Source organism: Subtercola boreus (genome assembly GCF_003399645.1).
Classification (GTDB): domain Bacteria; phylum Actinomycetota; class Actinomycetes; order Actinomycetales; family Microbacteriaceae; genus Subtercola; species Subtercola boreus_A.
Genome location: NZ_NBXD01000024.1, coordinates 56,388 through 112,965 on the forward strand (window position 1 = coordinate 56,388; position 56,578 = coordinate 112,965).

Here is a 56,578-nt window from a genome sequence, read left to right on the forward strand (position 1 = left end):
CGAAGCGTCGAAGCAGGCCGAGATCTCCCGGTTGCAGGGCCTCATCTCGGGTCTGCAGAACGAGGTTGCGGCCGCCCAGGCCGTGGCCGACAGGGCGTGGTCTGCCAATGAGGCAGCTCAGGATGCTCTGGCCGCAGGCACGCTCAAGGCCGACCAACTGCGACTGCAGACCGGCGAAGCCCAGGCGAAGGCAGAGACGTCGCGCAAACAGGCCGCCGGACTCACCGCGCAGTTCGCGCGCTCCGCCGGCACCGACCTCTCGATGAAGCTCCTGGTCTCGGGCGAGCAGAGCGACAATCTGCTCTACCAGCTCGGCGCGATGTCGAAACTGAGCGAGACCTCGAAGAAGGTCTTCGCCGAGGCCACCGAAGACGCGAACAACGCCAGCTCGCTGAGCGCCCAGGCCGACGTTGCAGAGAAGGCACTGTCGTCACTGGCGGATGCCGCCGCCTCCTCCCTCGCCGACGCGGTCTCGGCCCAGCAGGGTGTCAAAGCTGCCCTGCTCGAGCAGGAAGCGCACCAGGACGAGATGACGGTGCAGCTCGCCGCTCTGACCAGCGACGCGATCACGACCGAGGCCCAGTACACCGCGGGCGTGGCCGCTGAGCAGCAGCGCAAGCTCGAAGAAGAGCAGGCCCGCGCCGCGGCGCAGGCCGCCTCCGACGCGCAGGCCGCAGCGGCAGCAGCCGCGAACCAGGGCGGCAGCTCATCCGGCGGAAGCAGCGGAAGCAGCAGCAGCGGCGGCAGTGGCTCGGGCGGCGGCAGTGGCTCGGGCAGCGGCAGCTCGGGAGGCAGCAGCGGTGGCTCCAGCGGCGGCAGCTCGGGCGGCGGCAGCAGCTCCCCCGCCCCCATCACCGATGCACCGACGCAACCGTTCGACGGCAACGCGGTTGTCGCGTATGCACAGCAGTATGTCGGCGTGGTGCCCTACGGCTGGGGCGCAAACCCCAACGACAGCTTCGGCTGCGATGGCCTCACACAGTGGGTCTACGGACACTTCGGCATCAGGCTGCCGAGACTCGTGAGCGCGCAGACCGCCATGGGCGTGCGGGTGTCGTCGTCGGAGGTGCGCGCGGGAGACCTCGTCGTGTGGCCCAACGCGCACATCGGCATCTATGACGGCCACGGCGGTGTCATCCACTCCCCCGACTGGGGCCGGTACGTGACGCACAACCCCGGTCTCTGGGGAAGTTACATCTTCATCCGCGTCGTCTGAGGCCGTGCCGCCGGTCAGGCGGCGGAGTGCAGGTAGTCCTCCCACTCGGGCTGTGCGCGCTCGACGCCACGCACGAACCAGCCGGCGTGGTGCGGCATGCGTGGCTGGGTGCCGATCGACCAGCCCATCTCGGCTGGAGTCTTGTCGCTTTTGATGTTGTTGCATTTGAGGCAGCAGGCCACCAGGTTCTCCCAGGTGTCTTTACCCCCGCGCGAACGCGGCTGGATGTGGTCGATCGTCGTGGCGGACTTTCCGCAGTAGGCGCACCGCTGGTTGTCGCGGCGCAGCACCCCGCGGCGGCTCACCGGCACCTGCCGGGAGCTCGGCACCTTGACATACCGCGTCAGCAGAATGACCGACGGCCGCTCGTACGCTCCCGACGTCGCCCAGACGGGCGCATCCTCATCACTCTCGACGATCCTCGCCTTGTCATTCATGACGAGCACCAACGCCCGACGGAATGACACAACACCCAGCGGTTCATAGCCCGCGTTCAGCACCAGCGTTCGCATGTTCTCCCTTTCGAGGCCCCTGGTCGGCTACCAGGGGTTTCACGGTGCTGAGACTCCGGTCGGCCATCGGGCGGGCAGGCACAAAAAAAGGCGTTGTCACGTGGACAACGCCTTACCTCACGCATCGTGCGCGAGCTATGTGGATGCTGCTGAGTATTCGCGCGCGCAGCAGGCGGTCACCCGTGGTGGGGATGCTGCCAGCCTGGTTCACGAACTCTCCCGATGCTCTCTCCGGAATATCAGTGCGAGAAGGCTAACAAATTCTGCGCCGATTCCCTACGACTTCTTCTGATGCATCGCCAAGCTGTAACGGACTGTTCACACGGGTCAGCTGAGCGTGGAGCCGCGTGCGCTGATGAAGTCGACGTGCAGGTGGCTGCAGGAGTCGCTGAACTCAGAGAGATTCACGAATCCCGAACCCGACGAGCGGCAGCCGCTCTGGCCCACGTTCGTGTTCGGCGGAACGAGCGGGTCGAGCAGCCGCAGCAGCTTCATCGAATCGGAATCGCCACCCGTCAGGCTGTGCCCGTTGAGGATGTAGAAATCGACCGCGTGCCCGCCGCCCGCTTTGTAGTGGGGAGAGTTCGTGCCGGCACCCTCGATCTGGCCGGTGCACAGGCGGTTGATGTCGCTGACGCCCACTTTGGCGAAGTTGTCGACCGCCACCTTGATGGTCTGGAGCACACGGATGTCGACGCCACACCCTTCGACGACCTGGCCGGAGGCGAGGTACTGGATTTCCTCGATGTGATCGGGGCGTGACCCGACGAGCTGGCCGCGGGCGACGGCATCCATCAGCGTCTGGGCGAGAGCCTGCACCGCCGGTGACACCGTCGTCGGATAGGCGGCTGCCGAAATCGCGCTGCTGGACGAGAGTTTGAGCGCGGCAGCCTGTGCCGCGGCCTGCGCAGCAGCTGCGGCGGCCAGTTGCTGCGCCCGGAGCTCGTCTTCGGTCGGCGCCTGATAGTCGTCGCGGTTGATTTCGACGACGCCCTGCTCGACGGCGGTCTGCACCGACTGTTGGCCGAGGGAGAACGAGGCGGAATCGGCGACCGGATCGAAGGCGCCTGCGGTCGAGAAGGCGTAGGCGGGAAGGGCCATGGTGGCGATCAGACCGACGGCGGCGGTCATGACGGCAAAACGTGCGACGCGACGCTTCTTCGACGGCTTCTCTTTCGAGACCTTCGGCAAAACGGGCCTGGACGGCTCAACCGCGCGAGGCGCAGCGATAAGGGGCCGGGGAACGCGTGCCCGGGTCGCCGTCAGGTGGGCGACGACCTCCGCGGGCAGAACCGGGCGTTCAGCCTGAACCGGCGCTGGCTGCGGCGCGACCGCCTGTGGCGTGACGGCAGCCTGCGGTGCGACAGCTGGTGATACGACAACCTGTGATGCGACGGCCTGTGACACGACAACCTGAGGGGGAAGAGCGGACTCGCGACCGCCGAGGAGGTGCGCGACGACGGTCGCCGGGATGGCGGGCTTCAGCGAGGCCTCTCTGGCTTCGCTTTCAAGGCGCTCGACCTCGCGGCGTTCACGCCTCGATGATGGAACAGTCGACATGGAGACGTCTAGATACCCAGTCGCACGAAGTAGTAGCTGCCCCACACCGGCCGGTGCTCGACGTAGCGACCCCAGTCGGGCGAGTCGATCATGGTGCCGTCGCCGGCGTAGATGCCGATGTGGCCGATCGGGTAGACCATCAGGTCACCCGCCTGTGCATCGGCGGCGGAGATGCGTGTGCCCATCGCGGCCTGGTTGCTGACCGTGCGAGGCAGCTTTATACCGAACTGCCCGAAGACGTACTGGGTGAGCCCGTCGCAGCCGAAGCTGGTGTCGGGGCTTGCGCCGGAACCATAGGGAACGACGCCGACGAATTGCTGCGCGAACGCGACGACCGCTGCACCGCTGTACGGGCCGGAGGGCGGGTCGACGATGAGGCCGCTGTTCGAGGCCGCGCTGCTGCCGGATGATGACGACGTGGTCGACGTGGCCGTCGTGGTCGCCGTCGTGCTCGCGACAGCGGCTACGCGAAGTGCCGCCTCCTTCGCGGCGGCCGCTGCGGCCTCTGCCTCGGCTTTCGCCTTGGCGGCAGCCAGGTCTTCTGTGCTCGGAGCCTTGTAGTTGTCGCGGCTGATCGTTGCGTCGACAGCGGTGTCGGCGACGGCCAACGACTGCTGGCCGGTCTCGAGTGCGACGGTGGACGTGCTGGGATCGAATGCCCCCGCCGTGCTGAACGCATAGGCCGGAAGGGCCATCGTGGCGATGAGGCCGGCTGCCGCCGTCATGACCACGGTGCTGGCGATGCCGCGCTTGGTGATGCGGGGCTTGGAGCGGGGCTTTGCGTGCGAGACGCGGGTGCGGGTGATGCTTTTCGGGTTGTGCTTCGACTCTGGCGAGTCGAGCGAGTCGCTCGAAAGGGGCAAGATAATTCCTCCGGCACGCTGCGGGTCTAGGTCGCAGCCCCGACGCTGTGCGGAGCATCTGACGATGCGGCCACCCTGCGCGGGTTTGTCTGTGTCTTTGTTTGGTTCGTCTTTTGTCGGGCAGTGAGCCGTGAGTACGGGCCCCGTGGACTTGTTCGATGGTACGGGAGACCCCCCGTTTTGTCACCTCGAAATGCCACTTTGCAACAAATTGGTAACGAAGGTTTACGACTGCATGGCCTCAGATGCCGACGAAGATGTGACTGGCGACCTCGTTCGGCAGTTCCAGCCCCTGGCCGAACCCCTCCACCTCGACGAGCACGTAGGAGCCGGCGGCAGAAAAAGCTGCGCTGTTGCCCGGAACCACTCCGGACTGTTTCAACTGCAGCAGCAGCTCGGGGTCGACCTGGGCCGGTTCACCGAGACGCTTGATGACCTTGGTCTGCGGGCCGACCGCTCCGTGCACCAGCGTCACGATGTTGACCACGCCCCGCGTGAACGGGATGGCCGCCATGTCGCCGAGCTCCTCGAGCCCGGGAATCGGGTTGCCGTAAGGCGATTCGGTCGGGTGGTCGAGCATCTCGAGGATGCGCCGCTCCACCTGCTCGCTCATCACATGCTCCCAGCGGCATGCCTCTTCGTGCACGAACTCCCAGTCGAGCCCGATGACGTCGCTCAGCAACCGCTCGGCCAGACGGTGCTTGCGCATCACGTGGATCGCCTTCCGACGCCCGGGCACGGTCAGCTCGAGGTGCCGATCGGTCGAGACGACGACGAGACCGTCGCGTTCCATGCGGCCGACCGTCTGCGACACTGTCGGCCCGGAGTGCCCGAGACGCTCCGAGATGCGCGCGCGCAGGGGCGTGATGTTCTCTTCTTCGAGCTCAAGAATGGTCCTGAGGTACATCTCTGTGGTGTCGATCAGATCCGCCAACGGCCGCTCCTAGCTTCTTGCGCACGTAGGGTACAAGACTACTGGCCGTCGATCCGGGCGTGGCACCGGCCGTCAGTACACTAGGGGCCATGCCCGCGATCGAGATTCCCAGCGCCCTTTTGCCCACCGACGGCCGATTCGGTTCGGGCCCGTCGAAGATCAGGGCGGAGCAGCTGGCCGACCTGTCGGCACGCGGGGCCGCCATCCTGGGTACCTCGCACCGCCAGGCACCGGTGAAGAACCTGGTCGGCGATGTTCGTTCGCGGCTCGGCGAGCTGTTTCGCATCCCCGAAGGCTACGAGGTGGTGCTCGGCAACGGTGGTTCCACTGCATTCTGGGACGCGGCTGCCTTCGGTCTCATCCTGAACCGCAGCGAGAACCTGACCTTCGGCGAATTCAGCTCGAAGTTCGCGGCGGCGGCGGGTGCGCCCTGGCTGCAGAAGCCGCACATCGTCGACGCACCCGCCGGTTCGCGCGGTGAGGTCGAGATCGTCGAGGGCGTCGACGTGTATGCCTGGCCGCACAACGAGACGAGTACCGGCGTGATGGCGCCGATCCATCGGGTGCACGGGGATGCCGGCGCGCTCACCGTGATCGATGCGACCAGCGCTGCCGGCGGCATCGACTTCGACGCGGCCGAGGCCGATGTGTACTACTTCGCGCCGCAGAAGAACTTCGCCTCCGACGGCGGCATCTGGCTCGCCCTCTTCTCTCCCGCCGCCATCGAGCGGGTCGAGCAGATCGCCGCATCCGGCCGGTACATCCCGGAGTTCCTGAGCTTGAAGAACGCCCTGGACAACTCCCGGCTCAATCAGACCCTCAACACCCCGGCCCTCGCCACGCTGCTGCTGCTCGACAACCAGGTGAAGTGGATCAACGACAACGGCGGCCTGGCCTGGGCCTCAGCGCGCACCGCGGAATCGACCTCCGCCGTCTACGACTGGGCCAACGCGTCGAGCTTCGCCACGCCCTTCGTGCTGAACCCGGAGCACCGCTCGCAGGTCGTCGCCACGATCGACTTCGACGACTCCATCGACGCGGCCGCCATCGCCAAGGCGCTCCGCGCGAACGGAATCGTCGACACCGAGCCCTACCGAAAGCTCGGCCGCAACCAGCTGCGCATCGCGACCTTCGTCTCGGTCGAACCCGACGACGTGCGGGCGCTGCTCGGCTGCATCGAGTTCGTGCTCAGCAAGCTCTAGTCCGGGCTGAGCACGCTCCCGTTCGGGCTGTGCACGCCCTGGCGGGTCAGTAGGCCCGGTCGTCGCTGAGGCCATCCGGATCGCTGAGGCCCTCGATGTCGCCCGCATCCACGAAGTCGTCGGTCGCGTCGAAGGCGGCGCCCTCATTGGCGATCGAATCGATGTCGATGCCGTCGCGGTCGCGCCGGAGCGCGAGTGACGCGACGACTTCGGCGTCGGGTTCGTCGTCCTCGGAGTCGTCGTCGTCCTCGTCCGAATCGTCGTCGTCGTCGTCGTCGTCGTCGTCGGAGTCGTCATCCTCGGAGCCGTCCTCGTCGGAGCGGTCGTCGTCGTCTCCGCCGTCAGACGGCTCGTCGTCGAGCTCCTCGTCGACATCGTCGTCATCGAACTCGCTCTCCGAGTCGTCGATGAGGGCATCCGGAGTCAGACGGTCGGCCCAGGGCACCCAGGCGGGCGACAGCACCGAGGAGTCGCCGGGAAGCATCTCGACCTCGAGCACCGTCGGCTCGGCGTTCTCGTCGACCCGCGCGAGGGTCGCGGTCCAGTGCCAGTCGGGGTACCCGGGCAGCTTCGACTGGAAGAACAGGCTGAGCAGGTGCTCTCCTTCGACCTCGTGCCCGACGACCTCGCCGATCGTCTCGGCGGGGGCGATCTCGGCGAGCGCAGCGCGAGCCTGCTCGACCGCGGCGAGCAGCACGGGATCTGCCTCGTAGACGATCTCGGCGATCGATCCGTCGGGCTCGTCGACCACGGCGACGAATTCATCGTCGGGCAGCGCGTTTTCGTTCTCAGGCAACCTCAGGCGTCCAGCTCGTCGGCGACCTTGCGCAGAAGCGCGGCGATCTTGCGGCTGTGGCTCGCTTCGGGGTAGCGCCCACGCTTCAGGTTCGTGCCGATGCCGTCGAGCACCTTCACGAGGTCTTCGACGATGATCGACATGTCATCGGCCGGTTTGCGGCTGAGCTTCACCATGCTCGGTGGGGCTTCGAGCACACGAACCGAGAGGGCCTGCACACCGCGCTTGCCGTCGGCGATGCCGAACTCGAGCTTGGTGCCCGCCTTGACGCTCGCTCCCGCGGGCAGCGCTGACGCATGCAGAAAGACCTCCTGGCCGTCATCGGAACTGATGAAGCCGAAGCCTTTCTCTTCGTCGTAGAACTTGACCTTGCCGGTTGGCATGTGCGGATCTCCTCTAAGTCTTTGCCGGTTTCTTGCATTCCGGCCACCCCTCAGCCTATTCGCTCCACAGGGCATGCGTATTGTTAGGAGCGTGACCGACATCAATACACCGCCCGTCAACCGGGCCCAGCGCATCCTTGCGTACATGGTCGCCAGTGCTGTAGGGCTCTCGATTCTCGCCTTCCTCGCCGTGATCATCGGCACCGCCGCCGGTATGAAGGGCGACAGTTTCAGCCAGGGCGTCTGGCCGACCATCCTCCTGCTGCCGCTGTTCGGGTTGCCGATCGGCTTCGTCTTTCTGGTGGTGCTGCTCGTCATCAGCCTCAGGAAGCGCGCCCGCGAGGCTCGCAGCATCAAATGAGTGACACGCTCGCTCTGGCCAGCCGACTGCAGACCGAGAGCGATGCTGCTCTCGTCGGTCTGCTGAACAGCCGCCACCTCGCCAAGCGCGACCTTCGCGACTTCTTCGACCTGGCAGATGCACTTCTGGCGCCCGAGTCGATCCAGGATGCCCTGGCCCACCTCGATCGCGAGACCCTCGCTCTTGTCGCAACCGGCGGCATCCCGCGCGACAGCGCGCCTGCGGCCGTGTCGAAGGCCTACGACGCGGGCCTGCTCGCCGACGTCGACGGGATCCTGCAGCCGTATGAGAGCGTTCTCCACGTTCTGGGCTCGTGGCCCGAGCGCGGTCTGCCCTCCATTGCCGAACTCTCGTCGGTCGCGGCGCCCGAGGCTCCGGAGGCCCTCTCCGACGGCCAGCGCGGCAGCACCGACCAGCTCGCCGCCGAGCGGGCTTTCGAGACGACCGTCGCCGTCACCGAGCTGACGAACGCCCTCGCAACGACCCCCGCCCGCGAACTCGCGAAGGGCGGTCTCGCCGTCCCCGACGCGAAACGGCTCTCGGCGGCCACCGGCCAGGCAGCAGATCTCATGAACACGGTGTTGAGGGTTGCTGCAACCGCCGGCCTCACGACCCGGGAGAACTCCTCCTGGTTCTCCACATCGGCCTCCCGCGAATGGATGCTGCTCCCCCTCGCCAAGCGCTGGGGCACCCTTTCTTCGGCCTGGGTGGCAGCCCTGCCCGAGAACGTGCGACTCGTACTCTGCAACCGTGTGCACAGCGTCTGGGGCGAGAGTCTGGCCGACTACCTGCGCTGGCTCTATCCGGCGGGCGGTGCGAATCTGACCGACCAGATCGAGCAGTTCACGGTCGACGCCGAGCGTCTCGGCATCGCCATCGCCGGTTGTGCCAGCTCTGCGGGCACCGCGCTGCTCTGCGACGGCGAAGAGGCGGCCGTGCTCGCGGTGCAGCCGCTCCTGCCCCCCGAGGTGAGTACCGTCTACCTGCAGCACGACCTCACCGTCGTGGCCCCGGGCCCGCTCGAGCCCGCCATCGACGCGACCCTGCGGCAGCTGGCCCAGGTCGAGACGCATTCCCTTGCATCGTCGTACCGCATTTCGCAGGCTTCCATCGCGCGGGCGCTCGGTGCGGGGTTCACGGCGGCGAGCATCCGGAGCTTTCTCGAACGCATCGCGCCCGGCGGCATTCCGCAACCGCTCGAGTACCTCATCGCCGACTCGAGCGCGCGGTACGGCCTGCTGCGTGCCGGCGTTCTCGTGCCGACCAGCGCAGACCTCGCCCAGAGCTTCGTTCGCTCCGACGATGTGGAGCTGCTGCACACGATCGCCGTCGACCAGAACCTCTCGGCCCTCGGCCTGGTCTTCACGTCGGAGAATCGCCTCACCAGCACGTTCGATCTCGAGACGGTGTACTGGATGCTCATCGATGCGCGCTATCCCGTCATCGCCGAGGGCCCGGGCGGCGACCCTGTCGCCCTGAACCGGATCCACGTGGTGGAGCCCCGACGTGAGAGCACCAATGAGGCGGCCGAGCAGCTCATCAACCGCCTGCGCGGCAGTGGCGTGCGCCCCGGTGCCGACACGGCCGAGGCGTGGCTGGTGCGCCAGCTCGACGTCGCCGTGAAGAACAAGACCGCCGTCATCGTCACCGTCAAGCTGCCGAACGGCTCAGAAGTCAGCTTTCCGGTCGTGCCCACCAGCATCGGCAGCGGTCGTATGCGCGGCACCGACCAGAAGGCGGGCGTCGAGCGCACCCTTCCGCTCGCGAGCATCACCCAGGTGCAGGCGGCGGTCTCCGCCGGCTGACACCGGTCGACGGTCGCCCCCCTCCGCCCGGCGGATGATCGTCCGCCGGGCGCGACTGGCCCGGGCCGCACCCGGGGCAGCGCCGGATCTGTCGTCTGCACCTCGAAACCGAACTGCTCGAGCCTCGCTTTTACGTCATCCGCTCGCCGGGTGACCCGTACGGAAAGGGTGAGGAGCTCTAGGAGGGTGACCGTCTCTCCCACTCTCCGCCAGGGTCTGGATCCACTGCCGGTGCGGCTCAGGAGAACCTCGTCGTCAGGCTCGAGATGCTTCACCCGGAACGGGACCGGCAAGAGGGAATAGCCGAGCCCACGAAGTCTCCTCTTCGCCCGCTTGAGCGAACCCGCACCCGACCCCGAAGCGCGATCACGCACGTCGAGCGGATTGATCGGTACACCGACAGGCCAGAACGTCGAACGGGTTCGATCGGTCGCCGCCAGCCGCACGTCGCGGCGGGTGAGCGGCCAGTGGTCGACGCGAGCGTGGTCGTCGTCGCTCAGCCCGAGGTGCTTCGCGAGTCGGTCGCGGTCGAGATGGTCGCGGTCGCGGCGGTCGCGGTCGCGGCGGTCGCGGTCGCGGCGGTCGGCATCGGGGCTGTCGGTGTCGCGGCTGTCGGCATCGGGGGCTGTCGGCATCGGGGCTGTCGGTGTCGGGGAACGGTGCCGGGTCGAACTCCGGGCGCTCCGGCCGGAGGTCGCTGTCGACCGAGAACCCCAGCCGTCGAAGGCCCGCCGCCACGGTGTCGACCGGGGTGCCGGTAGCGCGGGCGGCCGCCTCGAGGTGGGCGAATTCGACCCGGTTCTTCACCGAGAGCCAGGGCTCGCCGCCGTTACCCCACTGGCTGGCGGCGACCCGTTCGTGCGGGGTCGGTGGAGCATCGACGAGCAGCGCCCACGCGTCGTCCACCGCGATGTGCCGGTTCCTCAGTTGGTCGTCAGCCTGCTCGAGAGTGAGACCGCTCGCCTCCGCAGCCCGTACGATCGCGAAGGCCGCGAAGCGTCGGGGCTGTTCGATGAGCCAGAAGGTGTTCTGTTCGAGGAGGGTTCGCAGGAACTCGGTCGTCTCCGGCAGCGCAGCTGCCGCGTCGGGGAGCGGGAGCCCGAGTTCCCGCGCACGACCGACGATCCGGGCGATCGGCCAGCGCAGATGCCGCTCGGTGTCGTAGACGGCGATCGCATCCGCCGCCCACGGAGAGGTGAAGTGCCAGGTGGTACCCCACACGGTGCGGCTCACCGTGTTGAGAAAGACGGAGTCGGTCGGTCGGGCCGGCAGTACCGCGGGCCACTCGGAGGTGTCGATGTCCAGCTGGGCAAAGGCTCCTGCCGCCAGGCAGCGGGTCGCCCACCAGGCGACCGTACCGTCGACGACGCCTGCCCCGCCGGAGCAGTCGCCGACGAGATGACCGGTGGTCGCGACGTCCATCGCCCCGGTTCTCTGCCGGATGGCCAGCCCGGCGCTCGATGCTCCGTCGACCAGGGAGTCGATGAGCGGCGGGTTGAAGGGGAAGACGGCATCGAGCCAGAGGGGTGACCCGACGAAGAACCAGGCAGGCCCGAGGGCCGTGGGAATGGCGGCGGCGGCGAGGGCGCGCCAGGCATCCTCATCGAAGGCGAGGATTCGTTTGCGGTCGACGGTGAGCTGGGGCATGTGCTCGCCCGTCAGATTGATCACCGATCCATAGGAGAAGGACTCGGCCCAGAGCCCGTCAGATTGATCACCGATCCATAGGAGAAGGACTCGGCCCAGAGCCCGTCCGCGAGCACCGGTCCCCATCCGTCGACCCACCACACGCAGGCCGAAGCGTCGCCGACGGGCGGGCGGTCGGGGTCGAAGGGGGTCTTGGACGATCGCAGGTTGACCTCGCCGGCCGCCCGCTCGTGGTGCGGACCACCGGCGGCAGTCGCCGTCATCGCGCAGGGGCACACGATCACCCAGTCGCGGAGTGCCGAGCGAACCGTCACGAAGGAATGTCGTCGTGACGATCTCGACCCGCGAGGCGATCATGAAGTACGAGAGCACTCCGATTCCGAAGCGGGAGTTGGTCCAGAGCGGAACGGGCGGCTCGGCCCGTTCGTAGTCGCGCAGCTCGTCGCAGAATGCCACCCGGTCGGTCGATCGCACTCCCGCCCGGCTGAACGCCTGTTTGAGCTCGGGCAGGCCCATGCCGACCCCGGTGTCCGCGCACTCGACGAACATCGCCCCGTCGACGTCGACGCCGTCGAGGAAACGGATGCGCCGCTCGGCCGGCGCGGGAACCGCACGATGGAGGTACCGTCGCCGCGCATCCAGGTGGCGGCAGGCATCCACTGCGTTCTGGTACAGCTCGCGAAGAGCCAGTGACGCGTCGCCGTACAGGCTCTCCCCCATCAGGAGATCACGCACGGCGCTCTCGTCGAGCTCGAATCTCACGGCCATCCTCTCTCGGGCACCGCTGAGCCGACTATATCTCAGTAAGGGAGCTGGGGGGCGGGCATCGACCGGGCGAGCGGCACGTAAGCTTGGCAGTTATGCCAGACGGACCACTGATCGTTCAGAGCGATCGCACGGTGTTGCTCGAGGTCGCCCATCCCGAGGCCGACGGAGCGCGGCACGAGCTCGCGGTCTTCGCCGAACTCGAGCGGGCTCCCGAGCACATCCACACCTACCGCATCACCCGGCTGGGCCTCTGGAACGCGCGGGCCGCAGGCCATACGACCGAAGAGATCCTCGGAACGCTCGAACGGTATTCGAAGTTCGCTACTCCGCAGTCGGTGTCCATCGACATCGCCGAGACCGTGGCACGGTACGGCCGGCTCGTCATCGAACGACAGCCCGACGGGGTTCTGACGCTGCGGGCGACGGACTCGGCGGTGCTCGCCGAGATCGTCAAGGGCAAGCGCATCGCTCCCCTCCTCCCGTCGCGGCTGAGCGACGACATGTACGTCATCGAGCCGTGGGCGCGCGGCCAGCTGAAGCAGGAGCTGGTGAAGCTGGGCTGGCCCGCCGAAGATTTCGCCGGTTACACACCCGGCACACCGCACGAGATCACCCTCGATGAGTCCGACTGGCACCTCCGCGGGTACCAGCAGGAGGCGATCGACAACTTCTTCGAACGCGGATCGGGTGTCGTCGTGCTGCCGTGCGGCGCGGGTAAGACTCTCGTGGGCGCAGGAGCCATGGCGACCGCGAAGACCAACACGCTGATCCTCGTCACGAACACCGTCTCGGCCAGGCAGTGGCGCTCTGAACTGTTGCGACGCACCTCGCTCACCGAAGACGAGATCGGTGAGTACTCCGGCCAGGTCAAAGAGGTCAAGCCGGTCACCATTGCGACGTACCAGATCCTGACGGCCAAGAGAAAGGGTGCCTACGCCCATCTCGAGCTGCTCGATGCGCTCGACTGGGGGCTCGTGGTCTACGACGAGGTGCACCTGCTGCCCGCCCCGGTGTTCAAGCTGACCGCCGACCTGCAGGCCCGCCGCCGGCTCGGGCTGACCGCGACCCTCGTTCGAGAGGACGGCCGCGAGGGCGACGTCTTCAGTCTCATCGGGCCGAAGCGGTTCGACGCCCCCTGGAAGGAGATCGAGGCGCAGGGCTACATCTCCCCCGCCGACTGCTTCGAGGTGCGGATCGACCTGCCGCAGCGCGACCGGCTGGTCTATGCAGCGGCATCGGATGATGAACGGTACCGACTCGCCGCAACCGCCCCGGCCAAGCTCGACGTGGTCAGGCGGCTCGTCGAGAAACATGCCGGAGAGCGCATCCTGGTGATCGGCCAGTATCTGGACCAACTCGACGAGCTCGCCGACGAACTCGGGGTCCCCCAACTCACCGGCTCCACCCCCATTCCCGAGCGGGAGCGTCTCTACCAGGCGTTCCGCGACGGCGACGAGCCCATCCTCGTCGTGAGCAAGGTCGCGAACTTCTCGGTGGACCTGCCCGAGGCCACCGTGGCGATCCAGGTGTCGGGGTCGTTCGGCTCGCGGCAGGAGGAGGCGCAGCGCCTCGGCCGGCTCCTGCGCCCGAAGGAGTCGGGCCTCTCGGCGAACTTCTACACGCTGGTCGCCCGCGACACGGTGGACCAGGACTTCGCGCAGAACCGCCAGCGTTTCCTCGCCGAGCAGGGCTACAGCTATACGATCCTCGACTCAGAGACGCTGGGCGGGCATCCGGTCGCCGCCTGAGACGAGCCGCGCCGGGTGGCAGGGCCTTGAAGAAGCTCACAGCAAGCATCCAGTGAACCTGCAGATAATGGAGGCATGACCGGACCCCGCATCCTCATCGTCGACGACGAACCCAACATCCGTGACCTGCTCACCACCAGCCTCCGATTCGCCGGCTTCGCTGTGCGGGCCGTGAGCAACGGCGCCCAGACCATCTCGGCGGTGCTCGAAGAAGAGCCCGACCTCATCATTCTCGACGTGATGCTGCCCGACATGAACGGCTTCGGGGTCACCAAGCGCCTGCGTGCGGCCGGGTACACCGCCCCGATCCTCTTTCTCACAGCGAAAGACGACACCGAAGACAAGATCACCGGGCTCACCGTCGGTGGCGACGACTACGTGACCAAGCCGTTCAGCCTCGACGAGATCGTGGCGCGCATCAAGGCGATCCTGCGACGCACCATGCAGGCCGATGAAGACGCGATCATCCGCGCCGGCGAGCTCACGATGGACCAGGACACCCACGAGGTCTTCGTGGCCGACACCGCCATCGAGCTGAGCCCGACCGAGTTCAAACTTCTGCGCTATCTCATGCTGAACCCGAACCGCGTGCTGTCGAAGGCGCAGATCCTCGATCACGTCTGGGAGTACGACTTCAACGGCGATGCCGGCATCGTCGAGTCGTACATCTCCTACCTGCGCCGGAAGCTCGACCAGTACTCCGAGGAGTCGCTCATCCAGACCAAGCGCGGCTTCGGTTACATGCTGAAGGTCAGCAAGGCGTGAGCCGACAAGCGTAGGGTTGCCCTGTTATGGCTGTGACACCTGCGACCTTCTGGGGTTCGATCTCCCTTCGCACCAAGATCACTGGGGTGACGGTTCTGCTGCTCACCGTCGGCCTGGTCGTCGCGGGCATCGGCACCATGACCGTGTTGCGCCAGTATCTGCTGCAGCAGGTCGACAAGGGCTTGTCCGTCGGCTACGACGACGTCTCGACGTTCCTCGGCAAGGGCGCGACGAAAGACGTGTTCACCCTTGACACCGTCTCGACCGCACCGACGACCTACTATGTCGCCCTGCTCGGCCCCGACGGCAGCATCACGGCGAGCAACTGGGGTTCGCAGGCCACCACGAAAGAGCCGAACCTCTCGGGGCTGCAGACCACACCGGGCGCTGAGGTGCAGGCCGAGAAGCCGGTCTACGAGATCTCGTCCTCTGACGGCAAAGACGAATGGCATGCGATCGTTCGCACCATCGGGTTTCAAGACCAGACCACCGGCACGATGGTCATCGCCGCGTCGCTCGAGAAGACCGACAGCATCACCACGACATACCTCTCGATCTTTCTCGCCTTCAGCGTCGGGGTCGTCGTGCTGGGTGCCCTGCTGACGCGGCTCCTCGTGACGAGCACCTTTGCACCCCTCCGCGCCGTGGAACGCACGGCCGCCGAGATCGCCGACGGCGATTTCAGCCAGCGCATGTCGAATGCCACCCCCAACACCGAGGTGGGGCGGTTGAACCGGTCGCTCAACACCATGCTCAGTCGCATCGACACGGCGTTCAGCGACCGGGCGAAGACCATCGAGCAGATGCGGCGGTTCGTCGGTGACGCCAGCCACGAGCTGCGCACCCCCCTCGTCTCGGTTCGCGGGTACGCCGAGCTCTACCGCATGGGCGCCCTGCAGTCGCCCGAAGAGGTGGCCAAGGCGATGGACCGCATCGAGAAGGAGGCCATTCGCATGGGCGCGCTGGTCGAAGACCTGCTCGAGCTCGCCCGGCTCGACGAGACCCGGCCACTGAACCTCACGAGCATCAACCTGGTTCCGATCGCGGTCGACGCGGCCCTGGATGCCCGGGCCTCCAGTCCCGAACGGGTCGTGTCGATCATCCTGCCCCGCTCCTCCCAGCCCGTGTCGCTCGCCCCCGCGGCGGATGCGGCCACCAACCCCTACGGCATGACGATGGGCGACATCGCCGCAGGCCACGCTGAGCTGGCCGGGGACAAACCGCCGGTCAACAACCTCACCGGCCCGATCAGCTTCGCCGGGGCCACCATTGCGCGACTCCGCGGGCGACGAACGCGCGGCGACGGCACGGTGGAACTCACTCCCACCGATGTCGCACTCTCGACCTTCGACTCCGACGACCACGAGGGTGTGGCGCCGGTGATCATGGCCGACGAGAACAAGATCCGGCAGGTCGTCGCCAACCTGATCGGCAACGCCCTGCGGTTCACCGCCTCAGACAGTCCCATCGAGGTCTCTGTGCAGGTCGACGAGGCCAAGCGGCTTGCTGTGCTCGACGTCATCGACCACGGTGAAGGCATTCCGCCTCAGATCCGCGAGAAGATCTTCCAGCGGTTCTGGCGGGCCGACTCGTCGCGCACGCGTGAGACCGGTGGCAGCGGACTCGGGCTGGCGATCGTGGCGTCGATCATCGCCGCGCACCACGGTACCGTCGAGGCTGTCGAGACGGCCGGCGGTGGAGCGACGTTCCGCGTCAGCCTCCCGCTCGTCGGGGCCGACGCACCGACCGCCGCGACCTCCTGAGCGGAGGTCGCGGCCATCGGCCGCCGTCGTCACCGTGTTCCGACAGCCGGGCGCACGGTGCTCGCCTCCCGCTCGGGACTGCGTACGACGGTGGTCGCACCGGCGTCGGAGGCGGCCTGGATGCGCCACGCCACTGCGGCGACAGCGGTGACATCCTGCTGCCAGTCGCTGTCGACGCCGATGACGACGACCGGAGCGAACAGCGCACCATTGGCACGGAAGACGGCATGGGCAGACCGGATGAGCGCCGCGCCCCAGAGCTCGGGGTGCGGCAGTGATTCGTCGACTATCAGGCTGCGGAGCTCGACCGGATGCACGGACCCTGTCGGGCCCCACCACACCGCCCTGGCCACCGGTGTGGCGTCGGGGGCGTCGTCGACGAAGGCGAGCCAGGTCCATTCGCGCCGGAAGCTGCCCGCCGCGATGCCGCGGCCGAACTGGTCGGCGTCGACCCAGTCGATGGGGTCGCGGGTGGAGAACTGAAGCAGCGACAGGTCATCGCTGCGTTGGGAGACACGGAACACGAGAACTTCTTTCGAGAGAGGGGAATTGCTGCTCTCTCCCGAGCGACGCGACGGCCAGGTTCAGGCGGTGGCAGATATCGGAGGGAGAGCCTTGATGAATCGAACAAACGCTGGGTTCTTCATCTGGATCTCACCTCCTCGGGCATCTCGTCTTCGTGGGCGGCTGAGTGCCGCGGGTGCCCACATTAGCCACAAGCGCGCGCCGGGCGCAACTCATTCGCGTATATGCCTCTGCCGGCATGCGCCGCAGGGGCGGCGGCGCATAGCAAAAGCGGGCCTGCCCGAAAGGGCAGACCCGCTTTTGCGCAACTAACTCAGAAGTCCATGCCGCCGCTCGGGTCGCCGACGGGCGCAGGGTTGCGCTCGGGCTTGTCAGCCACGACGACCTCGGTGGTGAGGAACAGGCCGGCGATGGATGCGGCGTTCTGCAGGGCAGAGCGCGTCACCTTCACCGGGTCGTTGATACCCGCGAGGAGCATGTCGACGTACTCGCCGGTTGCGGCGTTGAGGCCGTGACCGGTGGGCAGGTTGCGCACCTTCTCGGCGACGACACCGGGCTCGAGGCCCGCGTTGACAGCGATCTGCTTGAGCGGGGCGTCGATGGCGACCTTGACGATGTTCGCGCCGGTTGCCTCGTCTCCGACCAGCTCGAGCTTCTCGAAGGCGGTCTTGCCGGCCTGGATGAGGGCGACGCCACCACCGGCGACGATGCCCTCTTCGACGGCAGCCTTGGCGTTGCGCACGGCATCTTCGATGCGGTGCTTGCGCTCCTTGAGCTCGACCTCGGTCGCGGCTCCGGCCTTGATGACGGCGACGCCGCCAGCGAGCTTCGCGAGACGCTCCTGGAGCTTCTCACGGTCGTAGTCGCTGTCGGTGTTCTCGATCTCGTTGCGGATCTGCTGCACGCGACCGGCGATCATCTCGCTGTCGCCAGCGCCCTCGACGATCGTGGTCTCGTCTTTCGTGATGACGACCTTGCGGGCACGGCCCAGCAGGTCGAGCGTCACGTTCTCGAGCTTGAGGCCGACCTCCTCGGAGATGACCTGGCCACCGGTGAGGATGGCGATGTCCTGCAGCTGCGCCTTGCGACGGTCACCGAAGCCGGGAGCCTTGACGGCGACCGACTTGAAGATGCCGCGGATCTTGTTGACGACGAGGGTGGCGAGTGCTTCGCCATCGACGTCTTCGGCAATGATCAGCAGCTGCTTGTTGGCCTGGATGACCTTGTCGACGATGGGCAGCAGGTCTTTGATCTGCGAGACCTTGGTGTTGACGATCAGGATGTAGGGGTCTTCGAAGACGGCTTCCTGGCGGTCGGGGTCGGTCACGAAGTACTGCGACAGGTAGCCCTTGTCGAAGCGCATGCCCTCGGTCAGCTCGAGGACGGTGCCGAACGTGTTCGACTCCTCGACGGTGACGACACCCTCTTTACCGACCTTGTCGATGGCCTCGGCGATGAGCGCACCGATCTCAGGGTCTCCGGCGGAGATCGAGGCGGTCGCCGCGATCTCTTCCTTCGTCTCGATCTCTTTGGCGTTCGCGACGAGCTCGGCGATGACGGCTGCGACAGCCTTCTCGATGCCCTTCTTCAGGCTGATCGGGTCGGCGCCGGCCGCGACGTTGCGCAGGCCTTCGCGAACCAGGGCCTGGGCGAGCACCGTAGCGGTCGTCGTACCGTCGCCGGCGACGTCATCGGTCTTCTTGGCGACCTCTTTGACGAGCTCGGCACCGATCTTCTCGTACGGGTCGTCGAGCTCGATCTCCTTGGCGATGGACACACCATCGTTCGTGATGGTGGGCGCGCCCCACTTCTTCTCGAGGACAACGTTGCGGCCGCGCGGGCCGAGTGTCACCTTGACGGCGTCAGCCAAAATGTTGAGTCCACGCTCGAGGCCGCGTCTGGCCTCTTCGTCGAAAGCAATAATCTTTGCCATGTGTGTTTCTCGTCCCTCCCGGGCGTCATGAAAGATTCATAAAGGTCTTTAGCACTCAGACAGGCCGAGTGCTAAACCAATACTGGCACTCGACAGGTTAGAGTGCAAGTGACGCTGGAGAGAGCCGAGCCCGATCACGACGCCAGGCGCACCGACTCCGCCTGAGGGCCCTTCGAACCCGTGCCGACCTCGAAGATGACCTGCTGGCCCTCCTCGAGCACCTTGTAGCCCCCCATATCGATGGCGGAGTAGTGCACGAAGACATCCTGCCCGCCACCCTCCACCGTGATGAAGCCGTAGCCCTTTTCAGCGTTGAACCACTTGACGGTTCCGTTCGCCATTTGTTACTCCCATTGCTGTGTTGCTGACCACATTTCGAGTGAAATGATCCGTTTGATCAGTAAAACGGTGCAGCCACCCAAAAGTGCTCGCGGTCATCACAATTCAACAAGGATTAAACAATCCCGAAATGTGTGCGGAGGCCCTACCCGGCGACGTCTGTGTAGTCGGTGCCCAGCACGGCGGTGAGCGAGGCACCCTGGAACTGGTCGGAGAGTGCGGTCGCGATGCCGCCGAGGCTCGCCGCAAGCCCCTTGGCCGCTGCTTCGGAAGCCGCGTCGGAGTAGTACACCGTCGACACCGTCACGTCGGTCGAGCTCGCGTTCGCCTCTGCGCCGACCGACCATCCGTCAGCGGTGGCCCGCTCTCCCGCACGGGTTGCGAGGCCCTCGGTGTTCGTGCCGTTCAGGATCGTGACCGTGGCCTGCGGATCGACGGTCGGCTCGACGGTGGGTGTCGCCGTGGCGGAGGGCAGAGCATCCGTCGCTGCCGTGGTGCTCGAAGCTCCCGGTGTCAACTGGAAGCCGTTGTTCACCACGAGCAGCCCGAGCACGCCCAGAGCGACGAGCACCCCGGTGGCGAGCGCAGCCCAGCCGAACGCGACCCAGCCGCGGCCGCGGGGCCTGGGACCCCTGTGCACACCACGCCTGGGCGAGTCTGCCGGGAGGTTGTCGAAGGAGTCGAGGGGTTCTGGAGCCATGGGTGAAGGCGTGCCGTTCCTATTCGCCGGGCGGGAGCAACCGGGCCGACCGGGCGGCCGTTCGGGTGTCCCGCATCCGCTGGAGTCGTCTGATGAGCATCGGGTCGAACGCCAGGGCCGCGGGGGAATCCACCAGCGCAGAGACGATCTGGTAGTACCGGGCCGCCGGGAGACCGAACTGCTCGCGGATCGCCTGCTCCTTCGCGCCGACGTGTGTCCACCACTCCCGCTCGAACACGAGCACGCGCTGGTCGCGTTCGCTCAACTGTTCGGGTCGGTGGCCGGCCGGGGCCGACGATCGGTGCAGGTTCGCGTCGCCCATCTGTCGCCCAACCGCCCATCCGTGCTGCACTCCGGCCGCCCCGTGCGGCGGTTTCGGCCCATTCTAGGGGGCCGTACCTTGGCGCCGGATGCACGGCACGGCGCGGCTCGCACGGGGCCGCGGGCACGGGTCAGCGGATGCCCGCCCGGTACATCGACGTGTGCATGATGCCGGCCTCGCTGAACTCGTCACCGAACGGAACGAAGTCGAATTTGGCGTAGAGCCCGGAAATGTAGCTCTGCGCGTGCAGCAGCAGCGCCTCGTGACCGAACTGCTCGAGCACCCGGTGGATCAGGAGCTGGGCCAGCCCGCTGCCCCGCCGATCGGCCGCCACGACGACCCGGCCGATGAGGCGCCGACCGTCGAGATGCTCGGGCACGTCGTCTTCGATCACCCGGAGGTAGGCCACGATGCGGTCGCCTTCGGCCAGCCAGTAGTGCACGGTCGACTCTTCGAGATCGCGGTCGTCCAATTCGCTCTCGTCGACCTTCTGTTCGACGTAGAAGACATCGGTACGGAGCTTGAGAAATCTGTAGAGCTCTGTCGTTGTGAGCTCGCTGAACCTCTTCTGAATGATGGAATTGTCAGGCACGGCCCCGAGTTTATAGTGAGGATGGAGGGCGGCCGCGGGCCGCCGTCACACCCGGAAGGATGTACCGATGAGCTACGAAGTGAGCAAGACCGACGAAGAGTGGCGGCGGAAGCTCGACCGCGAGGAGTATGCGGTTCTCCGCAAGGCCGCCACTGAGCGCCCCTGGACGGGCGAGCTGCTCGACGAGAAGCGTGAAGGCATCTACAAGTGCAAGGCGTGCGGGCAGGAGCTGTTCCGAAGCGACACCAAGTTCGACTCGCACTGCGGATGGCCGAGTTTCTATGCGCCGAAGGATTCGGATGCCGTCGAGTTGATCGAAGACAAGACCCTCGGAATGGTGCGCACCGAAGTGCGCTGCTCCAACTGCGGGTCGCACCTCGGTCACCTCTTCGACGACGCCCCGCAGACCCCCACGGGTGACCGGTTCTGCATGAACTCTGTGTCGATGTCGTTCGACACCGAGAACCAGGCGCGCTGAAGAACCGTGTCTGCGCTCGACAGCATGCTGCGGCGGCGTTCCCACTCGAAGGTGGGGAGTACAGCTCCCAGCCATGAGGAGTTGCTGCGGCTGGTCGAGGCGGCGGGAACCGTCGCCGATCACAGTTCGTTGCGTCCCTGGCGGCTCATCGAGCTGCGGGGTGATGCCCGCGACGTTCTGGGGGCCGCCCTGGCCGAGGCGGAGGGCGCCTCGGCCGGCGGCCGGGAGAAGATCATCGCGAAAGTGCGGCGCGCTCCCCTGCTGATCGCCATCGTCGCGGTGTACCGGCCGAGCGGGAAGGTACCGCACTGGGAGCAGGAGGCCGTGGCATCCGGCGTCGCCCACGCGCTCTCGCTGCTGCTCGACGAAGCCGGCTGGGGCGTGCTCTGGCGCACGGGGAGCCAGACACGGCACGATGCGGTGCGCGAGGCGCACCGGCTGAAGAAGAACGAGCAGCTGCTCGGCTGGCTCTACGTGGGCGATGTGCCCGGCGGAGGGTCTGGTTCCGATGCGTCGAAGCCGCTGCGTCGCAAACTGGTCGACCCGGCCGACCACCTCAGCTCGCTGTAGCGACGGCCGGGTTCTCAGACCGGGCGGCGACGTTCGTGCAGGCCCAGAGGGTTCACCGGGTCGGGGGCGAGCCGGCGGGAGCGCTCGAGCAGTTCGCGCACGTGGAACCCCATGTAGGCGGATGCCCGGGCCAGCGTCGTCTCGGAGGAGACCCACACCCGCAGGCCCCGCTCGTCGCAGCCATAGGTGTAGACACCGAACAACTCTCGCGGGCCGTCGGAGTACCTCAGGATCCAGCCGAGGCAGCGACCGTCGTGCGCCATGAACCACACATCATCGCTCCACGGTGTCGGTGCGTAGACGACGTGGGGCTGCGTTTCGTCGACAGTCGGGCCGAGGGGGGCGCTCACAGAAGAAGAGTATGCTCTGCGACTGGAAAAATCCTGCAGACGCGAGCGGTGTTGCCCAATCGTCACCGAACGGGGTGCCGAGGGGGGTTCCGTGGAGAGCGCCGTGGGCGGTTCGCCGATCGTTCCGCGGGTCACCGACCGTAGGCCGATGCCGCCGGGCACATGAATTCCTTGCTCGCCGCGGCGATGCCGACGGTGTTCATGTGCTTCACGACAACGCCGTACGCCTCGGTCAGAGTCGTCTCGGTGTAGAGGATCGTGTGCGTCTCGCAGTACTCCCGAGCGATCTGCTGGGCTTTCCGCAGCGCCGGGCGGGGCATGTTCGGAAAGAGGTGGTGCTCGACCTGGAAATTGAGGCCGCCCATGAAGGCGTTCATGACCCAGCCACCGGAGATGTTCCGCGAGGTCAGAACCTGGCGGCGCAGGAAGTCGACCTTGGAGTCATGCGGAAGCACCGGCATGCCGATGTGGTTCGGGGCGAACGACGAGCCCATGTAGAGACCGAAGACGGCGAGCTGCACGCCGAGGAAGGCGAACGCCATGCCGAGCGGGAGCATCAGGAAGATCACGGTGACGTAGGTTCCGATGCGCGCGAGCAGCATGATGATCTCGACGGTGCGCTTGTCGACCTTGCCGCGGCCGAACACCGTTCGAAAGCCCTGCAGGTGCAGGTTCAGGCCCTCGAAGATGAGGATGGGGAAGAAGATGTAACCCTGGCGCTTCGTGAGCCAGCGGGAGATGCCCCGGGTGTTCGCCGCATCCTCTTCGATGAACGACACGAAGTCACGGTCGATGTCGGGGTCTTTGCCAATGATGTTCGGGTTCGCGTGGTGGCGGGAGTGCTTCGTCATCCACCAGCTGTAGCTGATGCCCACGAACAGGTTCGCCAGCGTGCGGCCGGCGAGGTCGTTCGCCCTGCCCGACTCGAAGACCTGGCGGTGAGACGCCTCGTGGGCCAGGAACGCGAACTGCGTGAGGATGAGCCCGAGGGCCGCGGCCATCAGCAGCTGCAGCCAGGAATCGCCGAGCAGGATGAAACCGGTGACGACCCCGCCGAGCGCGGCGATCAGGATGCCGAACAGCAGACCGTAGAAACCGGTGCGCCGGCGAAGCAGACCGGCATCCCGAACGGTGCGCAGCAGCGCGGAGTACTCCGTGGTGGGGTTCGCCCGGTTTCCGCCCGGCTTGGTGCGGGTGAATGAGACGGTGGGAGCTGCGGGGCCAGAAAGTGCGGGGGTGCTCACTGGGAGCCTCATTTCGGGTGGCACGAGAGAAAGAGGTCACAGGATGCTGACCCGACCACTCGGTGGTGAACTGGTGACCGTGTTCCGGGGCAACCGCTCCTGACGTTACGCAGTACGGGCGTTGCCGTGGGTGCGGAGGCTCCCAGAATCTGGGATGCTCAGCAGATTCTCACTCTCGGGGCACCCCCCAGTCGATGCTGTTGAATTCCCGGATCAGACGGCGTGTTTTCAAGGGGTTGACAGAGCTCGAATAGGAGATGCGACCGAGGAGATGAGCCCGAAAATCGGGGACCCCTGCACGGTTCTGCGAGGCGGGCCCGAGCGTCGCGCAGTTGTGCAACAGAGCCTTCAACCGGTCGAATTCCTCCCGGGGCAGGCTCGATCCGGTGTTGACCACGATGCCGGTGACCCGCTGGCTGGTACTGGCCGGGCTGACGCGGCTCTTGCGCGGGTTCACCTCGTGACCCTCATCGTCGACAAGCCGTGTCACACCCCGGACGAAGGCCTCGGCACGGCGCTGCAGGGCGACCGGTCCGCTGAAGACGAGGTCGTCTGCATACCGGGTGTACCGGGCACCCACAGCAGCCGCATACCCCTCGAGACGGGCATCGAGACGGCGGATGGCACCGTTGGCGAGCGCCGGCGAGGTCGGCGCTCCCTGCGGCAGGTGGGCCGTCGCCAGAGCCTGGCGCAGGGCGAAACGCTCGTCGGGTCCGCCGCCCGGCGGCATGGCTGAGATCACCCGCGGTGGCACGCGGTTGGTCGTGAGGCCGGTGATGGTCGTGGCGACCGCCTCCGAGAACCCGGCCCGTCGGAGGGACCCGTAGACGCCGGCAGCGGTGACGCGGGCGAAGAAGGTCGTCAGGTCGAGCGAGATCACCACGGCACTGCCGCTGTGCACGCGGGCCCCGGTCAGTGCGCTCCGGCCGGTCACGAAGCCGTGGGCTGCGTGATGCACCGGCAGCAGCGCCAGAACCTCGTGGAGCAGGGTTCGCTGCACGCGGCGCATCCGCTCGGTGGGCACCTCGAGCAGACGCGGGCAGCGGCCGGGGCGCAGGCGCCACTCGTAGCGGTAGAGGTGCAGGGCGCCGGGCCGGGCGCGGCGGTTGTAGGCGCGCACGTCGGCGAGCCAGTCGAGTTCGCCGGGGGTGACCCCGAGGAGGGCCGCGAGGGCGGCGGGTGTGGCAGGGATCGGGCCGGGGGTGGCGGGGGTCGGGCCGGGGGCGACCGGCGGCTGGGCGGGCGCCTCCGCGGTGATCGGGTAGCGCAGCACCGCGAGCGGACGACCGCGAGCCTCGGCACGGCCGACCGCGTCGAGGAAGGGCTGGGAGTGACGGATGATCGCCGCCAACTCCCGCGGAGCATCCTGTGGCGGCGTGCGGTACACCGAGCGCACCTCCCGCACGAGGGCGGGCAGCCAGCGGTGACGCGCGCCGAAGACGCCCTGCAGGGCGCTGAGCATACCGGTGGGCGTCCAGTCCGGCGCGGCGGGCGGCGCAAGCAGTACGAGGGCCAGGGCCGACGCGACCGCCTCGGCGCTCGGCTGCGGTCGGCGGGCGAGGACAGCGGAGGCGGGAGTGGCCGGGGTGGGAGGGGGCGGGGTGCGATGGCCCGCAGACGACCTGTGCTGAAGCGCGGGCGCTCGGCCGCTCGGAGTGCGGAGAGGCGCCTGCGACGTCGTGCCGGAATCGATCTGCGTGCCCCGGGGTAGCCCCGGAGAGGACGGATCAGCGTCTGAACCATCCACCTCGTCTGCAGACCATCGCACCCCCGTTACGCTAACGCACACTCCACACAGGGCGCACGGATCGCCTCCGGGTTGCCCGGCCGCGCCCGACCCAACAGGATGGACAGATGCATCCCTCGCTCGGGCTGACCCCCGCCGCCCTCGAATTCACCCGCGACCGGCACCTCGCCATCCTCAGTACCCTCGGGCCGACCGGCCTGCTGCACTCGGTGCCCGTCGGCTTCACGCTCGAAGACGGCGTCGTGCGCGTCATCACCGGCGACGGCACGCAGAAGGTGCGGAACGTCGAGCGCGGTCTGCAGGCATCCGTGGCCCAGGTCGACGGGGTGCGCTGGATCAGCTTCCAGGGTGTGGCGACGATCAACCGCGACCCGGCGGCGATCGCTCACGCGGTGGAACTCTACGCGGGGCGCTACCGGCAGCCCCGGGTCAACCCGCTCCGCGTCGTGATCGAGATCGAGGTGGGCCGGGTGCTCGCCTCGTCGGGGCTCCTGGCGAAGGATGCTCCCGAGGCGTCGTGACGCTCGGGCGGGCTCGGGAAGCGGCGGCCGTGAGGGGCGGATCGTGAAGCACAGCCGGCGCCGTCGGCGCGTCGTGCTCCCCGCAGTGGCGCTCGCACTCGGGGTCGTCGTGGCCATCGCCTGGGTGGTGAGCCCGTGGCCGGCGGCACTGCTCATCCGCGCGCTGTTCGAGAGGAGCGCCCACGACACCGTCGCCGAGATGGAGCCGTTCGTTCCCCATGGGGTCGACGAGCGTCTCGATCTCCCGTACGGCACGGAGGGGGCAGACACCACGTTCGACCTGTTCACCCCCGCGGGTACGTCGGGTGCGTTGCCGACGGTGATCTGGATCCACGGTGGCGCCTGGGTGTCGGGAGACAAGGCCAACGTCGACCCGTACGTGAAGATCATCGCGTCGCACGGGTACACCACGGTCAGCCTCAACTACACCGTCTCGCCCGAGGCCGTGTACCCCGTCGCGCTGACACAGCTGAACTCGGCGCTCGCCTTCCTGGTCGCGCATGCTCCCGAGTACAACATCGACCCGGGGCGGATCGTTCTGGCCGGTGACTCCGCCGGAGCGCAGTACGCCAGCCAGCTGGCGAACCTCGCGACGAACCAGGTTGTCGCGACGACGCTGAAGCTGCAACCCGGTCTCTCGCCCGGGCAGCTGCGGGCGGTCATCCTGGATTGCGGAATCTACGACGTGAGCGGCATCCCCGATGCGCCCGGTCTCGCGGGGTACGGCTTTCGGGTCGCGCTCTGGAGTTACCTCGGCCAGAAGGACTGGGCAGGAACGGCGGGCGCCGGCCAGATGTCGAGTCTGACGTATGCGACGGCGGCCTTCCCGCGCACCTGGATCTCGGGCGGCAACGGCGACCCGCTCACCGAGGGGCAGTCGAAGCCGTTCGCCGCCAGGCTGCACTCACTCGGCGTCGCCGTGCACACCGAGTTCTACCCGGACGACCAGCAGCCGGCGCTCGGGCACGAGTACCAGTTCAGGCTGACGTCATCCGCCGCCCAGGGTGCCCTTCAGTCCACGCTCGAATTCCTGGCCACGGCGACCCGGTGACCGCGGCCTCTGGCGACCGGTGTGCCCCGCTCAGAAGTGCGTGCGCACGGCGCCCCGCACGATCGCGCCGTCGTCAACCAGCAGCACGAGGCGCCAGCGGTCGAAGGCCGTGCACGGGTGCGAGATGCCGAATCGCACCACGTCGCCCGGGGTGATCACGAAGGCATCGGCGACGCGAAGGTAGCCGTGCTGGTCGTCCATGCGGAACAGGTCGAGATCGGCGCCGGTCACCGGATGCTCGCTCCCCCCGCTCACGAAGCCCTTCGCGCGGGGCAGGCCCTCATCGAAGGGCGCGTCGCGTTTGCCCATCGCGACGACCGCGAGGCCGGGTTCGGGCGTCGAGACCACCCGCGCCCAGACGTCGAGCGCGGCGACAAGCCGCCCCTCCCCCGGGATGCGGCCGAACGGTGTCTTTCCGGCGTACACCCCGTCGTCGTGAGTGAGGTAGGCGCCCGACCTGAGCAGCGCGGTCGTACCGGGGCGCCGGCGACCGAGTTCTTCGGCGACGACGTCGAAGAAGGCGCTGCCGCCCATCGAGACGATCGACTCGGCGGGCAGGAGGCCTTGGTCGAGCAGGTCGTTGTGCGTGTCGAGCGCATCGGCGAGGTACGAACGCACGGCGGCGACGGAGGTGAATCCACCCTCGTAGCCGGCGGTTCCGCGCAGGGTGAGGCCGGGGACCGCGTGGAGGGCTGCAGCCAGGTCGAGCGCGTCGCCACGGCTCCGCACACCGGTGCGGCCACCCGCCCAGCCGAGCTCGACGAGGGTGTGGATCGTGCCGCCCGGTCGCGCCTCGAGCGCCCGGGCCATGGCCGCGACTCCGGCCGCGCTGTCGACGTAGACCAGCACATCGGTGTCGGCCTGCCGGCTGCCGAGCGAGCGCTCGGCGATCCAGGCGAGCCCTGCCGGGTCGAGCACTTCGTTCGCGATGACCAGGCGACGGATGCCCGCCTCCCACGCGACGATCGCCTGCTGCACGGAGGCGACGGTGACACCCCAGGCGCCGGCGTCGAGCTGGCGCGCGGCGAGCGCAGGCGCCATGTGCGTCTTCATGTGGGGCGCGAGCAGGAGGCCGTGGCGCCGGGAGAACTCGGCCATCGTGCGGATGTTGTGCTCGAGGGCCGACTCGGCGATGCTCAGGATCGGCAGCAGGGAAGCGTCGAGAACGTGCCTGCCGAGGGGGACCTCGCCCGACGCTGTCTCGCCCTTGTCCATGGGTGTTCCGTCTGATGGGGATGGAGGGGGTGGGGCCGGAAAGAAGAGGAGGATCGGGGCCGGCGGCGGGACTTGAACCCGCAACCCCCGCTTTACAAGAGCGGTGCGCTACCAATTGCGCCACGCCGGCAGATGGAACACCCCATTGTAGCCATGCTTCGGCCCGGCGTTCGAGCCCCGGGTTCTAGCCCGCGGCGGGGGTCGGCGTGGGCGTCGCGGTCGACGTCTGGCCCGAGACCTGCAGCACGAAGTTCGCAAACGCGTTGGCGTCGGTGAGCGAGCCCTGGTACTGCTGGCCGTCGACCAGCACGGTGGGTGTCCCGGTCACCTTCGCGACCGTGGAACCCGGCAGGGGCTCGGTGGTCGCGCGGGAGGTGGAGTCGGCGACCCAGCCCTTGAAGTCCTGGTTCGTGATGCAACTGTTGATCTGATCGGCCGAGCCCACGCCGGCCTGGCCGGCCAGTTCCTGGAGCTTGGCGTCATCCAGCCCGCTCGAGCCCTCGGCCGGCTGGTTGGAGAACAGCAGCGCACTGAAGTCGTAGAAGTTGTTCGGCGAGTAGTTCGAGACGCAGGCCGCGGCGTTCGCCGCGCGGGTGGAGTACTTGGTGCCGAGCGACGAACGGTCCAGCAGCGAGAGCGGGTGCACCTCGTAGGTGGCCGCTCCGCTTTCGATCCACTTGCCGATCTGGTCGAGGTTGGTCGCCTCGAACTGGCCGCAGTAGGGGCACAGGTAGTCGATGTAGACCCGGATGTCGAGAACGCCGGCGGCGTTCGTCGCGCTCGGGGTCGGCTGCTGGCCCGCAGACAGCGCGGGGGTCGTCTCGGCAACACTGCCCTGGCTGATCTTGATGCCATCGCTGGCCATGTTGAGGGGGCCGGGGCCGGCGGTCTTCACCGAGCTGGCGACGATCAGCACGACACACACCACGATGGCGATCACCACGACGCCCAACCCGCTGAACAGGATGGCGCGGTTGCGAATGTCTTTCTTGCGCTGCTGCTCGCGCAGCTGCTTCGCCTTCTCACGCGCGGCCTCACGCCGTTCGTTCTTGTTCTGGCGGCTGTCGTCGGGTCGGCCGTTGGTCATACGTAGTGCTCCGGAGCTCGGGGGTGTCGATGCGGGTCATACAGGGAATGTGGGCCTCATGCCGGGGGTAGCGGCGGGCATCCATAGATAGTAATGACCCTGACTGGGAATGCGGTAAACGACGGGCGTGTCATAATGGATGACGGATCTTCGATGGCGTTGGTCCGCATCCATCACAACGGATCGTCCGGCACGTACCTGCCGGTGAAGGAAGAGAAGAAATCATGGCGTCTGTAACATTCGATCATGCCAGCCGGTTGTACCCGGGCTCGACGCGCCCCGCTGTCGACCAGCTGAACCTCGAGACCGCCGATGGCGAGTTCCTCGTTCTCGTCGGCCCGTCGGGCTGCGGCAAGTCGACCTCCCTGCGCATGCTCGCCGGCCTCGAAGAGGTCAACTCGGGCAACATCTTCATCGGTGAGCGCAACGTCACCGACGTGCCCCCGAAAGACCGCGACATCGCGATGGTCTTCCAGAACTATGCGCTCTACCCGCACATGACCGTCGCCGAGAACATGGGCTTCGCGCTGAAGATCGCCGGCGTCAACAAAGACGAGCGTGCATCGCGCGTTCTCGAGGCGGCGAAGCTGCTCGACCTCGAGCCCTACCTCGGCCGGAAGCCGAAGGCCCTCTCGGGTGGCCAGCGCCAGCGCGTCGCGATGGGCCGGGCGATCGTTCGCCAGCCCCAGGTCTTCCTCATGGATGAGCCGCTGTCGAACCTCGACGCCAAGCTGCGGGTGCAGACGCGCACCCAGATCGCGTCGCTCGTGCGTCGCCTCGGGGTCACCACCGTCTACGTCACGCACGACCAGACCGAGGCCCTCACCATGGGCGACCGCATCGCCGTGCTGAAAGACGGTCTGCTGCAGCAGGTCGGCACCCCTCGCGACCTGTACGAGAAGCCCGAGAACGTGTTCGTCGCCGGGTTCATCGGCAGCCCCGCGATGAACCTCTTCGTGGCCGACGTGGTCGACGGCGGAGTGCAGTTCGGCACCTCGGTCATCCCGGTCGAGCGCGACCTGCTCGGCTCGATCAACGGCCGCACCGTCACCATCGGCGTGCGCCCCGAAGACATCGTGGTCGCCTCGAACTTCGGCGAGGGCCTTCCGGTCGACGTCGACCTCATCGAGGAGCTGGGTGCCGACGGTTACCTCTACGGTCACGCCGACGTCAACAGCAAGCGCACCGACCTCGTGACCCGCGTCGACGGTCGCGTTCACCCGAACGCCGGCGAGAAGGTCTACCTGACCGCCAAGCCCGGCCACCTGCACCTCTTCGACGTCGAGAGCGGCCAGCGCGTCGGCAACAAGCCGGTCGTCAACGCCTAACCACCCGTCAGTGTTCGGGCCTGCCGCATCGTCTCGGCAGGCCCGAACCTGTTTAACACCGTCGGCAACAGCACTGAGGAGCATCCTGTGAGCGGCTCACTGAACATCACGTCGGCCACCGTCGACCCTGCCCTGCTCGACCTGCCCTGGCAGTTGCCGCTCGACGAGTGGCCCGAGGCGAACATCGCTCTGCTGCCCAAGGGAATCTCCCGGCATCTGGTGCGGTTCGCGCACCTCAGCGGCCACGTCATCGCCATCAAGGAGACGACCGACGAAATGGCGAAGCGCGAGTACGGCATGCTGAGGAGCCTCCAGGGCCTCGAGATTCCCTGCGTCGACCCGCTCGCCGTGATCACCAACCGCTCCGATGTCACCGGCTCGGAGCTGAACTCGGTGCTCGTCACCCGGCACCTGAAGTTCTCGCTGCCCTACCGCGCGCTGTTCTCCCAGACCCTCCGACCCGACACGGCGACCCGGTTGGTCGACGCCCTGGCCGTGCTGCTCGTGCGGCTGCACATCATCGGCTTCTTCTGGGGCGACGTCTCGCTGTCGAACACACTCTTCCGACGCGATGCCGGGGCGTTCGCCGCCTACCTGGTCGATGCCGAGACCGGCCAGCTCTACGACGGCGGGCTGTCGAACGGACAGCGCGAGAACGACCTCGAGATCGCGCGCGTCAACATCGCCGGCGAACTGATGGACCTCGAGGCCGGCGGCAAGGTCGCCGACGAGCTCGACCCCATCCGCATCAGCGACGGCATCGTGGCCGCCTACCGTTCGCTCTGGAAGGAGCTGACCGGCAGCGAGTCGTTCTCCTCGTCCGAGCGCTGGCGCATCAATGAGCGCGTCGACCGGCTCAACGATCTCGGTTTCGACATCGAGGAGCTCGCGATCAAGACCGACGCGGGCGGCGACACCGTGCGCATCCAGCCGAAGGTGGTGGATGCAGGGCACCACCAGCGCCGTCTGCTCCGCCTCACCGGGCTCGACGCCGGCGAGAACCAGGCCCGCCGCCTGCTGAACGACCTCGACTCGTACACGCTGAAGTTCGGCCGCCGGGACTACGACGAAGAGATGCTGGCCCACGAGTGGCTCGCGCGCGTCTTCGAGCCCGTCGTGCGGGCCATCCCCCGCGACCTGAAGGGCAAGCTCGAGCCGGCCGAGGTGTTCCACCAGCTGCTCGAGCACCGCTGGTTCATGAGCCAGCGGGAGAGCCGCGACGTGCCGCTCGCCGAGGCACTGAACTCCTACATCAACGACATCCTCCGCAACCGCCGTGACGAGGCGACGGTGGTCGGCCCGCCCACCGGCATGATCACGATGCCGATCTCCGTGCGCGCCGGCGCGGTCGCCGACCTCGATGCCGAAGGTGCAGACGGCCCCGGCGCCGAGACCGAGGTCGCGCCGGATGCCGCCTCAGAACCCGAAGCGGACTGGCGCCTGACCGTCTGACCTACTTCGTCAGGGCCGCAGCCGCTCTGAGGCGCGAGATCTCGTAGAGGGTGACGGATGCGGCGATGCCGGCGTTCAGGGACTCAGTCGCCGAACTGATCGGAATGGAGACGATCGCGTCGCAGGTCTCGGTGACGAGACGCGAGAGGCCCTTGCCCTCGCTGCCGATCACGATGACGATGGGGCCCATCGCGAGATCGAGGTCGGGCAGAGCCATGTCTCCACCGCCGTCGAGGCCGATCACGAACGCGCCCTTGGCCTTCAGCGCCTTGAGCGACTGCGTCAGGTTCGGGGCCATCGCGACGGGGGTGCGGGCGGCCGCGCCGGCCGACGTCTTCCACGCCGAGGCGGTCAGGCTGACCGAACGCCGGGCGGGAACGATGACACCCTGCCCGCCGAACGCTGCGGTCGACCGGATGATCGCCCCGAGGTTGCGCGGATCGGTGATGCCGTCGAGCGCCACCAGCAGGGGCACCTCGCGGCGCGCAAGGATCTCGTCGTAGAGGTCGACGGGGTGCGCATACTCGTACGGCGGTACCTTCAGCGCCACACCCTGGTGCACGGAGTCGAAGCCGGCGAGGCGATCGAGCTCCGGCCGCATGACCTCGAGGATCGGAATCTGGCGCGAGGTGGCGAGCTGCAGCAGCTCCTTCACGCGCTCGTCGTACTCGATGCGCGTCGCGATGTAGAGCGTCGTCGCGGGGATCCTGGCGCGAAGGGCCTCGACCACCGAGTTGCGACCGGTCACGATCTCGCTGTCTTCACCGCGGCTGAGCGGACGGCGCTGCGGGCGCGCCGGCTCCTGGGGGCCACCGCGGCTCGCGCCGGAGACCGCACCGCGGGCCGAACCGGAACGCGCGGCCGGACCGCCGCGCCCCGCGATCTTCGGCTCGTTCGAACGCTGCACCGGAGTGCCGGGCTTGCCCTTGCCGCCCGCTGCGGCATACCGCTCCTTGGCGGCTTTGGCCTTTCCCGCGGGGTGGTACGGGCGGTCTTCGGCCTTGGGCGTGGGCTTCTTACCCTCGAGCGCCTGGCGACCCTGCCCGCCCGAGCCGACGGCCGGGCCTCTGCTGGTACGCCGAACCGCGCCGGGGCGACCGGGCTTCTTACCTGTGTTAGCCATCAAAACTCCAATGTGCACCCGTGGAGGTGTCTTCTATCGTGATGCCGGCCTGCCCCAATTCGTCGCGGATGCGATCGGCGGTGGCGAAGTCCCGGGCTTTTCGTGCAGTCTGTCGGTCTTCGAGCAGCCGCTCCACCAGGGCTTTGAGGGCCGTGCCCGTCGAGCTCTGCTCGCCCGTCGACCACTGGGGGTCGATCGGGTTGATGCCGAGAACACTGGTCATGGCGAAGACCTGGCCGAGCAGGCGGGCCGCCTCGGCGAAGTCTTCGGCGTCGAGAGCGGTGTTGCCGTCGCGCACGGCCTCGTGCAGCACGCCGAGGGCCTGCGGCACGCTGAGGTCGTCGTTCATGGCGGTGCGGAAGGTGTCGGGAACGGTCTCCACCGTCGCCCCGGCGAACCGGGTCCCCTCCAGCCGGCGGGTGGCGCGCTCGAGGAAGCCCTCGATGCGGCCGAGCGCCGCCTCGGCTTCGGCGAGCGAACCATTCTGGAATTCGAGGGTCGAGCGGTAGTGCGCCGCCCCGAGGAAGTACCGCACCACGAGCGGGCGGGCGGATGCCAGCAGATCGGCCGCGTAGACCGAGTTGCCGAGCGACTTCGACATCTTCTGCCCCGTCACCGACACGAGCCCGTTGTGCAACCAGAGGTTCGCGAACGGGTCACCGGCCGCGTGGGACTGGGCCAGCTCGTTCTCGTGGTGGGGAAAGCGCAGGTCGAGCCCGCCGCCGTGGATGTCGAACTGCGGCCCGAGGTACCGGGTGCTCATCGCCGAGCACTCGATGTGCCAGCCCGGCCGGCCGGTGCCCCAGGCGCTCTGCCACGACGCCGTCGACGGCTCGCCATCTTTGTGCCCCTTCCAGAGGGCGAAGTCGCGCACGTCGCGCTTGCCGCGCGGATCGGCGTCTTCGGCCGAGGCCATGTCGCCCAGCTTCTGGTGGGTCAGTTCGCCGTACGACGGCCAGGAGACCGTGTCGAAGTAGACATCCCCGGAGCCGTCTTCGGCCGCGTAGGCGTGACCGGCATCCACCAGTCGCCCGATGAGCGCGAGCATCTCGGGGATGCTCGCTGTCGCGCGGGGTTCGTACGTCGGGGCGAGGATGCCGATCGCACTGTAGGCGGCCGTGAACTCGAGCTCGGTGCGGTACGCGAGCGCCCACCACTGCTCGCCCGACTCCACGGCATTGGCCAGTACCTTGTCGTCGATGTCGGTCACGTTGCGTACGAACGTCACATCGAGCCCCGAGAAGTTCAGCCAGCGGCGCAGCTGGTCGTAGGCGAGCGCCGAACGGAGGTGACCGATGTGGGGCGAGGACTGCACCGTCGGCCCGCAGACGTAGACGCCGACCCGCCCGGGCACGAGGGGCACGAGGTCCACCAGCGCCCGGAGGCGGGAGTCGTAGAGGCGAAGAGTCACCGACCCAGTTTAGGGCGTCGGCCGGAGGGCTCCCCGGCTCGTTACGCGGCGTACCCCTCAGACGGCATAGACGAGAGCGGTCGCGATCGCGACGACTCCCTCGGTGCGGCCGGTGAAGCCGAGCCCGTCGGTCGTCGTCGCCGAAATGCTCACCGGGGCGCCCAGGATGCCCGTCAGCACGGCCTCCGCCTCTGTGCGCCGCGCAGCGAATCGCGGGCGGTTGCCGATGAGCTGCACGGCGACGTTGCCGACACGGAAACCCGATGCCCCGAGCATCCGGAGCGTTTCGGTGAGGAACACCTCGCCGTGGGCGCCCGAGAACTGCGGATCGGAGGTGCCGAAGGTGCTGCCGATGTCTCCGAGCCCCGCTGCCGAGAGCAGGGCGTCGCAGATCGCGTGAGCCACTGCGTCGCCGTCGCTGTGCCCGGAGAGCCCGGTCTCACCCGGCCAGAACAGCCCGGCGAGCCAGAGCGGCGTTCCGGCCCCGTCCCCCGACTGTCCTGACGGAACCGAGTCTCCTGACAGAATCGACGCGAACGCGTGCGAATCGACGCCGACCCCGGTGCGGGGCAGCACGAGACCGGGCGTGGGCTGCAGCACCTGCTCCGCGCGCCGCAGGTCCCATGGGGTCGTGATCTTGAAGGCGAGCGGGTCGCCGTGGATGATCGACACGTCATGACCGATCGAGGCGACCAGCGCTGCATCGTCGGTGAATTCGGTGCCCGCGGCGGCGTAGGCCTCGTCGAGCTGGGTGCGCGGAAAGCCCTGAGGGGTCTGCACGGCAGAGAGCTCCGAGCGGTCGACCGTCTCCAGCGCGAGCCCGGCGCGATCGGTGCGCTTGATGGTGTCGCTCACCGGGAGCCCGGGAATGGCGCCCCGACCCGAATTTCTGACCGAATCGATCACCGCCTCGAATTGGGCGAGCGGAGTGAGTGCGCGCGCGGCGTCGTGCACGAGAACGACACTGACCGTGCTCTCGAGCAGAGCGAGGCCCCGGGCGACGGATTCCTGCCGGCTGGCCCCGCCGGCTGTGACGGTGAGGTGAGCGGATGCTGCACCGGCAGCATCCCGGCCGATCTGTTCAGCTTCGGCCAGTCGCTCGACGGGCGCCACGATGACCACCTGCGCGGGCTCTCGGAGGGCGAAGACCGGATCGAGCGAGCGCGAGAGGATGCTGCGACCACCCAGCGACACGAAGGCCTTCGCCTGGCCGTGGCCGAGACGGGTTCCGCTGCCGGCGGCGACGACGATCACGGCGACCGTGCTGGTGGGGGGAGGTGTGCTCACGCACCCAGCCTAGGTGCGGCGCCCGCTCAGGAAGCGAGCGCCTCGTCGAGCAGCGCCGAAGCCTTCACCTCATCGGTCTTCTCAGCGAGGGCGAGTTCGGAGACGAGGATCTGGCGAGCCTTGGTGAGCATGCTCTTCTCCCCCGCCGACAGTCCTCTGTCGTGGTCGCGACGCCAGAGGTCGCGAACGACCTCGCTCACCTTGATCACGTCGCCCGAGGCGAGCTTCTCGCCGTTGGCCTTGAAGCGGCGCGACCAGTTGGTCGGCTCCTCGGTGAAGGGCGTACGCAGAACCTCGAAGACCCGGTCGACCCCTTCGTGGCCGATCACGTCGCGAACACCCACGAGTTCGACGTTCTGGGCGGGAACCTTGATGACGAGGTCACCCTGGTTGACCTGCAGCGTCAGGTAGACGCGCTCTTCGCCCCTGATGACGCGGGTGGTGACTTCGGTGATGGTTGCAGCGCCGTGATGCGGGTAGACCACGGTTTCGCCGACCTCGAAAAGCATGGAGTTGGTTCCTTTCCACAGCAATGAATTTACCACAGGGCAACCTTTCGCCACCGGTCGTCGTCAAACCGGGCGACGGTCGTCGATAGGCTAAACTCGCAAGGGTTCACCGCCCGGCACCGCCCCTCACAGCACGGGGCAGCGGGCACCTCTGGAGGGTTTTGTGAGAACACGGTTCGCGGCATCCATTCTCGTCGCCGCACTCGTCAGCGTCAGCGCGACCGGGTGCGCCTTCATCACACCCCAGGCGACGACGAGCATCGGCCAGGTCACCGAAGGGGTCGACGGCAACGTCTCCCCCGACATCTCCGTGCGGAACGCCACGCTGATCAGCGATGACAGAACCTCCGCGAGCCTCATCGTCTCGCTTGTGAACACCGGCGACGAAGACCACCAGGTCGTCATGCAGTACGAGGGGGCCTCGGGATCGAGCAAGGAGGCCGTCGCCCTCGTCTCCGCGCACAGCACGCTCACCATCGGCGGCGACACCGACCAGCAGTTCGTGCTCGACGGCGTCGACCTCGTCGAGGGCTCGCTCTTCCCGATCTTCTTCCAGTACGGAACGGTGACCGGCACGAAGCTGATGGTTCCGGTGCTCTCGAGCGACTGGCAGCAGTACGACGGACTGGCACCGACCATGACGCCGACACCGACCGCCACGGCGACGCCCGTACCCACTGCGACCGCGGTGCCCACTGCGACCGCGGTGCCCGTGCCGACCGCGACACCGGCGGCGACGACCGCCCCGTAGGCCTCGCAAAACGGGGCCGCGGAATGCGGGCCGGGGGTCAGGCCTCGAAACGGTACCCGAGACCCCGCACCGTCACGAGCAGCACGGGTTCTGAGGGCGACTGCTCGATTTTCGACCGGATGCGCTTGATGTGCACGTCGAGAGTCTTCGTGTCGCCGAAGTAGTCCGATCCCCAGACACGGTCGATCAGCTGCCCGCGCGTGAGCACGCGACCAGCGTTCCGCAGCAGCATCTCGAGCAGCTCGAACTCCTTGAGCGGCATGGGGGTGTCGAGACCGTTCACGGCCACGGTGTGCCGCTCGACATCCATTCGCACCGGGCCGGCCTCGAGCACCGGCTCGCCGAGGTCGCTCGTCTCGCTGCGGCGCCGCATGACGGCCCGGATGCGCGCGAGCAGCTCGCGCGAGGAGTACGGCTTGGTCACATAGTCGTCGGCCCCGAGCTCGAGTCCCACCACGATGTCGATCTCGCTGTCTTTGGCGGTGAGCATGATGATCGGCACCTGGGAGCGCGTGCGGATCTCGCGGCACACCTCGGTGCCCGGGATGCCCGGGATCATTAGGTCGAGCAGCATCAGCTCGACGCCGCCCTTGTTGAACTCGGCGATGGCGGTCGGGCCGTCGGCCGCGACCGTGACCGCGTAGCCCTCGCGCTGCAGCAGGTAGGCGAGAGGCTCGCTGAGCGCGATCTCGTCTTCGACCAAGAGGATCTGGATCACCGTTGTTCTCCTAACGAGGCCACCGCGGCATGTGACGCCGCCGGCAGCCGGATGGTAAAGGTCGACCCGAGTGCGGGTTGCGACCAGACGCGGATGTCGCCGCCATGGTTCTCGATCACATGTTTCACAATGCTGAGCCCGAGGCCCGTGCCTCCCGTGTTGCGTGAGCGAGCCTGGTCGACCCGGAAGAACCGTTCGAACACCCGACCCAGGTCGTCTTCGGGAATGCCGATGCCCTGGTCGGTGACGGCGATCTCGACGACACCCTCGGTCAGGTGCACGCCCACTCCGACCCGGGTGCCCTGCTGCGAGTACTGCACCGCGTTGGCGATGAGGTTGTGCAGGGCGAGCACGAGCAGGCCCTCGTCACCGTACACCTGGGTGCCGGCGTCGCCGCCGCTCACGATCGTGACGTTGTGGGTGTCGAGCTGCACGTGGTTCTGGTCGATCGCACTGGCGACGATGGAGTCGACGTCGAGCAGCTCGGCGCCGGTCAGCACGTCGGCCGCCTGCAGCCGGGAGAGCTCGATGATCTCGCGGGTGATGCGGCCGAGCCGCTGCGCCTCGGTCTCCATGCGCCGGGCGAAGCGACGCACCTGGTCGGGGTCGTCGGCGGCCGGTTCCAGTGCCTCCGCGAGCAGCGAGATCGCTCCGATCGGCGTCTTCAGTTCGTGGCTGATGTTGGCGATGAAGTCACGCCGCACCTCTTCGAGGCGATGGGCCTCCGTGCGATCATCCGCCAGCAACAGAAGGTATCGGCTGCCGAGGCGGGCGACCCGTACCTGGAGGTGGATCGTGGCGTCGCCGAAGGGGCCGCGCGCGAGGCTGAGGTCACGGGAGACGGGCTCACCGGTACGTCTCACCGAGTCGACCATCGCGACGAGCTGCGGATGCACGAGACCGTGGTTCCAGACGAGACCGAACGCAAGCGCGGCCGGCGACACCTTCACCACGTTGTTCGAAGCATCGAGAACCACTCCGGCGGAATCGATGGCATCGATGACCTGGTCGACGCCGTCGGGAACGCTGGGGTCGACGATCGTCGCCGCGTGGTCTCCGCGCCGAGCGGCGGCGAAGAGAACGAAGACGAAGCCCGAGCCCACAGCGAGGCCGAGTGCCACAGAGAGCAGCACCAACAAGCCTGAATCCATAGCGACTACACTAATGACTCTCATCGCCCGCCCGGTCGCCGGTACCTACCTGGGCCTTTGGGGTCGTGGGAAGTTCAGCCATTCGGCACCTTCTGTTAACCTCGGCTCGGCAGAATGTCGGTGTCTGCTGTGGGCTCTACGATTACAGGCTCCGGCACAGTTCGGTGCGACCGCGCCAGATCACCAGCGAAGCACCGCAGAAAGGTTCATTCCCATGCGCGAGGTATTCCAGCAGGAACTCCGTGAAGTCCAGGAGCGCCTGGTCGAGATCAGCCGCCTGGTCGTCGTCGCCATCACGAACGCCACGACGGCGTTCAACGAGTCGAACGTCGCGCTGGCCGAGCAGGTCATCGCGGAAGACCCCAAGATCGACGCGCTGGCCTCCGACCTCGACGAGCTCGCCATCAGCATCATGGCGCTGCAGCAGCCGGTTGCCCGCGACCTGCGCATCGTCGTCAGCGCTCTGCGCATGAGCGCATCACTCGAGCGCATGGGCGACATTGCCGAGCACATCGCCCAGCTCGCCCGCTACCGCTACCCCGACAAGGTCGCCAAAGACAGCCTGCTCGGCGTGTTCAGTGAGATGGGCGCCCTCGACGTGAAGGTCGCCGAGATGCTCAGCCGCCTCATCGAGACCGAGGACCTCGCGCTGGCCGACCAGATCCGCGACACCGACGACCGCATCGACGAACTGCACCTCAGCGTGTTCGAAGCCGTTCTCAGCGAGACGTGGGGCGGAACATCCGTGAACACCGTCGACGTGACCCTCGCCTCCCGCTACCACGAGCGTTTCGCAGACCACGCCGTGAGCATCGCGAAGAAGGTCAAGTACCTCGCGACCGGCGAGTGGACCGGCTCGGGCGTGCGCTGACGCACCCGCCTTAGTGAGAACCCCCGACGTTGCGGTGTCGGGGGTTTCTTCGTTCGGGGCCAGAACTGGGGGCGTGCCCCGCTTGGAGCGAGGCGCCTCTTCAAGGCGCCTCGCCGCTGACACCTACTTCTTGGCGCCCTGCGCCGCGACGGCTGCGGCGCCGGCGGCGGCGGCCTCGGGGTCGAGGTAGACGGCAGGCTCGATCGGCACGAAGTTCTCGTCGAGCCTGTAGACGAGCGGGATGCCTGTGGGAATGTTGAGCTCGGCGATGTCGCCGTCGGAGATGGTGTCGAGGTGCTTCACGAGTGCTCGCAGAGAGTTGCCGTGCGCCGTCACGAGCACGGTCTTGCCGGCCGCGAGATCGACGGTGATGTCGCTGAACCAGTAGGGCAGCATGCGGTCGACGACGTCTTTGAGGCACTCGGTGCGGGGAACAGCGTCACCGAGGTCGGCGTAGCGCGGGTCGCCGAACTGGGAGAACTCGTCGTCGTCGGTGATGGGGGGCGGCGGCACATCGTAGGAGCGACGCCAGGTCTGGAACTGGTCAGCGCCGTACTCGGCGAGTGTCTGCGCCTTGTCCTTGCCCTGCAGGGCTCCGTAGTGGCGCTCGTTGAGGCGCCAGGAGCGCTTCACATCGATCCAGAGGCGGCCGGCGACGGCGAGCGCGAGGTTCGCCGTGTCGATGGCGCGCACCAGGCGTGACGTGTACAGCACGTCGGGTGTGAGGCCCGATTCGGCGAGCAGCTCGCCCGCGCGCTTCGCCTCGCCAACGCCCTGATCGCTCAGCCCCACATCGACCCAGCCGGTGAACAGGTTCTTCTGGTTCCAGTCGCTGTTTCCGTGGCGGAGAAGGATCAGGGTGTAGGGCTCAGTCATGGAATTAGTCTAGAACCATGCCCCACGGCACCATCACGCGCGGAACCACCAATACCAACCGCCTGCGCCGCGTCGACCGGTGGATCGCGACGCTGCCTGCGCTCCGCACCGCGGTGTCGCCGCTCGTCGTCGACCTCGGCTACGGCGCCAGCGGCGTGACGGCGTTCGAGCTGCAGCACCGGTTGGCCCGCGTACGGCCAGAGGTGGAGGTGGTCGGTCTCGAGATCTCGCCCGAGCGGGTGGCGACTGCGCTCGACCAGCTGCGTTCCGTGCATGCAGGTTCGACCGGGTTCGCGGCAGACGCGCCCGTCAGCTTCGCGCTCGGCGGGTTCGAGGTGCCCCTGCCCGGCGGGCGCTCGGCCACGGTCATCCGGGCCTTCAATGTGCTCCGGCAGTACGACGAGGCAGAGGTGCCGGCCGCCTGGCGAAGGATGACCGGGCGGCTCGAACCCGCCGGCACCCTCGTCGAAGGCACCTGCGACGAGATCGGGCGAGTGGCGAGCTGGGTCGCACTGGGCGTCGACGGGCCGCAGACATTCACGCTCTCGCTGCGGCTGGCGGAGCTGGAACGACCATCGATCGTTGCCGAACGGTTGCCGAAGGTCCTCATCCACCGGAACGTGGACGGCGAAAGAGTGCACGCGCTGCTGGTCGAGCTCGACCGGGCGTGGCGGCACAACGCTCCCCTCTCGGTGTACGGTCCGCGGCAGCGCTGGGTGGCCGCCGTGCGCACCCTCGGCGCCTCGGGGTGGCCGGTTCTCGGCCCCGCCGCGCGCTGGCGGCTCGGCGAACTGACGCTGCCCTGGTCATCCGTCGCCCCCCGCGGCTTCGCCTGGGAGTAGCGCGCGGGTCAGAGGGCGGGGAGGGCCCCGCGGGCCTCGTCGGGGGTGAGGCCGGTGACGGTGAGGAGGTCCATGACGAGGGGGCGGAGCTCCAGCACGACGGAGCTCTCGACGAGACCCGAGTCGGGGAAGAGCTCGCCGGGGCTGAGCCGCACGGCGACCAGGATCAGGCTCTGTCGCACAAGCGGACGCACCACGGGGTCGTCGAGACTCTGCTCGAGCAGGTTCACGGCACCCACCAGCTCATTCAGCAGGTCGGCGAGCTCCGGACGGGCCTGCCCGTCGCGCATGACGACGCTGAGCCGACGGGTCACCACGCGAAGGTCGCGGAGCGCGAGATCGACACCGCCGAGCATCTGGTCCAGCCGCTCTAGGTCGGGAAGCCTCCGGCGGAGAAACGGCGAGATTCGCGCAATTCCGATCGCCGAATCGAGCGAGACACGCCACTGGTCCATCAGCGGCTGGGTCGAACGGGCCAGGTCGAGCACCGATCCGACGTCGCTCGCATCACCGCGCCGGAGTTCGACGACCAGGCGTTCGAGGATGCGGCTGAACGTTCTGAGCACTCGCCTCGCGTCTGCGTGTGCGTCCCGCCGGGCATCTCGGGGCAGCAGTGCGGTGAGCAGTAGGGCGATCACTCCCCCTATGACGCCGTCGACGGTGCGGGTGAACGGCCCGCTCGCGGCCATCGGCAGGATCGCGACGAGCGCCGACTGTGAGGCGGCGACGATCGCGAATCCGGGTGCCGCCGAGAAGAAGCGCGCCGCGAACAGCGTGAATCCGACACTCAGCGCGAGCTGCCAGACGCCCTGTCCGCACGTGAGCAGAATGACCTCGCTCAATGTAATACCGAGGGTCACCCCGATGGCGGTCTCGAGCACCCTCAGCGGCCGGGCATCCCGCACGAACCCCAGGCTCGACAGCGTCACCGTGGCGGCCGTCACCGGGGTGAGGTGGCCGAAGAGGTAGTACGCGATGGCATACGACACCACGACGGCGACGACGAGTTGGATGATCGGCAGCGCCGACCCGGCCGACCGGGCTGCTCCCACCCGTGCAAACGCCCGCAGGCGCTGGGTGGTGGCTCGTGTGTCTGCGATGCGGACAATGCTACCCGCCACCGCAAACGCTCGATTCCGCAAAGTGGCGTAATGACAGCGAAAGTGTCGCATCTCTTCGTTCAGAGGCACAGTAGGCCTCCCTGAAGAAATGAGCACCATGGCTGTCCCTCTCCCGTCGATCACCCTCGCAGAGACCCCACGTCGACGCCGCCCGACAGGGCTCTTGCTGGTCGCAGCCCTCCTCGCCGGTGGGCTGTCCACGTTCATCCTCCCCGCCACCAGTGCCTCGGCCGAGGCAATCGACTGCGGCTATACCCCGGGGCTCTCCGAATACATCGGCGCCGGACGAGACGGGGTGACGTGCATGGGCGGCGGTACCCACGGGCCGGGCACGGTCTACGGATCAGGCCATCTCCCCGGCCAGACGGTGCCGGGAGGCAGCACGGCGGGGTCAGCGTGCAACTACTCCGCCCCCGCACTTCCTGATGCCTTCTACGGCTGGGGAAACGTGAGCACGTCGACGACAAGTTTCGACCACACGCGCGATGACGGCACTCTCTGGCACTCCACGCGAACGATGTACAGCCGTAACGGCCATTACGTAGCATCGCGACAAATCAACACCTCCCTGGGCAAACCTCTCGAGGTGAACTTCAATGACTTCACACTCATCGAAGGTCGCGTTCTCCTCACCATGACCTTCAACTGCAAGACCGATCCGACGTGGGTCGTCGATGAACCGACCATTTTCCATCCCGATGAGAATGTGGCCCCGACGCCGGGAGCTCCTGCCACAGCCTCTCGTTCACTCGACACAAGGGCCTCCATGGCCCCCGTTCCGTTCCATCCCGGAAAGTATTTCCTCCGAGTGGATCTGACGAACAACCATCCTGCTCCCAGTGTCACGGGGTTCTCGATGAGTCTCGATCTCTCTTCCTACTCTCTTGATGAGATCATCACCTCGCCGCGAGACTCCAGCTGCCCTGAGGCCCTCACCTTCGCCGAACTCTGCGTTTCACCGGCCATCAGCCCCGGAGAGACACAGACATTCACAGCCGTGGTGAGCGCACGTGCGGGCGTCTCTGCGACTGCTCCTATCACCGTGCTCACCTCCCACGACGGCTGGCGAAAGATTGGCCCCGTGAACCGGCCCGGGGAGAAGCTGACCCTCACGACCGTCGCTCCCGGATAGTTTGATCGCAACAGTTTCGCCCCGCTGGTCCCAAGGGCCAGCGGGGCGCTCTCAGTTCGGGGTCAGCGGCGCTGGGCGCCGAGGCGGGGAAGGCGCGGGATGCGGCCGACCGCGGCGCCGGCCTCGGGGGGCACGATGGTCTGCTGGCTGGCGGCGACGAGGATGTCTTCTGAGCGTGCGACGAGGATTGCGTCGGTGGGGGTGGTGCGGCGCACAAGGGCCAGGGCGATGGGGCCGAGTTCGTAGTGCAGGGCGCTGGCGGTGATGTGGCCGACGGCCTGGTCAGCCAGCAGCACTTGGTCTCCGGGCGCGGGGAGCACCGCGTCGGAGCCGTCGAGGTGCAGCATGACGAGGCGGCGGGGCGGGTGGCCGAGGTTGTGCACCTTGGCGACCGTCTCCTGCCCGCGGTAGCAGCCTTTGCTGAGGTGCACGGCCGAGCGGATCCAGTCGACCTCGTGCGGGAGCAGCTTCTCGTCGGCCTCGGTGGTGAAACGCGGGCGCCAAGCGGCGATGCGGAGAGCTTCGAAGGCGAGCACTCCGGCGACGGGCACGGAACCATCACGCACGGCGGAGACCAGGTCGTGCAGCGACGACCGGGCGATGAGCGTCTCGTGCCACGGGAACTCCTCCGCCGGGTGAGCGTCGACGGCGGCGTATTGGGTACCGCCCTCGACGACCTCGGTCCACGGGTCGACCCAGGTGAGCGGCACATCATGGGGCGCCGCGATGAACGGAGCCAGCACTTCAGCAGCACCAGAATCAGCGGCAACTGCGGCGAGCCACCCCACCGTCGCGAACTCCGCGCTGCGGTCGGCGACCTCGACCCGCAGCATGAACCGCATGCGGTCGAGCCAGGTGGTGAGAGCCGCCGTTTCAGGCCCGTCGACGAGCAGCCACGCCGTGACACCATCGTCGAGCACGCGGATGGCGTGCTCGACGCGCCCCGACGGGTCGAGCAGCAGCGTCTCGGCCGAGTCTCCGGGGGCGAGACGCTTGAGCGCCTGCGACGTCACCGAGTCGAGCCAGCTGAGGCGGTCGGGCCCGGTCACCGAGATCACGCCGCGCGACGAGAGGTCGACGAGGGCTCCGGCCACGAGCATCCGCTGTTCGCGGAGCGGGTTGCCGTAGTGGGCGGGTACGCCGACGTCGGCTCCGGATGCCTCGACTGCGCCGGGCAAAGAGAGGAACGGTGAGCGGTCCATCAGTCGGTCTTCACGAGCCGCGCCGACGCGTGCGTGCGGAGGTCTTGGCCGAGGGCCGCGATGTCCCACGCCCAGAGCAGGTCGTTGCTGACCAGGCCGTAGAGGCGGGTCGCCGCGGTGTACTCCTTGGCCGAGTGCGAGCGCATGACGGCGTCGGTCGCGAGGTCGATGCGGGCCGCCTTGACCTGGCCGATGTAGAGCTCGTCGACACCGCCCGGGTGAAGCAGCGAGACCTCGATGTCGAAGCCGTCGTTGGCGTTCCGGAGGCTCTCGACGGCATTGGTCGAGGAGTAGGGTCGCGGGTCGCTGCCAGGCAGCATGCCGGGGCCCTGGTCACCCGGGGCCACCGGCCGGGAGAGGCGCCAGTAGCCCAGCTCGGAGACGAGCGGCGTCAGCTTGTCGTCGAGCAGCCACGCGTAGGAGCTGTAGTTGAGGTAGGGCAGACCGTCGTTGCTGAAGCTGACGCGCTGGCCGAATTCGTGGGTGACCTTCTCGTCGCCGATCGTGTAGTCGATGACGCCGGTGCCCTCCCAGACCCCGATCAGCCAGGAGAGAGGAACGATCTCGGACGGAAGCCCGGTGGGGATGTCTATCATGAGGCGGCAGGCGCGATCAGCTCGAAGCCCTCAGAACCGTTCAGCGCTGGCCCCGGAACAACCTCAGAATGACGACGATCGACGTGAAGGCGATGCCGACACCGGCCAGCCCGAGCAGCCCGAGATAGAAGATTTCAAGAGGAACGAAGTTCATGGGCCGATTCTACTGGCTCACGGTCAGCACGAGGGTCGCCACGGCCAGAATCACCAGCGAGCCGGCAATGCTGGCCGAGACCCGGTCGACGAACCCGCCGGGCCGGGAGAGGGCGAGCTGCACCACGAAGGTCAGGATGACCGCACCCCCCAGAATGACGGAGAGGAACACGAGGAAGGAGGCCGGGCTCGAGTACAGCCCGGTGACGACCGCCCCGATGAGTGCGAGCGCCCAGACCGGGGCGGCGCTTTTCACGAGGAGGGGCATCGCCCCATTCTGCCCGATGCCGCGGTCGCATTCGTCACACCGCTAGTATTGGCTCAGGCATTATCTGGAGGATCTCTGTGGCGCAGTTGTTGATCCTGACCTCTGCGGTCGACAAGGAGGTCCTGCCCGCGCTCTCACTGCTCAGCCATCGCACCCGGCAGATTCCCGCCGAAGCCGCCCAGCTGGTGAACACCCCCAACTGCGACCTCATTTTCATCGACGCCCGTCGCGATCTCGCCAGCGCCCGTTCGCTCTGCAAGATCCTGAAGACCACCGGTATCGGCGTACCCATCGTGCTCATCCTCACCGAGGGCGGGCTCACCGCCGTCAGCGCCGAATGGGGGGCGGCCGACGTCCTGCTCGAGTCAGCGGGGCCCGCAGAGGTCGACACGCGAATCCGCCTGGCCATCGGTCGGCAGGTGCAGGAGCAGTCGTCGTCGAAGATCCAGGCCTCGGGCGTCGTTATCGACGAGGCGAGCTACTCGGCCCGCGTTCACGGGCGCCCCCTCGACCTGACGTTCAAGGAGTTCGAGCTGCTGCGCTTCTTCGCCCTGAACCCCTCCCGCGTGTTCACCCGCGAGCAGCTGCTCAGCGAGGTGTGGGGCTACGACTACTTCGGTGGCACGCGAACGGTCGACGTGCACGTCAGGCGCCTGCGCGCGAAGCTCGGCGACCTCGAGTCGCTGATCGGCACGGTGCGGAACGTCGGCTACCGCTTCAACTTCTTCGAAGACGAGAATGAGCGACTCGCTCAGGCTCGAAACGCGTAGCAGCGGGGCCGGCGACGCCCCCGGCCGGGTGCAGCTCGCCGCGCTCGACGCCCTGCTCGATGCCGCGGCGCAGGCCGACGGCCAGCCCGCGTTCAACGACCAGACCCGCCTCGAGACGAGAGCCGGCACCAATCGCGTCGTGCTCGGCTTCGACGGCGAGCGGCTCGTGGCCGCTGCCGCCGTGGCCGACGACACCCTCGAGCTGGTGGTGACACCGGATGCCCGGGGCCGGGGTCTCGGCGAACAGCTGGCCCTGGCCGTGCCGTCCTCCCTGGCCTGGGCGCACGGCGACCACCCCGCGGCCCGCCGCCTCGCGCAGAAGCTCGGCTTCGACCCGGTGCGGCGCCTGCTCCAGCTGAGGAGGCCGCTCGACCCGTCGACGGTGGCCGCGGCATCCGGAGCATCACCCGGCGTCACCATCGACACCTTCCGGCCGGGCCTCGACGACGGCGAATGGGTGGAGCTGAACGCGAGGGTCTTCGCCGGGCATCCGGAGCAGGGCAGGCTGACGGCCTCCGACCTGCACGCCCGCATGGGCGAACCCTGGTTCGAGGCCGGCGACTTCCTGGTCGCCAGGGACTCGGCGACCGGGTCGATGATCGGCTACAACTGGTTGAAGGTCGAGCCGCCCGAGCCGGACGGGTCACGCATCGGCGAGATCTACGTGATCGGCGTCGATGCTCGTTCGTCGGGCCGCGGCCTCGGCCGCACGCTGATGCAGCACGGGCTCACCCGGTTGCAGGGCCGCGGATGCACGACCGCCGCTCTCTACGTCGAAGAAGACAACGGCCCGGCTGTTCCTCTCTATCGCAGCCTCGGCTTCACCGACCACACGGTCGACGTGCAGTACGCCAGAAGGTAGCCCTCGAGCATCCGTCGCCGCCTCGTTCACCCTGCGTTTACTCTCGTGCATCGTCGGTGAGTGACATGATGATGGGATGGACGGCGACAACATCACTCTCGACGCGGGCGTGGGCGCGGACTACCTCGACGACGATTTCGAGCTGGTCGAAGACCCCAACGACCCCGCGCTGCCAGAAGGCCGCTACCTCGACCGCGAACTGAGCTGGCTCGCTTTCAACCAGCGCGTGCTCGAGCTGGCCGAAGACCCGTCGCTCCCGGTGATCGAGCGGGCCAACTTTCTCGCGATCTTCGCGTCGAACCTCGACGAGTTCTTCATGGTGCGGGTCGCCGGGCTGAAGAGGCGCATCGTGACGGGGCTCGCGGTTCCGACCAACATCGGGCGGGGCCCACAAGACGTTCTGAACGACATCTCGGTCGCCGTGCACGAACTGCAGGCGCGCCACGCCGCGGCGTACCAGAACCTGGTGAAGCCGGCACTGGATGACGCGGGCGTGCACATCGTCGACTGGGAGTCGCTCGGCCAGGTCGATCGCGACCGGCTGACCGAGGTGTTCAGCGACGAGATCTTCCCCGTTCTGATGCCGCTCGCGGTCGACCCCGCGCATCCGTTCCCCTACATCTCGGGGCTGTCACTGAACCTCTCGGTGCGGGTTCGCAACCCGAAGAGCGACCGCCAGGAGTTCGCTCGCCTCAAAGTGCCGCAGGTGCTGCCGCGCTTCGTGCGCGTCGACCCGAAGGAGCGCGTGAAGAACGTGCGCTTCATCAGCCTCGAGAACCTGATGGCGAACCACCTCGGCCACCTCTTTCCCGGCATGGAGGTGCTCGAGCACCACGTGTTCCGCGTCACCCGCAACGAAGACGTCGAGATCGAGGAAGACGAGAGCGAGAACCTCATCCAGGCGCTCGAGAAGGAGCTCCTGAAGCGTCGCTTCGGCCCGCCCATCCGCCTCGAGATCACCGAGGAGATGGATGACGTGACCCTCGGTCTCATCGTTCGGGAGCTCGATGTCACCGAGCAGGAGGTCTACCGCCTCCCCGGCCCGTTGGACCTCGGTGGCCTGTTCGAGCTGAGCAAGGTCGAGCGACCGGACCTGAAGTATCCGAAGCACGTGCCGACCACCAACGTCTACCTGCTGCCGCCGGAGCCCAACGCCCGGCCCGACATCTTCAAGGCGATCGCCCGGCAGGACATCCTTGTGCACCACCCGTACGAGTCGTTCGCGACGAGCGTGCAGGCGTTCCTCGAACAGGCCGCCGCCGACCCCGACGTGCTCGCCATCAAGCAGACCCTCTACCGCACGAGCGGCGACAGCCCGGTGGTCGAGGCCCTGATCGACGCGGCCGAGGCCGGCAAACAGGTGCTCGCGCTGGTCGAGATCAAGGCCCGCTTCGATGAGCAGAACAACATCTCCTGGGCCCGCAAGCTCGAGAAGGCCGGCGTGCACGTCGTCTACGGGCTCGTCGGGCTGAAGACGCACTGCAAGCTCGCCCTCGTGGTACGCCGCGAGAAGGGCAAACTGAAGCACTACAGCCACATCGGCACGGGTAACTACAACCCGAAGACCTCGCGCATCTACGAGGACTTCGGGCTGTTCACCGCCGACGACCAGGTGGGCAAAGACCTCACCCGCCTCTTCAACGAGCTCAGCGGATACGCCATCGAGAAGAAGTTCAAGCGCCTTCTCGTGGCTCCGTTGCACCTGCGCAAGGGCCTGCTGAAGCGCATCGCGCAGGAGGCGACCAATGCCGAGAACGGCCTGCCCTCGGGCATCAAGATCAAGCTGAACTCGATCGTCGACGAGGCCATCATCGATGCGCTATACCGCGCGAGCCAGGCGGGGGTGCCGATCGACATCTGGGTGCGGGGCATCTGCGCCATCAAGCCCGGCGTTCCGGGGCTCAGCGAGACCATCCGGGTGCGCTCGATTCTCGGGCGCTATCTCGAGCACTCGCGCATCTTCTGTTTCGAGAACAACGGCGATCGGCAGGTGTTCATCGGCAGCTCCGACATGATGCACCGCAACCTCGACCGCCGCGTGGAGGCCCTCGTGCGGCTCACCGCTCCCGACCACCTGAAGGAGATCGGTTCGCTGTTCGAGCTCGCCATGTCTGACACCGTCACCTCCTGGCTGCTCGACGGCGAGGGCGGCTGGACGAGGCACACGGCGAACGCTGAGGGCGAGACGCTCATCGACCTGCAGGACAGGCTGCAGTCGCTCTCCGCCCGCCGCAAGCGCCCGAGCATCCTCCGGTGACGGTCTACGCGGCCGGCGCCGTGTGCTGGCGCCTCCACGGCGACAAGGTGCGGGTGCTGGTCATCCACCGGGCCTTCCGCAACGATGTGTCACTGCCCAAGGGCAAGGTCGATCCGGGCGAGACGCTGCCCGAGACCGCCGTGCGCGAGGTCATGGAGGAGACCGGGTTGCCGGTCGAACTCGGCGTGCCTCTCGGCGTGACCAGCTACACGATGCCGAACAACCGCGACAAGGTCGTCTACTACTGGGCGGCCGAGGTCACCCCGGAGGCCTACGCCTCGTCGAGCTTCGAGCCGAACGAAGAGGTCGCGGGCTTCGAGTGGCTCTCCCTCCGCAGAGCCAAGAAGGTGCTGACCTACGAGCGGGATGTCGAGGTGCTCGAGCGCTTCCAGCTCCTGGTCGACCAGGGTGTCTCGCGAACGTTCGCTGTCATCGCGCTGCGGCACGCCAAGACCATCCCCGGGGGCGACTTCGACGGGCCGGATGCCCAGCGGCCGCTCACGCATCGAGGGCGTACAGAGGCGAACGTGATCGTTCCGACCCTCCGCGCCTTCGGGCCGGAGGTCGTCATCGCGAGTACGGCCAGGCGCTGCGTCGAGACCGTCACGCCGTTCTCGGAGGCCACAGAGATCCGCGTGCGCACCACAGACCTGATCAGCCAGGACGCCTTCGAAGACGGAACGAGCGATGTGCGGCATGTCGTAGCGAAGCGGGTGCGCAAATCGAAGAGCGCGATCCTGTGCGCGCACGGCCCGGTGCTGCCCGAGATCGTGCGCGAGGTCGGGCTCGCCGCCGGTGGCAGCCGCCAGGCGTCGCTGGCCCGCGCCGGCGACCTGCCCGTGGGCGGCTTCTCGGTGCTGCACCTCTCGCTCGAACAGCCGGGCTCGGGCATCATCGCCATCGAAACGCATCTGCCGCAACTCGCCTGAGCGGCTCCCCGCAGTTCAACCTGTGTTCACCTTCCGTTCACCCTACGGGGGCTACGTGGTTACGACCGCCCCGTACTTTCTATAAGGGCCTGCACCGGCCTCCCCAGCGCCTGCACCCGATCACTTACCAGGGCGTTGATGGACTACCCCAATTGAAGGGAACACAGTGAAGTTCAAAAACGTGGCCGCGACAGGAGCCGTCCTCGTGACGGTCGCCATCGCGCTCTCCGCCTGCTCGTCGAGCAGCACCACCGGATCGAGCACCACCGCAGCGCCGAGCACCACCGCCGCAGCAGAAGCCACCTCGGCTCCGCTGGACGCCAGCCTCACCGGAACCATCACAGCAGGTGGCTCCAGCGCGCAGGCCAACGCCGAGACCGCCTGGATCACCGCCTACAACGCCCAGGTCAAGGGTGTCACCGTCAACTACGACAAGTCGCAGGGCTCGGGCGGTGGCATCACCAACTGGCTCGCCGGGAGCTACGACTTCGCCGGCAGCGACTCACCCCTGAAGGCCGACCAGCAGACCTCCGCCCAGACCCTCTGCGGTACCGGCGGCGGGCTGAACCTCCCCGTCTACCTCGACGGCGTGGCCATCATCTACAAGCTCGATGGCGTCACGAAGCTGAACCTCTCGACCGAGACCCTCGCGAAGATCTTTTCGCTCGCCATCACCACCTGGAACGACCCGGCGATCGCCGCTGACAACCCCGGTGTCACACTGCCCTCGACGGCCATCACGACCGTGGCCCGTTCCGACGGCTCCGGCACGACGCAGAACTTCACCAACTTCCTGAGCGCTTCGGCTCCCACCGTCTGGACCGCCCCGGCCAGCAACACGTGGCCGATCACCGGCAACGTCAGCTCGCAGAAGGGTGGCTCGGGCGTCGTCCAGGCCGTCGGCGCGGGCAGCGGAACCATCGGCTACGCCGACCACAGCGCGATCGGTGACGCCACCGCCGCGACGATCAACAAGGTCGAGTTCAGCCAGGATGCTGCGACCGCAGCGTTCGCCGCGGGTGCCACCACGGTTCCCACCGCCACGGGTGACCTGTCGCAGAAGTTCGACTACTCGAAGCTGACCGGTACCGACGTGTACCCGATCCCGCTGGTGTCGTACCAGATCGTCTGCAGCACCTACAAAGACGCCAAGCAGGCCGAGCTGACCAAGTCCTTCATCGGCTTCGTCGCCTCCACGACCGGCCAGAAGGTCGCCGCGAAGAACGCCGGTTCGGCTCCGATCCCCGACGAGATGCTGACCAAGGTTCTGGCCTCGCTCGCCACCGTCAAATAATCTGAACCATCCGGCATTAATCTGAACCATCCGGTCTCCTCCGACCGTCCGTCACGAACTCTCGAGAAAGAACGCAGTGAGCGACAAGATCTCAGTTCAATCTGCTCCCCCGAGCTCGCCCGGCAGCGTCGGAACAACCACCGGTAAGGCCCCGGGAGACAGCCCGCGAAACAGCGCGGCTGCCTCCCGGGGCAGTTCCCGGGTTCGCCCCGGTGACTTCATCTTCCGATTCCTGAGCACCGGCTCCGCCGTGCTCATCATGATCATCCTGGCGGGCGTCGCCCTCTTCCTGATCATCTCCGCCATTCCAGCCATCACGGCCGACTGGGGAACGAACGACCAGCTCAACACCGGCCCCACCGCCGGCTTCCCCAACTTCTGGGCCTACGTCGGTCCCCTGATCTGGGGCACCCTGTGGTCAGCGGCAATCGCCCTGCTCATCGGTGCTCCCATCGGTATCGGCATCGCCCTGTTCATCTCGCACTACGCGCCGAGGCGGCTCGCGGGCATCTTGGGGTACCTCGTCGACCTGCTCGCCGCCGTTCCCTCGATCGTCTTCGGTCTCTGGGGCATCATCGTGATCCGCCCGTTCCTGCTGCCGCTGTCTGACTGGCTCTCGGCAAACCTCGGGTGGATCCCGCTCTTCGGCGGAACCGTGACCACCACCGGTTCGACGATCCTCGCCGGGGCGCTCGTGCTCGCCGTCATGATCCTGCCGATCATCACCTCGATCTCCCGGGAGATCTTCCTTCAGACGCCGCGCCTGCACGAAGAGGCTGCGCTCGCCCTCGGTGCCACGCGCTGGGAGATGATCCGCATGGCCGTCTTCCCCTACGCCAAGTCGGGAATCGTCAGCGCGACCCTGCTCGGCCTCGGCCGCGCTCTCGGTGAGACGATGGCGATCGCCCTCATCATCTCCCCGGCCATCATCGTGTCGGCCCGACTCATCACCGAGGGCCAGAACTCGCAGACGATCGCCGCGAACATCGCCCTGAACTTTCCCATCGCCACCACACTGCAGCGCGACGCGCTCATCGGTACCGGACTGATGCTCTTCGTCATCTCGCTGGCAGTGAACTCGATCGCCCGCGTGATCGTCAACGGCAAGCCGCGCAGCGGCAAGAAGAAGAGCAAGACACCCGGCCCCTCCTCCCCCGGGCCGCTGAGCCGCGTTCCCGCCGGCGACTTCGCCTCTGCGACCGCCATCGACGTGGTCGCGGGTTCCAGTCGGGCCGGCAAGCCCGGCGACGACGGCCCTGCCCCCGAAGAGACCAACGAAGGAGCGCGATTTTGACCGCCCTCAGCCAGCGCACGAAGCCGACGGGTCCGGTCGGCAACTCGCTGACCACCGGCCAGCTCCCCCGCTTCTCCGAGATCTACGTGCTCGTCGGGGCCGCTGTGGTCAGCGCCCTGCTCCTGCTGCTGATCGGCTTCAACGTCGTCGGTTGGCTGGTGCTGACCGCCATCTTCTACCTGATAGCACTCGGACTCCTCTCCCTCGTGGTGGAGAACCGGCGCAAAGCCACCGACCGGATCGTGCGCGGATTGGTGACGATCGCGTTCCTGCTGGCGCTCATCCCACTCGTCTCGACGCTCTCGACCGTGATCATCCAGGGTGCCGGCGAGCTGAGCTGGTCGTTCATCACCCAGACGGGCGCTTCGACCTTCGACCCTGACACCCTCGAGGTGAAGCAGACACCCGGTGCGCTGCAGGCCATCGTCGGAACGCTGATCATCACCGGTATCGCGGCGCTGATCTCCATTCCGATCGGGTTGTTCACCTCGATCTACCTGGTCGAGTACGCGCTGCCCAAGCAGTGGCTCGCCCGTACCGTCACGTTCCTCGTCGACGTGATGACCGGCATCCCGTCGATCGTCGCCGGCCTGTTCGCCTTCTCGCTCTTCTCGATTCTCGTCGGACCCAAGGCATTCAGCGGCTTCTCTGCCGCGGTCGCCCTCTCGGTGCTGATGATTCCGACCGTGGTCCGGGCCTGCGAAGAGATGCTGCGGCTAGTTCCCGGCGATCTGCGCGAGGCGTCGTACGCGCTCGGTGTCTCCAAGTTCGCTACCATCGTCAAGATCGTGCTCCCGACGGCGATCGCCGGCCTCATCACCGGCATCATGCTGGCCATCGCCCGCGTCATCGGTGAGACCGCCCCGATCTTCCTGGCGGCGAGCTTCACCGACAATTTCAACTCGAACGCCTTCGACGGTCCGATGCAGACGCTCCCGGTGCTCGCCTACACCGGCTACGCCTTCCCCGGTTCCGACATCCCCGCGTCGAACGCCTCCGCCTGGGGAGCGGCCCTTCTGCTGGTCATCCTGGTGGTCATCCTGAACCTGATCGCCCGTGTCATCGCGAAGATCTTCGCCCCCAAGGGCGCGCGCTGATCCGCGTCTCCCGACCCTCCAACTTTTCCGAACCCCCCTCTTTTCGATAAGGAAGACATTGTCCAAACGAATCGAAGTCAACGACCTCAACGTGTACTACTCCGACTTTCTGGCGGTGGAGGGTGTCACGATCACGATCGAACCGCGCACCGTCACCGCCTTCATCGGCCCGTCGGGCTGCGGCAAGTCGACCTTCCTGCGCACGCTGAACCGGATGCACGAAGTCATCCCCGGCGCCCACGTGAAGGGTGAGGTGCTGATCGACGGCAACAACCTCTACGCCCAGGGTGTCGACCCCGTGATGGTGCGTCGCCAGGTGGGAATGGTGTTCCAGCGCGCGAACCCGTTCCCGACCATGTCGATCAGAGACAACGTGCTGGCCGGTCTGAAGCTGAACAACCGGCGGCTGTCGAAGGGCGACGGCGACGACCTGGTCGAGAAGGGCCTCCGCGGCGCCAACCTCTGGAACGAGGTCAAAGACCGTCTGAACCTCCCCGGCGGCGGCCTCTCCGGTGGCCAGCAGCAGCGTCTCTGCATCGCCCGCGCCATCACGGTCTCGCCCGACGTTCTGCTGATGGACGAGCCCTGCTCGGCCCTCGACCCCATCTCCACGCTCGCGATCGAAGATCTGATCACCGAGCTCAAAGAGGATTACACGATCGTCATCGTGACGCACAACATGCAGCAGGCCAGCCGCGTGTCAGACCGGACGGCGTTCTTCAACATCGCCGGCACCGGCAAGCCCGGCAAGCTCATCGAATACAACGACACCACCTCCATCTTCGGCAGCCCGACCATGAAGGAGACCGAGGACTACGTCAGTGGTCGCTTCGGATAGGGTGCAGGCCCACGTACAACGACGAAGCCCCGCCGATCATCGGCGGGGCTTCGTCGTTGGTGCGTGCTGTGGCAGTCGATGCAGGGAGCCGGAGCGGCTAGGAGCTCGTGACGGCGAGGATCGGCGTGGTGGTCGGCGACTGCGAACCACCGGCGGGCTCGACGGTCACACCGACGGTGTCGCCCGCACCCAGGGTGCCGGTGAGAACGTGCCATGTCGTGGCGTCGCCGCCCGGTGTGAACGTTCCGGCCGGGGTAGCCGCGTTGCCGTTGATGTACCACGCCTCGTAGGTCTTGCCCTCGGGCAACGACGGCAGACCCTGTGCGACGACAGCAGACTTGCCGACCTGGGCCGACCAGAGCACGGTCGCCTCTCCCCCGCCGGCGACCGTACTGTGGGCGGTCTGCACATCGGGGGCGGCGTAGATCTCGGCGAGCGCACTGGCCGAGGCCTGCTCGGAATTCGAGGAGTTGTTCTGCAGGAACTGGGTTCCCACAACACCGCCTCCGACGAAGATGGCGACGGCTGCCGCGGCAGCGACGAGCGCTCCGACGGGCCGGGCGAACCAGCGGGTGTGCGCCTTCACGGTCGCTGCCGACCGGGGTGCGAAGGTCTCAGAAACAGAGTCACGCTCGGTCACGCTATGCGGAGCATCCTGAGCCGACGAGAAGGATTCACCCGGCTCGATGAACGAACCGGCGTGGCGGGGGGCCTGCGGCGTGCGGGCGATCTGGGCCATCAGACGCACCTTGAGGTCGTCTGAGGGCTGCACCGGCGTCGCGGCGAGAGCCATCAGGGTTGCGGTGGCGCGCAGCTCTTCGGCCTCGATCGCCAGCTCGGGCGAGTCGGCGAGGGCCCGTTCGAAGGCAGAGGTCTCATCGAGGCTCAGTGCGTCGAGGGCGTAGGCACCCGTCTGGAGGTACTGCTCTTCCTTGGTCACGATGTGACCCCCATCTCATCACGCAGACGAATCATTCCGTCGCGCAGTCTCGTCTTTACCGTGCCGATCGGCACGTGCAGCATTTCTGCCACCTCGCTGTGGCTGTAGCCGCCGTAGTACGCGAGCGAGATGGCCTGGCGCTGAAGCTCAGTCAGTTGACCCATGGCCTTCTTCACCCTTTCATGTTCGATGCGTATCTCGACGGTTTCTGATGTCTGGTCGTACTCGCGCTCGAGATCCCTGATGCCGATCTTCGTATCGCGGTCGTGCCCTGCCTGCGAAGCCCTGACCCTGTCCACCGCGCGGCGGTGGGCCATCGTGAGAATCCACGACATAGCGGCTCCGCGCCCGGTGTCGAAGCGGTCGGCGGTCTTCCAGATCTCCAGGAAGACCTCCTGCGCCACTTCTTCGGACTGCGCGTAGTCGATGAGAAGCCGTCTGATCAGACCCAGTACGCGAGGGGCGACCCTGTCGTACAGCTCTGAAAAGGCCCGCTGGTCTGCGGCGGC

General features: G+C 67.3%; 56 protein-coding genes, 1 tRNA gene and 1 pseudogene (2 of these 58 only partly in view). 25 read left to right on the plus strand and 33 right to left on the minus strand.

Going from position 1 to position 56,578, the window contains the following annotated elements:
* Nucleotides 1-1,216: the 3' portion of a C40 family peptidase gene (locus B7R24_RS11675; protein ID WP_147304026.1), read on the plus strand. 167 nt of this gene lie to the left of the window's left edge; only the last 1,216 of its 1,383 coding nucleotides appear in the window; the start codon falls outside the window, past its left edge; it ends in the stop codon at nt 1,214-1,216.
* A 14-nt stretch (nt 1,217-1,230) separates the two neighbouring features.
* Here B7R24_RS11675 and B7R24_RS11680 read toward each other — a convergent pair whose 3' ends face one another.
* The 4 genes from B7R24_RS11680 to B7R24_RS11695 form a co-directional block, all read right to left on the minus strand.
* A complete protein-coding gene (locus B7R24_RS11680) occupies nt 1,231-1,728 on the minus strand; it encodes an HNH endonuclease (protein ID WP_116419155.1) in 498 nt (165 codons plus the stop codon).
* Nucleotides 1,729-2,055: 327 nt separating this feature from the next.
* Nucleotides 2,056-3,288, minus strand: a complete 1,233-nt coding sequence (locus B7R24_RS11685) for a hypothetical protein (RefSeq protein WP_147304027.1) — start codon at nt 3,286-3,288, stop codon at nt 2,056-2,058.
* Nucleotides 3,289-3,296: 8 nt separating this feature from the next.
* The gene (locus tag B7R24_RS11690) at nt 3,297-4,151 is read right to left on the minus strand and encodes a C40 family peptidase (RefSeq protein ID WP_116419157.1); all 855 of its coding nucleotides are present in this window, start codon (nt 4,149-4,151) and stop codon (nt 3,297-3,299) included.
* A gap of 241 nt (nt 4,152-4,392) precedes the next feature.
* On the minus strand, nt 4,393-5,085 hold the full coding sequence (locus B7R24_RS11695; RefSeq protein ID WP_116419158.1) for a metal-dependent transcriptional regulator: 693 nt from the start codon (nt 5,083-5,085) through the stop codon (nt 4,393-4,395).
* 89 nt (nt 5,086-5,174) lie between these two features.
* Between B7R24_RS11695 and serC the strand changes: the two genes are divergently transcribed.
* Entirely contained in the window at nt 5,175-6,287 is a 1,113-nt protein-coding gene (serC, locus tag B7R24_RS11700) for a phosphoserine transaminase (RefSeq protein ID WP_116419159.1), read from the plus strand.
* 46 nt (nt 6,288-6,333) lie between these two features.
* On the opposite strand, the gene B7R24_RS11705 is transcribed toward serC, so the two are convergent.
* Nucleotides 6,334-7,083, minus strand: coding sequence for a DUF3027 domain-containing protein (locus tag B7R24_RS11705; RefSeq protein WP_253259436.1), 750 nt, complete (start codon nt 7,081-7,083; stop codon nt 6,334-6,336).
* A gap of 2 nt (nt 7,084-7,085) precedes the next feature.
* Nucleotides 7,086-7,466: a cold-shock protein gene (locus tag B7R24_RS11710; RefSeq protein ID WP_116419160.1), complete on the minus strand. Its 381-nt coding sequence runs from the start codon at nt 7,464-7,466 to the stop codon at nt 7,086-7,088.
* 91 nt (nt 7,467-7,557) lie between these two features.
* Between B7R24_RS11710 and B7R24_RS11715 the strand changes: the two genes are divergently transcribed.
* Together B7R24_RS11715 and B7R24_RS11720 are read left to right on the plus strand one after the other, a co-directional pair.
* The gene (locus B7R24_RS11715; protein ID WP_116419161.1) at nt 7,558-7,827 is read left to right on the plus strand and encodes a hypothetical protein; all 270 of its coding nucleotides are present in this window, start codon (nt 7,558-7,560) and stop codon (nt 7,825-7,827) included.
* The gene (locus tag B7R24_RS11720) at nt 7,824-9,632 is read left to right on the plus strand and encodes a helicase-associated domain-containing protein (protein WP_116419162.1); all 1,809 of its coding nucleotides are present in this window, start codon (nt 7,824-7,826) and stop codon (nt 9,630-9,632) included. The genes B7R24_RS11715 and B7R24_RS11720 overlap by 4 nt, the downstream gene beginning before the upstream one ends.
* A gap of 116 nt (nt 9,633-9,748) precedes the next feature.
* Here the strand turns inward: B7R24_RS11720 and B7R24_RS18525 are convergent.
* Nucleotides 9,749-10,078, minus strand: a pseudogene (locus tag B7R24_RS18525) (wHTH domain-containing protein); the annotation flags it as partial.
* A complete protein-coding gene (locus B7R24_RS11725) occupies nt 9,999-12,041 on the minus strand; it encodes a wHTH domain-containing protein (protein WP_147304028.1) in 2,043 nt (680 codons plus the stop codon). The gene B7R24_RS11725 and the pseudogene B7R24_RS18525, both read right to left, overlap by 80 nt.
* A gap of 98 nt (nt 12,042-12,139) precedes the next feature.
* On the opposite strand from B7R24_RS11725, the gene B7R24_RS11730 reads away from it, so the two are divergent.
* The 3 genes from B7R24_RS11730 (at nt 12,140) to B7R24_RS11740 (ending at nt 16,323) form a co-directional block, all read left to right on the plus strand.
* Entirely contained in the window at nt 12,140-13,795 is a 1,656-nt protein-coding gene (locus B7R24_RS11730; protein WP_116419164.1) for a DNA repair helicase XPB, read from the plus strand.
* Between the two features lie 75 nt (nt 13,796-13,870).
* Nucleotides 13,871-14,560 (plus strand): response regulator transcription factor, encoded by a 690-nt coding sequence (locus B7R24_RS11735; RefSeq protein ID WP_116419165.1) that lies wholly within the window; start codon nt 13,871-13,873, stop codon nt 14,558-14,560.
* Between the two features lie 26 nt (nt 14,561-14,586).
* Nucleotides 14,587-16,323: a sensor histidine kinase gene (locus B7R24_RS11740; RefSeq protein WP_116419166.1), complete on the plus strand. Its 1,737-nt coding sequence runs from the start codon at nt 14,587-14,589 to the stop codon at nt 16,321-16,323.
* Between the two features lie 29 nt (nt 16,324-16,352).
* On the opposite strand, the gene B7R24_RS11745 is transcribed toward B7R24_RS11740, so the two are convergent.
* From B7R24_RS11745 to B7R24_RS11770, 6 genes are all read right to left on the minus strand, one after another.
* Nucleotides 16,353-16,847 (minus strand): hypothetical protein, encoded by a 495-nt coding sequence (locus tag B7R24_RS11745; protein WP_116419167.1) that lies wholly within the window; start codon nt 16,845-16,847, stop codon nt 16,353-16,355.
* A gap of 314 nt (nt 16,848-17,161) precedes the next feature.
* Nucleotides 17,162-18,781, minus strand: coding sequence for a chaperonin GroEL (gene groL, locus B7R24_RS11750; protein WP_116419168.1), 1,620 nt, complete (start codon nt 18,779-18,781; stop codon nt 17,162-17,164).
* A gap of 134 nt (nt 18,782-18,915) precedes the next feature.
* Nucleotides 18,916-19,122 (minus strand): cold-shock protein, encoded by a 207-nt coding sequence (locus B7R24_RS11755; protein WP_116419169.1) that lies wholly within the window; start codon nt 19,120-19,122, stop codon nt 18,916-18,918.
* Between the two features lie 143 nt (nt 19,123-19,265).
* Nucleotides 19,266-19,820 carry a LytR C-terminal domain-containing protein gene (locus B7R24_RS11760; RefSeq protein ID WP_116419170.1) on the minus strand — a complete coding sequence of 185 codons (555 nt, stop codon included), beginning with the start codon at nt 19,818-19,820 and terminating at the stop codon, nt 19,266-19,268.
* Nucleotides 19,821-19,839: 19 nt separating this feature from the next.
* On the minus strand, nt 19,840-20,142 hold the full coding sequence (locus tag B7R24_RS11765; protein ID WP_116419171.1) for a DUF3263 domain-containing protein: 303 nt from the start codon (nt 20,140-20,142) through the stop codon (nt 19,840-19,842).
* 130 nt (nt 20,143-20,272) lie between these two features.
* Nucleotides 20,273-20,734 (minus strand): GNAT family N-acetyltransferase, encoded by a 462-nt coding sequence (locus tag B7R24_RS11770; RefSeq protein WP_253259437.1) that lies wholly within the window; start codon nt 20,732-20,734, stop codon nt 20,273-20,275.
* Between the two features lie 67 nt (nt 20,735-20,801).
* Between B7R24_RS11770 and msrB the strand changes: the two genes are divergently transcribed.
* Nucleotides 20,802-21,212, plus strand: coding sequence for a peptide-methionine (R)-S-oxide reductase MsrB (gene msrB / locus B7R24_RS11775; protein WP_116419172.1), 411 nt, complete (start codon nt 20,802-20,804; stop codon nt 21,210-21,212).
* Nucleotides 21,213-21,236: 24 nt separating this feature from the next.
* Nucleotides 21,237-21,782 carry a nitroreductase family protein gene (locus B7R24_RS11780; protein WP_116419340.1) on the plus strand — a complete coding sequence of 182 codons (546 nt, stop codon included), beginning with the start codon at nt 21,237-21,239 and terminating at the stop codon, nt 21,780-21,782.
* A gap of 14 nt (nt 21,783-21,796) precedes the next feature.
* On the opposite strand, the gene B7R24_RS11785 is transcribed toward B7R24_RS11780, so the two are convergent.
* The 3 genes from B7R24_RS11785 to B7R24_RS11795 form a co-directional block, all read right to left on the minus strand.
* A complete protein-coding gene (locus tag B7R24_RS11785; RefSeq protein WP_116419173.1) occupies nt 21,797-22,132 on the minus strand; it encodes a hypothetical protein in 336 nt (111 codons plus the stop codon).
* A gap of 131 nt (nt 22,133-22,263) precedes the next feature.
* Nucleotides 22,264-23,388, minus strand: coding sequence for a fatty acid desaturase family protein (locus B7R24_RS11790; RefSeq protein ID WP_116419174.1), 1,125 nt, complete (start codon nt 23,386-23,388; stop codon nt 22,264-22,266).
* A 157-nt stretch (nt 23,389-23,545) separates the two neighbouring features.
* Nucleotides 23,546-25,144, minus strand: coding sequence for a reverse transcriptase family protein (locus B7R24_RS11795; RefSeq protein ID WP_147304029.1), 1,599 nt, complete (start codon nt 25,142-25,144; stop codon nt 23,546-23,548).
* Nucleotides 25,145-25,230: 86 nt separating this feature from the next.
* Here B7R24_RS11795 and B7R24_RS11800 point away from each other — a divergent pair, with 86 nt between their 5' ends.
* Together B7R24_RS11800 and B7R24_RS11805 are read left to right on the plus strand one after the other, a co-directional pair.
* Nucleotides 25,231-25,644: a PPOX class F420-dependent oxidoreductase gene (locus tag B7R24_RS11800; RefSeq protein ID WP_116419176.1), complete on the plus strand. Its 414-nt coding sequence runs from the start codon at nt 25,231-25,233 to the stop codon at nt 25,642-25,644.
* A gap of 43 nt (nt 25,645-25,687) precedes the next feature.
* The gene (locus tag B7R24_RS11805) at nt 25,688-26,695 is read left to right on the plus strand and encodes an alpha/beta hydrolase (protein WP_253259440.1); all 1,008 of its coding nucleotides are present in this window, start codon (nt 25,688-25,690) and stop codon (nt 26,693-26,695) included.
* A 30-nt stretch (nt 26,696-26,725) separates the two neighbouring features.
* Here the strand turns inward: B7R24_RS11805 and B7R24_RS11810 are convergent, their stop codons facing one another.
* The 3 genes from B7R24_RS11810 to B7R24_RS11820 all read right to left on the minus strand — a co-directional run bounded on the left by B7R24_RS11810 (nt 26,726) and on the right by B7R24_RS11820 (nt 28,997).
* Nucleotides 26,726-27,910, minus strand: coding sequence for an alanine racemase (locus B7R24_RS11810; RefSeq protein WP_116419178.1), 1,185 nt, complete (start codon nt 27,908-27,910; stop codon nt 26,726-26,728).
* A 57-nt stretch (nt 27,911-27,967) separates the two neighbouring features.
* Nucleotides 27,968-28,040: transfer RNA gene (locus tag B7R24_RS11815), tRNA-Thr, on the minus strand.
* A gap of 54 nt (nt 28,041-28,094) precedes the next feature.
* The gene (locus B7R24_RS11820; protein ID WP_116419179.1) at nt 28,095-28,997 is read right to left on the minus strand and encodes a DsbA family protein; all 903 of its coding nucleotides are present in this window, start codon (nt 28,995-28,997) and stop codon (nt 28,095-28,097) included.
* Nucleotides 28,998-29,221: 224 nt separating this feature from the next.
* Here B7R24_RS11820 and B7R24_RS11825 point away from each other — a divergent pair, with 224 nt between their 5' ends.
* Together B7R24_RS11825 and B7R24_RS11830 are read left to right on the plus strand one after the other, a co-directional pair.
* Nucleotides 29,222-30,325: an ABC transporter ATP-binding protein gene (locus B7R24_RS11825; RefSeq protein WP_116419180.1), complete on the plus strand. Its 1,104-nt coding sequence runs from the start codon at nt 29,222-29,224 to the stop codon at nt 30,323-30,325.
* Between the two features lie 87 nt (nt 30,326-30,412).
* Complete coding sequence (locus B7R24_RS11830; RefSeq protein WP_116419181.1) at nt 30,413-31,777, plus strand: DUF4032 domain-containing protein; 1,365 nt, start codon at nt 30,413-30,415, stop codon at nt 31,775-31,777.
* Nucleotide 31,778: 1 nt separating this feature from the next.
* Here the strand turns inward: B7R24_RS11830 and rlmB are convergent, their stop codons facing one another.
* From rlmB to B7R24_RS11850, 4 genes are read right to left on the minus strand one after another with little or no spacing between them, the layout of a single operon-like run.
* Nucleotides 31,779-32,900, minus strand: coding sequence for a 23S rRNA (guanosine(2251)-2'-O)-methyltransferase RlmB (rlmB, locus tag B7R24_RS11835; RefSeq protein ID WP_116419182.1), 1,122 nt, complete (start codon nt 32,898-32,900; stop codon nt 31,779-31,781).
* Nucleotides 32,893-34,311, minus strand: a complete 1,419-nt coding sequence (cysS, locus tag B7R24_RS11840; protein ID WP_116419183.1) for a cysteine--tRNA ligase — start codon at nt 34,309-34,311, stop codon at nt 32,893-32,895. Before cysS ends, rlmB begins: the two co-directional genes overlap by 8 nt.
* A 57-nt stretch (nt 34,312-34,368) precedes the next feature.
* Complete coding sequence (ispD, locus tag B7R24_RS11845; protein ID WP_116419184.1) at nt 34,369-35,598, minus strand: 2-C-methyl-D-erythritol 4-phosphate cytidylyltransferase; 1,230 nt, start codon at nt 35,596-35,598, stop codon at nt 34,369-34,371.
* Nucleotides 35,599-35,624: 26 nt separating this feature from the next.
* On the minus strand, nt 35,625-36,107 hold the full coding sequence (locus B7R24_RS11850) for a CarD family transcriptional regulator (protein ID WP_116419185.1): 483 nt from the start codon (nt 36,105-36,107) through the stop codon (nt 35,625-35,627).
* 163 nt (nt 36,108-36,270) lie between these two features.
* Between B7R24_RS11850 and B7R24_RS11855 the strand changes: the two genes are divergently transcribed.
* Nucleotides 36,271-36,858, plus strand: a complete 588-nt coding sequence (locus B7R24_RS11855; protein WP_116419186.1) for a hypothetical protein — start codon at nt 36,271-36,273, stop codon at nt 36,856-36,858.
* A gap of 37 nt (nt 36,859-36,895) precedes the next feature.
* Here B7R24_RS11855 and B7R24_RS11860 read toward each other — a convergent pair whose 3' ends face one another.
* The gene (locus B7R24_RS11860; RefSeq protein WP_116419187.1) at nt 36,896-37,576 is read right to left on the minus strand and encodes a response regulator transcription factor; all 681 of its coding nucleotides are present in this window, start codon (nt 37,574-37,576) and stop codon (nt 36,896-36,898) included.
* Nucleotides 37,573-38,727: a sensor histidine kinase gene (locus B7R24_RS11865; protein WP_116419188.1), complete on the minus strand. Its 1,155-nt coding sequence runs from the start codon at nt 38,725-38,727 to the stop codon at nt 37,573-37,575. Before B7R24_RS11865 ends, B7R24_RS11860 begins: the two co-directional genes overlap by 4 nt.
* Before the next feature lie 214 nt (nt 38,728-38,941).
* On the opposite strand from B7R24_RS11865, the gene phoU reads away from it, so the two are divergent.
* Nucleotides 38,942-39,598, plus strand: a complete 657-nt coding sequence (gene phoU / locus B7R24_RS11870; RefSeq protein ID WP_116419189.1) for a phosphate signaling complex protein PhoU — start codon at nt 38,942-38,944, stop codon at nt 39,596-39,598.
* A 123-nt stretch (nt 39,599-39,721) separates the two neighbouring features.
* Here the strand turns inward: phoU and B7R24_RS11875 are convergent, their stop codons facing one another.
* Nucleotides 39,722-40,474, minus strand: a complete 753-nt coding sequence (locus B7R24_RS11875; protein ID WP_116419190.1) for a phosphoglyceromutase — start codon at nt 40,472-40,474, stop codon at nt 39,722-39,724.
* Between the two features lie 17 nt (nt 40,475-40,491).
* On the opposite strand from B7R24_RS11875, the gene B7R24_RS11880 reads away from it, so the two are divergent.
* Nucleotides 40,492-41,316, plus strand: a complete 825-nt coding sequence (locus tag B7R24_RS11880) for a class I SAM-dependent methyltransferase (protein WP_116419191.1) — start codon at nt 40,492-40,494, stop codon at nt 41,314-41,316.
* A gap of 8 nt (nt 41,317-41,324) precedes the next feature.
* Here the strand turns inward: B7R24_RS11880 and B7R24_RS11885 are convergent, their stop codons facing one another.
* Nucleotides 41,325-42,437, minus strand: coding sequence for an FUSC family protein (locus tag B7R24_RS11885; protein WP_116419192.1), 1,113 nt, complete (start codon nt 42,435-42,437; stop codon nt 41,325-41,327).
* 97 nt (nt 42,438-42,534) lie between these two features.
* Between B7R24_RS11885 and B7R24_RS11890 the strand changes: the two genes are divergently transcribed.
* A complete protein-coding gene (locus B7R24_RS11890; RefSeq protein WP_147304030.1) occupies nt 42,535-43,569 on the plus strand; it encodes a hypothetical protein in 1,035 nt (344 codons plus the stop codon).
* Between the two features lie 62 nt (nt 43,570-43,631).
* Here the strand turns inward: B7R24_RS11890 and ygfZ are convergent, their stop codons facing one another.
* The 3 genes from ygfZ to B7R24_RS11905 all read right to left on the minus strand — a co-directional run bounded on the left by ygfZ (nt 43,632) and on the right by B7R24_RS11905 (nt 45,788).
* A complete protein-coding gene (ygfZ, locus tag B7R24_RS11895) occupies nt 43,632-44,771 on the minus strand; it encodes a CAF17-like 4Fe-4S cluster assembly/insertion protein YgfZ (RefSeq protein WP_116419194.1) in 1,140 nt (379 codons plus the stop codon).
* Entirely contained in the window at nt 44,771-45,367 is a 597-nt protein-coding gene (locus B7R24_RS11900) for an FABP family protein (protein ID WP_116419195.1), read from the minus strand. Before B7R24_RS11900 ends, ygfZ begins: the two co-directional genes overlap by 1 nt.
* A 163-nt stretch (nt 45,368-45,530) precedes the next feature.
* Nucleotides 45,531-45,788: a hypothetical protein gene (locus B7R24_RS11905; RefSeq protein WP_116419196.1), complete on the minus strand. Its 258-nt coding sequence runs from the start codon at nt 45,786-45,788 to the stop codon at nt 45,531-45,533.
* Nucleotides 45,789-45,865: 77 nt separating this feature from the next.
* Here B7R24_RS11905 and B7R24_RS11910 point away from each other — a divergent pair, with 77 nt between their 5' ends.
* From B7R24_RS11910 to pstB, 8 genes are all read left to right on the plus strand, one after another.
* Complete coding sequence (locus B7R24_RS11910; protein WP_104242648.1) at nt 45,866-46,558, plus strand: winged helix-turn-helix transcriptional regulator; 693 nt, start codon at nt 45,866-45,868, stop codon at nt 46,556-46,558.
* Entirely contained in the window at nt 46,527-47,420 is an 894-nt protein-coding gene (gene mshD / locus B7R24_RS11915; protein WP_116419197.1) for a mycothiol synthase, read from the plus strand. Before B7R24_RS11910 ends, mshD begins: the two co-directional genes overlap by 32 nt.
* 76 nt (nt 47,421-47,496) lie before the next feature.
* A complete protein-coding gene (locus B7R24_RS11920) occupies nt 47,497-49,677 on the plus strand; it encodes an RNA degradosome polyphosphate kinase (protein ID WP_116419198.1) in 2,181 nt (726 codons plus the stop codon).
* Nucleotides 49,674-50,606 (plus strand): NUDIX hydrolase, encoded by a 933-nt coding sequence (locus B7R24_RS11925; protein WP_116419199.1) that lies wholly within the window; start codon nt 49,674-49,676, stop codon nt 50,604-50,606. Before B7R24_RS11920 ends, B7R24_RS11925 begins: the two co-directional genes overlap by 4 nt.
* A 166-nt stretch (nt 50,607-50,772) precedes the next feature.
* Nucleotides 50,773-51,900 (plus strand): phosphate ABC transporter substrate-binding protein PstS, encoded by a 1,128-nt coding sequence (locus B7R24_RS11930; RefSeq protein ID WP_116419200.1) that lies wholly within the window; start codon nt 50,773-50,775, stop codon nt 51,898-51,900.
* A gap of 88 nt (nt 51,901-51,988) precedes the next feature.
* The gene (gene pstC, locus B7R24_RS11935) at nt 51,989-53,194 is read left to right on the plus strand and encodes a phosphate ABC transporter permease subunit PstC (RefSeq protein WP_216363684.1); all 1,206 of its coding nucleotides are present in this window, start codon (nt 51,989-51,991) and stop codon (nt 53,192-53,194) included.
* Nucleotides 53,188-54,291, plus strand: coding sequence for a phosphate ABC transporter permease PstA (gene pstA / locus B7R24_RS11940; protein WP_437123530.1), 1,104 nt, complete (start codon nt 53,188-53,190; stop codon nt 54,289-54,291). The genes pstC and pstA overlap by 7 nt, the downstream gene beginning before the upstream one ends.
* A 58-nt stretch (nt 54,292-54,349) precedes the next feature.
* Nucleotides 54,350-55,129 (plus strand): phosphate ABC transporter ATP-binding protein PstB, encoded by a 780-nt coding sequence (gene pstB, locus B7R24_RS11945; RefSeq protein ID WP_116419203.1) that lies wholly within the window; start codon nt 54,350-54,352, stop codon nt 55,127-55,129.
* 97 nt (nt 55,130-55,226) lie between these two features.
* Here the strand turns inward: pstB and B7R24_RS11950 are convergent, their stop codons facing one another.
* Nucleotides 55,227-56,069: an anti-sigma factor gene (locus tag B7R24_RS11950; protein WP_116419204.1), complete on the minus strand. Its 843-nt coding sequence runs from the start codon at nt 56,067-56,069 to the stop codon at nt 55,227-55,229.
* Nucleotides 56,066-56,578: the 3' portion of a sigma-70 family RNA polymerase sigma factor gene (locus B7R24_RS11955; RefSeq protein ID WP_116419205.1), read on the minus strand. The gene runs 81 nt beyond the window's last position; only the last 513 of its 594 coding nucleotides appear in the window; the start codon falls outside the window, past its right edge — the gene reads right to left on this strand; the stop codon is at nt 56,066-56,068. The genes B7R24_RS11950 and B7R24_RS11955 overlap by 4 nt, the downstream gene beginning before the upstream one ends.

Coding starts and splice junctions, on each gene's coding strand:
- B7R24_RS11680 (WP_116419155.1), bottom strand. CDS start 1,728: ATGCGAACGCTGGTGCTGAACGCGGGCTATGAACCGCTGGGTGTTGTG.
- B7R24_RS11685 (WP_147304027.1), bottom strand. CDS start 3,288: ATGTCGACTGTTCCATCATCGAGGCGTGAACGCCGCGAGGTCGAGCGC.
- serC (WP_116419159.1), top strand. CDS start 5,175: ATGCCCGCGATCGAGATTCCCAGCGCCCTTTTGCCCACCGACGGCCGA.
- B7R24_RS11710 (WP_116419160.1), bottom strand. CDS start 7,466: ATGCCAACCGGCAAGGTCAAGTTCTACGACGAAGAGAAAGGCTTCGGC.
- B7R24_RS11720 (WP_116419162.1), top strand. CDS start 7,824: ATGAGTGACACGCTCGCTCTGGCCAGCCGACTGCAGACCGAGAGCGAT.
- B7R24_RS11730 (WP_116419164.1), top strand. CDS start 12,140: ATGCCAGACGGACCACTGATCGTTCAGAGCGATCGCACGGTGTTGCTC.
- B7R24_RS11735 (WP_116419165.1), top strand. CDS start 13,871: ATGACCGGACCCCGCATCCTCATCGTCGACGACGAACCCAACATCCGT.
- B7R24_RS11740 (WP_116419166.1), top strand. CDS start 14,587: ATGGCTGTGACACCTGCGACCTTCTGGGGTTCGATCTCCCTTCGCACC.
- groL (WP_116419168.1), bottom strand. CDS start 18,781: ATGGCAAAGATTATTGCTTTCGACGAAGAGGCCAGACGCGGCCTCGAG.
- B7R24_RS11755 (WP_116419169.1), bottom strand. CDS start 19,122: ATGGCGAACGGAACCGTCAAGTGGTTCAACGCTGAAAAGGGCTACGGC.
- B7R24_RS11760 (WP_116419170.1), bottom strand. CDS start 19,820: ATGGCTCCAGAACCCCTCGACTCCTTCGACAACCTCCCGGCAGACTCG.
- B7R24_RS11765 (WP_116419171.1), bottom strand. CDS start 20,142: ATGGGCGACGCGAACCTGCACCGATCGTCGGCCCCGGCCGGCCACCGA.
- msrB (WP_116419172.1), top strand. CDS start 20,802: ATGAGCTACGAAGTGAGCAAGACCGACGAAGAGTGGCGGCGGAAGCTC.
- B7R24_RS11780 (WP_116419340.1), top strand. CDS start 21,237: ATGCTGCGGCGGCGTTCCCACTCGAAGGTGGGGAGTACAGCTCCCAGC.
- B7R24_RS11790 (WP_116419174.1), bottom strand. CDS start 23,388: ATGAGGCTCCCAGTGAGCACCCCCGCACTTTCTGGCCCCGCAGCTCCC.
- B7R24_RS11800 (WP_116419176.1), top strand. CDS start 25,231: ATGCATCCCTCGCTCGGGCTGACCCCCGCCGCCCTCGAATTCACCCGC.
- B7R24_RS11810 (WP_116419178.1), bottom strand. CDS start 27,910: ATGGACAAGGGCGAGACAGCGTCGGGCGAGGTCCCCCTCGGCAGGCAC.
- B7R24_RS11820 (WP_116419179.1), bottom strand. CDS start 28,997: ATGACCAACGGCCGACCCGACGACAGCCGCCAGAACAAGAACGAACGG.
- B7R24_RS11825 (WP_116419180.1), top strand. CDS start 29,222: ATGGCGTCTGTAACATTCGATCATGCCAGCCGGTTGTACCCGGGCTCG.
- rlmB (WP_116419182.1), bottom strand. CDS start 32,900: ATGGCTAACACAGGTAAGAAGCCCGGTCGCCCCGGCGCGGTTCGGCGT.
- B7R24_RS11850 (WP_116419185.1), bottom strand. CDS start 36,107: ATGCTTTTCGAGGTCGGCGAAACCGTGGTCTACCCGCATCACGGCGCT.
- B7R24_RS11865 (WP_116419188.1), bottom strand. CDS start 38,727: ATGGATTCAGGCTTGTTGGTGCTGCTCTCTGTGGCACTCGGCCTCGCT.
- phoU (WP_116419189.1), top strand. CDS start 38,942: ATGCGCGAGGTATTCCAGCAGGAACTCCGTGAAGTCCAGGAGCGCCTG.
- B7R24_RS11875 (WP_116419190.1), bottom strand. CDS start 40,474: ATGACTGAGCCCTACACCCTGATCCTTCTCCGCCACGGAAACAGCGAC.
- B7R24_RS11880 (WP_116419191.1), top strand. CDS start 40,492: ATGCCCCACGGCACCATCACGCGCGGAACCACCAATACCAACCGCCTG.
- B7R24_RS11890 (WP_147304030.1), top strand. CDS start 42,535: ATGGCTGTCCCTCTCCCGTCGATCACCCTCGCAGAGACCCCACGTCGA.
- ygfZ (WP_116419194.1), bottom strand. CDS start 44,771: ATGGACCGCTCACCGTTCCTCTCTTTGCCCGGCGCAGTCGAGGCATCC.
- B7R24_RS11900 (WP_116419195.1), bottom strand. CDS start 45,367: ATGATAGACATCCCCACCGGGCTTCCGTCCGAGATCGTTCCTCTCTCC.
- B7R24_RS11905 (WP_116419196.1), bottom strand. CDS start 45,788: ATGCCCCTCCTCGTGAAAAGCGCCGCCCCGGTCTGGGCGCTCGCACTC.
- mshD (WP_116419197.1), top strand. CDS start 46,527: ATGAGCGACTCGCTCAGGCTCGAAACGCGTAGCAGCGGGGCCGGCGAC.
- B7R24_RS11920 (WP_116419198.1), top strand. CDS start 47,497: ATGGACGGCGACAACATCACTCTCGACGCGGGCGTGGGCGCGGACTAC.